Origin of the sequence: Solitalea longa, from assembly GCF_002920915.1 — a bacterium.
In the GTDB taxonomy this organism is placed as follows: domain Bacteria; phylum Bacteroidota; class Bacteroidia; order Sphingobacteriales; family Sphingobacteriaceae; genus Solitalea; species Solitalea longa.
The window spans coordinates 57,672-115,342 of the sequence record NZ_PQVF01000009.1; the positions used below are offsets into that span (position 1 = coordinate 57,672).

The window sequence follows — 57,671 nt, forward strand, 5'->3', positions numbered from 1 at the left end:
AACATGTGAGCCATAACTGTTATTCAGTGTAGTGGTAATAGCTACAGCATTTCCTTCTTTATCTACGATCGAAAAATGAGTGGTTTGTTCGCTTTCTTTTTTAGGCATCCCCTTATTAGGTATTCCAAAGTTACCCGGCTTTACCATTGAACTTGGAGTAGCTTTTTCAAACGAAAAATCAGCCATCCTATTTTTCAAATACGTTTTATCCAGCATTTCCTCCACTGGCACTTTGTAAAAATCGGGATCCCCTAAATAAGCCGATCTATCGGCATATACTCTTCGTTCAGCTTCAGTTATTAGTTGGATACTCTTGACTGAATTCCAACCCATATTTTTTAAATCATAAGGCTCAACCATTTTTAAAAGTTGAAGAAGGCAAACCCCTCCACTCGAAGGTGGAGGCATTGAAATAACTTTACAACCTCGATATTGACCGGTGATGGGTTTTCTCCAAATCGATTTATAGTTTTTAAGATCTTCTCTTGAAATCAGACCTTTCCCAAACTGCATCTCCTTAATAATATTTTCGGCAGTAATTCCTTCATAAAAACCAGCACGGCCTTTATCCCTGATCAATTCCAACGTTTTTGCGAGATCCTCCTGTACTAACAAATCTCCTTCTTGCCAATCGCCCTCCTTTAATAAATAATTATGCCCGGGCTGATTATATTTAATAAAGTCTGAACGATGCTTATTCATTTCACGGGCCTGCATAGACGTAATTTTAAAACCTTTTCGAGCTAATTGAATGGCTGGCTCAAGCAATACAGCCCATTTAAGTTTTCCATATTTTGCATGAGCTTTTATCATTCCGTCCACTGATCCCGGGACTCCGGCAGATAAATGCCCATAAATACTTAAGTTCTGAATTACATTTCCCTGGGCATCAAGATACATGTCTTTGCTTGCCGCTGCGGGAGCCGTTTCTCTAAAATCGAGTGCGTTTACTTCTCCTTTGGCTGAGCGGTAAACCATAAAACCTCCACCTCCAATATTACCCGCATTAGGATAAACTACAGTCAGTGCAAATTGAACTGCTACGGCGGCATCCACAGCGTTTCCTCCATCTTTTAGAATAGCCAATCCTACTTTCGAAGCTTCCCCATGGGCTGTTACCACAGCACCGTTTTTAAATTCAATCTCCTTAGATTGGTTATTGGGACTAACAACAAAAGAAATGAGCAGGGCTGGTAACAGTAAGGCTAATAAGTAATACTTAAGTTTGTAAGGTTTCATTAGTGTTTTTGATTGGTGACGGAAACACTAAAATAACATAAAAAAACAAAAGCTCCTTTTACTTAAAAAGGAGCTTTCTGAGCTAATTTGAACGCTAAAATTATTTAAGCATATAGGTATCTAGTTCAACACTAATTTGTTTTTCGGGAATACCGTAAGTATTATCCAATACTGTTGAATTATTTACATCCTTATGCATTCTTACGGCTTTAGTTTGGTTCGGCTTTATGAATTTATTGTTTTTAACATAGAGGTAATCAATCGGCCTGCCGTTTACAATAATGTCTTTAAAAATCTCTTTAAAATAAAACACATTGTCGTGAATATTAACGTATTGACCTGCTATGGTAGTACCGTCTTTACGGTCATCGCCTCCATGCATATCAAACGCTTCTGCCAGTCCATACTGTAAAACGGTATTATTACACGCCTCATAACCTTCGCCCGGAACCCCGGAACCGGTTATAGAATGACGGTTCCAATTAAAGGTATTGCCTTTGATCAAGGCTTCTCCTCCAGATAAACATACCCCATAACCTAAACCATAGCGCTGATTGTGATGGATATAATTATTCAATACTTTAGCATTACGACAGTTTTTTTTAATCAAAATTGCTGCATGCGACCACCCACAAAGCTCAGATCCTTCGATCACAAAATCAGAGTAGTCGGTAACCACACCTTGGCAATAGGGAACTGTATAAAATTGCCCGGTAGCTTTTAATTCTTTCATCCGTTCCACTTGCTGAAGTGTATCAGGACCTACCAAACGAATATTTGCAATTCTTACACCTTTCCCCCTCACATCAATTAACGGTCGTTGACCTAAGTCAGTTGAAAAGATCATTCCTCCGGGTATCAGTTTTCCATTTTTATCCTTATTTCCTCGACCACTCATTAAGGTAACACCCGCCTGCAAACCGATTGTTCCTTTTTGAGCCATATCAATTTTCGCATTATCTGCTACATAGATCGTTTGTCCTTTCGACGCTTTAGCTGCTGCTGCCAAGAGCTCTTTGGAACTGGCGACATAGTAATCATACTTTTGTGGAACTTCAAGTTCTTCCGAGATTATTTCGGTTTGTGGAGGATTAGGAGTAGGCTCAATAAGATCCTTTTTACAGGAAGAATTACTTAATGAGATTAATATTGCAAGGAAAGTAGAAAGCATAGCAATAGAACATTTAATCTGATTTGGTTTGATCATATAGCTGGGAGTTTAATTGTTTGCTTTTACAAGCGGAGAGCTCCCTGCTTTTACGACCTAGCCAACCAAAAGTTGCATTTAAAATTATTTAACTACCTAAACATCAAATATTTAGCCATTAATTATCATAACTATTAATAAATTAATTTTCATATTGAGAAATATCACTTTCTATTAAATATGTATTAATAGTCTTAAGAATATTTAAGTAGATATATCACTTATTAAAACAATTATCCATTTCTGTATTTATAACACTATTTAATAACAGTCACCTTACCCGAGTAAACTTCCTTTCCAATTATTATCCTTACAAAATACATCCCGGGATCAAAACCATCCAGACGATAATCCTTAGTAATAAAACCACTAAAGTTACTTACAGTTTCATCTACGTATAACTGACCGATTGAGTTCATAATAGAAAGATGAATGGAGGATGGTTCCCAAACGTTAAACTGGACGGTAACCTGTTCATTAGCGGGCACAGGATACAGCTTTAAGCCAATATCGGATGGCAGTTTGGGCAACTGATACGATATCTCATTTGAGGAGGCAGTGCAATTATCAATTAATTTTACCGAATATACTCCTGAATGTATAGGTTGATAAGAAGGTTCTGTTGCACCTTCAATGGGCACATTGTTTAAAAACCATTGTAATGCACCCGTAACATTTGAGTATAAAACATTGTCTTTTAATTCAATCTGAATATCTTTAAAAGTAGCCTCAACTCTCGGGCTTGTACATCCAAGTGCCTTCACCTGTATATCGTAGAAATAGTACCAGTAGTTTTGTGGCCCAGTATTACCGCTCACAGTGGCAGTATTGCCGGTTATGGCCAGCACATTTTCAATTTCTATTGGATAAGCTATTGGCGTATCTTGTTTGTTTCTAAAAATAGTAGCATCATTTTCGTAAGCAATGTTGATACGGTAATCACCTGCTGCGGGTATCTTCAAATTTAGATCATACACCGCCCCTTGGTCGTTAGCAACATTAGGTTGCGAACCAGTCGCTTCAGGAACTCTGGTAGCTTTAACATTCAATCGTACAGATGAAACTTCAGATCCGGTTTGCTCATCGGTAACCGTAAAGATGATAACACCTGAATGACCTATGTATAGCCTGGCCCGTTCAAGAACAAGGGGAGCCTGAGCGGTTAACCGTACCGAAGGTGTAAATTGGTTGTAAGCATTCTCTCCACTACCATACACCGTTTTATTTGCAGGACCAATCTTTCCTGCGAAATCATTTAAAGACCCATAAATCTTCGATGGGGCCGAATTTAGAAAGGTATTATTGCCAACAGCTATTGGAGTAGATGCAGTTAGAGAGTTGAACCAATAAACTGTACCCTCATTTGTAGAAGACTTTAAAAACAGTCCGCCTTCATCACAAGAAACAACAGAAAGCTCTGGCGCATCAGGGTTAACAGTAATGCTTATTGTGGCATTTATGGTATCATTGTTTTTTACCTGATCGTTCGCTAGTGCGGTATAACACTTAAATAAATATGTAGAACCTGAAGAAGGACTAATCGTCTCTGTAAAAGTATAATTGATTTCAGACCCTGGATTCAGCGTTTCATTTACTGTACCATTTATTTTTTTCACAAGCACGCCGTTCGAACTAATTTCTGCCACAACAGGAATTGAGCTTAAACTTGCACTGCCATAATTTTTCACTGTAACCGTCACTTTCTGAGCTGTACTTGCACAAGAAAAAATCTCTGGTGAGATCAACTGAATTACCGCCGCATCATTTGCAGGAGGCATAATTTTGATCGTATAATCCTCTGTTTCTCCCTTTGTAAAGTTACCACACGAGAGCACTTCACTAACTTGTGTTGTCTCGTTCAACACCACCCGCATACGTAAAACGTCACCAATGTTTACCGTAGCCGGTACAGTTACATTAGCATTAAACAGATCACCATTATTCAAAACTGAGCTTGTTGCTACAGTTTCTCCCAGATCATCAAAAGTTCCATTCGAATTCCAGTCAACAAAAAGTTTAACAATTCCTTGTGAACCCGTAGTGCATGAACCCAATGTAACAGATACAGGAACCACTTTCCCAGGCTCCACTAAAGCAGGATTGTTTAAATAAGCGGCATATCCTTCACATGAATTAGTGGTATTATTAAAGCTGCCTATTGTGACATTATTAATTTTAAGACCGATAGTTTGTGTTGCAGCCGAGGCACAATAAGTATTCCCTCCAACTCCACTGGCTATTAAAGAAAAATTTTGTTGCCCACCCTGCAAAGTTCTTTTATGGGTAACAGTGATAGTGTAGGTTTCGCCGGGTTCTGTGTTATCGATTAGTATTTTTTCAACATTATCCCTGAAATTATCTCCCCTTGAGGCTTTATTTCCTGGTTGAGAAGGTTCTAATATCCAGGGTTGATTAATATTGGCGCCTTTGGTAATTCGTACATCCAAATCATTGATCAGCTTAAGCGAAGGATCATCCACGGTTCCATCAGGTGTTGCTGTACCGGCAGGATCGATCCAGCAAATAGTAACTGTCAATGGGTCTCTCCCTGAAGCCACCAATTTTTGTTCAAAGCTATTACCATTCAAAAGCGTTTGTTCACTAACAATGCTGTATTTACCATTATCTGCAATAACTTTGGCCGCTTTAGCTGTATTCATTAACCCCCATCCATGTTTATAATCAGGTCCGGCAGTGCCTCCGGCTTCATCGGCTGTATGAATGATAACCCCTCTTAAAGTAGCTGAACGCATGAAGTTACCATTATTCAGCTTCGAATATTGTTCTTGTAACAGCAATGCTGAACCCGAAACTGAGGGAGCTGCCATTGAGGTGCCACTTAAGGTGCCGTAATCATCATCGCTCCCACTAAATGTCGACAAGACATTTATACCATTTGCAACAACGTCGGGTTTTATCCTGCCATCATCAGTTGGGCCCCAACTGCTGAATGGAGCAAGCTTAACATCCGAAGCTTGTGTATACCCCTTATCTAAGCCGTAAATTGCACCTACCGTTAAAATATTCTTAGCGTTACAATTGGTTGACAAGTTATCGTATGAATCGTTACTGGAAATAGCTCCCTGAACACGGGCATTACGTAATGTAAAATTTCCGGCCGAGTTGCGCTGATAATAAGGCTCTCCTATTGCCGGCCCATTTTGGTTTTGGTTGTTGCCCGCTGATTTTACAATTAAATAATAAGGAGATTTGAATGCGATATCATCCCAGGTAGCTACCGAGGCATCATAGTCGCCAAATTTATAATCTTCGAATTTACCGTCTTCGCCATACCATTCCCAATTAGGATCGGTTGCAGTACCGGCTCTCGACTCCCGGTAATACCAACCGGCAATATTACCGTAAGAATGATTAGATACCAGTAGTCCATATTTGGCTGCTGCAGTGGCCATTTCCGCATCATCATTATTAAAATCAAAACCAACTAATGATGGGGCTTTAAAAGCCATTCCCTTCGCAACAGGATTTAATCCGGCAGCTATCATGGTTCCAGCCACGTGGGTAGAATGATCCTGGACATCTGTTGTACCGTCGCCGGATGTTATTCGGTTTTGAAATTCTTTATGAGTAAAAAGAGCCTGACTACCATCCCAAATGGCTATTTTGTCTTTTAACCCTGCAGTCGATCCGTTTAAGTTAAATCCCGAAGATCCTCCCGGCCATACATTGTTCGTCCCTATTGTCGCCGCTGATCTGGCATTATTGTTTGTGCTAACGTAAACAAGCAGTCCTTTGTCATCAACTCCATGCACTGCAATTATATTCCCTTTAGAATCAACCGTAAACAATGGCAACCCATTCTGTTGAGCAAACTTTTTTGCCTTCTTGAAGTTCTTTTTATAATGGTCATTAAGTTTATCAGCTAATTGTTTCAAAGGCTTTTGCTGGGTCTTAGCAACCTCCTTGTACGACTGGGCACTTAACGATGATGACACTAAAACTGAGATAACCAGCAAAAGGAGACTAAAACGTATCTTCATGAATGAGGCTTACTTTATTTTAATTACGACGCTAATTTATTCTTTTTTGAATTAACCAATCTTAAAAACACAGTATCAAGATCAATTGCCTTAATTTTAGATAACCGATGAACGTAATTTGCCGTTAAAACTGCATTTTCTGTCGACTAAACTTATTTAATTTATACAAATGAAAACTATTTTCCTGATTTGCAGCTTTTTGCTAGCTATTATCCTGCCAAATGGTTTTGCGAAAAAAAACGAGATGATAAATCTATCAGACAGTACAGGGGTAAGAGGATCAGTGGTTTACCGGTCGGGAAACTATATGCCAACAATAGGGGAAACGCAAGCAAAAAAAAACGGTAAAGCTGTGGAGCGTGAAATTGTTTTTTATGAGTTAACGAATGCCAATGAAGCTACAGCAAACGGTTCTTTTTATACAACTATAAAAACGAAGGAAATTAAACGGATTCGGTCAGACAAGCAAGGCAGATATACTATTTTACTTCAACCGGGCACCTATTCGGTTTTTGTAAAGGAAAAGGAGGGTTATTTCGCTAATCGCTTTGACGGGCATAACAATATTTGCCCTGTTGAAGTAAGAAAAGATAAAATGACGGTTTTAAATTTGATAATCGATTATAATGCTGCTTACTGATCTACTTCATGATGAGCAGAAAATTCTTCTTCCAAAATTTGGCGAGTAAGCGGTTTACCTAAAAATTTCTTAACAAACTTATAGTTGCTGATTCGTTCATGATCAACCGGATCAAGCGAAGAAGAAAGCATATAAATTTTGCATCGATCCAAAATGGTTGGCTCCAACTGTTCAAACATTTTCAAAAAGTCGAAACCATTCATATCAGGCATTCTGATATCCAGAAAAATCAATTCAGGAAGATCTAAATTCTTCTCCAGCTGTTTCTGAATATAATCAAGTCCATCTTTAACAGCTACTACACAATGCACATTCTTAACAAAATGATAATTTACAAGAATCTTCTTGTGGATCAAGTTATCGATAGTACTATCGTCAATAATAAGCGCTGAATTAAATATAAAGTTCTCCATCCGCTCTTGTTTCTGGGTTTTGGTTATTGTTTTATACGTAGAATGCCTCCACAAAGTTCTATATTATGAAAAAAAAACTACAAAACCCAACACATAACTAATGAAGATTTCCTGCAAGTAGTTTCAAGCCTATTTCGGCAGTTTTTGCTTCATACTGAGCATTAATAAATCTGAAATCAGCAATGATAAAATTTTGCTGTGCCTGGCGAAGTTCAAGCTGAGAAACGCTTCCGAGTTTATATTTCTCATAGGTAATATCCTGATTTTGTCTCGCCACTTCCCTATTATCGGCTTCTACCCGTACCAATGAAATACTATTTTGATAATTGATATAGGCGGTGCTTAGCTGCGCATCCAAATCCTGCTTCAATTGATCATATAATAAAGAAGCGGTGTTAATGTCAGTTTTGGCATTTTGCTCCTTTTTATTCTGAATCAAGCCATTGAATAAATTGACAGAAGCGGTTGCTCCATAATTTAACCCTGAGTTTCGGTTTGATAGTAATTGCCCATAACTCGATTCCGACTTAGTATAATTATATCCGGAGTTCAGTTTAACTAGAGGATATCGATCGCCTCGAATCTCTTTATAAACTAAAGACGCAATGTTTTTATTCAGCTGTGCTGCTTTTAACTGTGGATTATTTTGAAGAATGCTTTGCCGCACTGTTTCATACGTCAAACTATAATCAATGATAATTGTATCAGTAACCATAAAATTAGTGGTCACCTCACGAGCCATTAACTGATTAAGACGAATTTTGCTTGATTGAAGATCCTGTAGTTGACGCATCAGGTTGGTCGTATCGGCATTTAAATCAACCGTTGAGTTTAACACATCTAACTTTGAGGCTTTCCCAACCGAATATTTATTCGTCTCGTCTTTCACTCGTTTTCTCGAAAGCGCTAATGCCTCTCTTAAACTTTTTGTTTGATTTTGCTGACTTACCACTATGTAATAAGTTGATACGATCTGATAAACCGTTTGCAAAACAGTTATTTGCGTATTGGTTTCACCCAACTTTTCAAATTCCTTGAATTTATCATAGGTGGCAAACATTCGTAAACCATCAAAGATAGTCCAGCTTAAACCAACGTTTCCATTTAAGCTATGTGATTCTGCCCAGTTCCGGGTTTGTGTGGCTCCGGTGTTAAACTCCTGAATACTGTTCACCCTGCTTCCGTTAATCCCTCCCGAAGCTGTTGCAACCGGCAAAAGCGTTGCATAAAGATCGCGGGCATTATTCGTGCTAACCGCCTCGTCATTACGGGCAATTTTTATTGAATAATTATTCTGCAAACCTATTTCAATAGCTTTATTTATATCAAGTAATTCCTGCGCCTGTGCAGCAGAGAAACCCAGGACCATCAATAAAGCAGTTACTATTCTTTTCATTCGTTAATGTGCTATTTAGCCTTATGCCTCGGCTGTAATTAGTTTTGGTTCTGTTTTAGTATTTTCTGGTGTATGCTCTTCCGGATTCACCTTTTGTTCTCTTGAGAAATAAGAATAAATGGCAGGGATAACAAATAATGTAAGGGCCAGTGAAAACAAAATACCACCAATAACCACAATACCCATACTCATACGGCTCTTTGCTGCATCGCCCAAAGCCATTGCAATTGGCAAGGCTCCTAAGGCTGTTGCCAAACTGGTCATTAAAATTGGACGCAAACGTGCAGCTGCCGAATCCCTGATCGCTTGTTGCAATGGAACACCACGTTCTTTTAACTGGTTGGCGAATTCAACGATAAGGATACCATTTTTAGTTACCAAACCTACGAGCATGATTATACCGATCTGACTGAAAATATTAATAGTTTGATTAAACAACCACAGTGAAAATACTGCTCCGGCAATAGCCAAAGGCACTGTGATCATAATGATAAATGGATCGATAAAGCTTTCGAACTGCGCGGCCAGAATTAAATAAATAAGCACCAATGCCAGCACAAAGGCGAACATAATGTTAGATGAACTTTCGGCAAAGTCTCTTGAAGCACCACTTAATGAAGTTTGGAATGAATCATTCAATACTTTCTCCTTAATCGCATCCATCGCTGCAATACCATCACCTATTGTTTTGCCTGGTGCTAACCCGGCCGAAACCGTTGCAGCTGTAAAACGATTGAAGTGATACAATTGAGGAGGCGAACTATTTTCGTCCATCTTAATCAGGTTATCCATTTGAATCAACTGATTTTGATTATTACGAACAAAGATCGAAGTTAGGTTGGATGGATCTTCACGGTCTGAACGATCAAACTGACCAATTACCTGGTACTGTTTTCCATTCATGATATAATATCCAAACCGTTGACCGCTTAAACCCAGCTGAAGTGTTTGAGCCACATCTACGAAAGAAACACCCAAAGCTTTGGCTTTATCTCTATCGATGGTAATATTTAGCTCCGGCTTGTTGAACTTCAGGTTCACATCGGTCATGGTAAAGGTTGGATCTTTCTGAACCTCCTCCATAAACTTAGGCAGTATCTCTTTCAGCTTTTCGAAATTAGGTGCTTGTAAAACATATTGTACTGGCAAGCCTCGACCGCCACCAGCCGAAATAGTTTGCTGCTGAATAACAAAGGTTCGGGCTTCGGACAAACCCGAGGTTAACTTGGTAAGGTAATCGGCAATTTGTTGTTGCGACCGTGTACGATGATCGGGATCGACCAACCTTAATCGGCCAAAACCGGTATTGGTGGCTGAATTACCAAAACCCGGAGCGGTTACTGTTAACAATACCTGCTTTTCCGGAATTGAGTCGATAACTGTTTGGGTGATTTTCTTTAAAAAGTTATCGGTATAATCAAACGAGGCGCCTTCTGGGGCTGTCACCGAAAGGCTGATAAAGTTACGATCATCCAAAGGTGCAAGTTCCGATTGAAGCATTTTTCCAAAGAAAAAGATCATGCCTACACAAACACCCACTAACGGGAAGGCGACCCAGCGCATAGCCAAAAACTTGTTCAATGAAGCACGGTAGCTCTCCACCATATTCACAAACAAGGGCTCCGTCATTTCATAAAAACGGCTTTGCTTTTGGTTTTTACGAATAAGCTTGGCATTAAGCATAGGCGTTAAGGTCAATGATACAAATGCCGAGATCAATACTGCGGCTGATATCACTATACCAAACTCACGGAACAATCTTCCAACAAAACCTTCAAGGAAAATAATTGGTAAAAATACCGCTGCCAATGTTATGGAAGTAGAAATAATGGCAAAGAAAATCTCATTAGAACCTTTAATAGCGGCCTCAAATGGAGAAAGTCCCTCCTCCACCTTTTTATAAATATTCTCCGTTACCACAATACCATCATCAACCACCAAGCCAGTTGCCAGCACAATTGCGAGTAAAGTAAGTACGTTGATCGAGAAACCCATCAGATACATAATAAAGAATGTACCTATTAAGGAAACCGGAATATCAATTAAAGGACGGAATGCTATTCCCCAGTTACGGAAGAATATATAGATGATCAAAACAACCAGCGTTAGCGCGACGCCCAAGGTTTCGGCTACTTCATTGATTGATTTTTTAACAAAAAGGGTGTTATCCAGGGCAATATCGGTTTTATAATCCTTGGGCAAATCTTTTTTGATCTGCTCATAACGTTTATAGAACTCGTTGGAGATATCGATATAATTTGCACCCGGCTGTGGCACAAGAGCCAGGCCTATCATTGGAATTCCAGATTGGCGAAGAATGGTTTCTTCGTTTTCCGGGCCTAAAACAGCATGGCCAACATCGCTGAGACGAATAATATTAGCCCCATCATTTTTAATGATCAGGTTGTTGAATTCTTCCTCGGTTGACATGTTACCCGCCGCATTAACGGTTAATTCGGTATTGTCACCGGTTATTTTACCTGTTGGCAGCTGCACATTTTCACGGTCGAGGGCGTTTTTAACATCGAGCGTAGTTAAGCCGTAAGATGCCAATCGGATTGGGTCGATCCACAAACGCATGGCGTAACGTTTTTGCCCCCAGATTTGTACGGAGCTTACACCAGGAATAGTTTGCAATCGCTCGGCCAGTACGTTTTCGGCATAATCACTAACTTCCAGTTGATTACGGGTATTGCTCTGAAGCGTCATTGAAATGATCGCATCAGAGTTTGCATCGGCCTTGCTTACAACCGGCAACCCATCAATATCCTTCGGCAAACTTCTGGCGGCTTGCGAAACCTTATCGCGAACATCATTGGCTGCATCGTCAAGGTCCTTGCTTAAGTTAAATTCAACGGTAATATTACTCGACCCCTGATTACTGGCAGATGATATTGTTCGGATACCATCGATACTGTTGATCGCTTTTTCAAGCGGTTCGGTAATCTGCGATTCTATTACATCCGCATTTGCTCCCGGATAACTGGTGCGCACATTAACAATTGGAGGATCGATAGACGGAAACTCCCGAACTCCTAAATATTTAAACCCGATATAGCCGAACAGGATAATAATGATATTCATTACTATCGCTAAAACCGGGCGTTTAATGCTGGTGGTGGATAAACTACTCATTTCTTAAGCTCTTTGTTTGGTTAATGATGTTTATAGGATTAACCTTAATTAACACTCACTTTAACCGGTGCATCAGCTTTTAAGGACATGATTCCGGTAGTAATAACTGTATCACCGGCACTTATTCCAGTTACAACCTGAACACGATCACTTGTACGGGCGCCGGTTTCAATCAATGCATCTTTGGCAATCCCGTTTTTGCAAACAAATACTTTCTTACCTTTTAACAATGGAACAACCGCTTGTGTTGGCACAAACAGCGCATTTTTTACTTCTTTTAACGCTAACTCAATTTTTGCAAATGAACCCGGCAAAAGACTTCCATCAGTATTGGGCGAAGTTGCTTTTAACTCCACGGTACGCGTTGTTTGATCAATTTGAGGCTGCAAAGCATATACCGTTGCCTTATGCACAGTACTACTGCCTTCAACAGTGAAAGTTATCGTTGATCGTTCACGTATTAATGACACATACTTCTCAGGCACCGTGAAAGTGATTTTCGCAGGATTTACATTCACCAATGTGGCAATATCGGTTTGAGGTGTTAAATAGTCGCCTACAGATACCGAACGAAGACCAATAGTTCCACTAAACGGAGCCCTGATCTCGGTTTTTACAATTTGCGTGCGGATCAACTGTGTTTCAGCTTTTAAAGAATTAAGGTCAGCCAGAGTAGCATCATAATCTTCCTTGCTTACCGCTTCTTTTCCTAATAAAATGCGGGCACGATATTCTTTTTCTTCGGCAAGTTTTTGCATGGTTAGGGCCTTTTGCAATTGAGCCTGAAGATCCTTGTCATTAATTTTAATCAGAAGCGCGCCCTTTGCAACATTTCTTCCTTCTTTAAAATAGATATTGGTAATCAGTCCCGATGCTTCACTCCTAATGGAAACCTGCTCATTCGAAACAATATTTCCGGTTATATTAAGCTTATCGGTAAAATCTTCGGCTTTTATGATTACACCATTTACCTGCATCGGTCCACTTGGCTTACCTCCGTTTTTGCCTCCTCCTGCTTTTTCATTACCTGGTGACGGAGTGGTAATTCGATTATAAACAAGATAACTTAGCACAAGGGCTATGCAAGCGTAAATAATGTACTTAACTTTCATTGATCGTTGTTGTGTTTGCTATAGAAAATATGTGTGATAACAAATTTATACCAAGTAAATTGATTTTATTTTAAATCCTTTTTCTGTATCAACGTTTTTACGCTGACTTATAAGCCCCGCGAATCATTCTTCAACATAAAACAACAGTAAAAAAATCTTATTGTTTGTTAATTCGATTGCCTATTAAACAGTTAATTGTAACCAGTTTAACTTTTTGTTCGTTATAATCTTTACAAACAGTTAAACCCATGGACCGCCGCTCATTCTTAACATCGCTTGAGAACTATTTTCTTGTACCCTATCGAAACCTATCGGCACCTCCTCCGGATCCCATTCAGAGACCTGTTTCTACCCTGACGCCACAAATAAACTGGGGAGAAGAAGAAGCTAAACACCTGATCAGAAGGACCACATTTGGAGCATCTAAAAAACTTGTGACTCATGTTCAAAGCCTAGGTTTAAATGGTGCAGTAAATAAATTACTAACCAACCTTGCCGATCCCCTACCTCCTCAAAATGAATTAGAAGACAATTTAGGCAACTCCAACGACTCATGGACCACCAAAGCCTACATTGATGGAGAAATGAATGGCAAACGACTGAATAGTTTGCGAGCCTGGTGGATTGGATTAATGCTTGAACAGGACACGACTAAAGCTGAAGGTTTTAATATCAGGGAAAAGATCACCCTGTTTTGGCATAATCATTTTGTTACGGAATCGGGTATTGTTGATGAGGCCCGTTACTGCTTTCAATACAATGCATTACTTCGCAAACATGCCATCGGTAATTACCGGACGTTCTTAGAAGAAATTACGGTTAATCCTGCCATGCTTAAATACCTGAACGGCGATAGTAACACTGCTTTCAACCCAAACGAAAATTATGGACGGGAACTGCTCGAGCTTTTTAGCATTGGCAAAGGCCCTCAAACCACCAACCCAATTGGAGATTATACATTCTATAATGAAAATGATGTAAAAGCTTCTACTCGTGCTTTAACAGGCTGGAGGCATCAGGTTGTTAATAATATTCCAACGGCCTATTTCACTGCTCCATATCACGATCAGAAAAGCAAAACCTTTTCGGCTCGTTTTAAGAACCATACCATTCAACCACAAGGGGAATTGGAGTATAAGGAACTCATCAATATGATCCTTACCCAATCGGAAGATGCCCTTGCTGCGGCAAAATTCATTTGTCGCCGCGTATACAGGTATTTTGTTTACTATCAGATCAACCAATTTGCCGAGGATAATATTATTGCGCCTTTAGCCCAAACCTTATTTAATAGCAACTATGAGTTTAAACCGATGCTGCAACAGCTTTTCATGAGCCAGCATTTTTATGATGTGTTAAACCGTAGCTGCGTTATTAAAAATCCCATCGATTATGTTGTAGGTGTAGGAAAAGAATTTGAACTGATAGAAACGGGAATTGATACGCCTGCTGATCGATATAAATCATGGTTTAAGCTTTATGAAGAAGCCATGGAAATGCAATTAAGTCTTATGGACCCACCCGGCGTTTCGGGCTGGGCCGCATATGGACAACAGCCTGCTTATCACGAATATTGGATCAACTCCGATACAATGTATCAACGTAAAGGCTTTACTGACCATATTGTTTCGGGCTTGGATGCGGATGGAGTGACGCTCACGATTAATCCGCTTAAATTTTTAAGGACCAATTTTTCGGCGACAGAAATTACTGATGCTCGTGTAATGATTGATAAGGTAACCGGCTTTTTGTTACCCGCTGTTTTACCATTAACCCAGGAGCAAAAAGACACTTTGTTGTTTGATGCATTATTGATGGGATTATCAACAGATCCGAATTATTGGACAACCAACTGGATCGACTATACGGCCAACGGAGCCACTACCGAGGTAACCAAAATGCTCAAATCGTTTTTCACCTACTTATTGGCAATGCCTGAGTACCACTTAAGTTAACTGGTCACGAGTACACCTTAGAGTAAAACAATTAAACATGCGCAGAAGAGATTTTATCAGATATACATCCGCCGCTTCTATACCAGTTTTAGCAGGTGGTTTTCAAATGAAAGCATTGGCCAATACACCTTTGTTAGACTTGTTATCTCAAACCGAAACCGACAGGGTTTTAGTCATCATACAATTGAACGGTGGTAATGATGGCTTAAACACTGTTATACCTTTGGATCAGTATTCCAATCTTGCAGCTGCCAGGGCCAATATTTTATTACCAGAGCCCAAAATCTTAAGACTTACCAACAGTACCGGACTTCATCCATCAATGGGGGCCTTGCACTCGCAATACCAGGATGGCAAAGTTCGGGTAATTCAGAATACAGGATATTACCCAGCCAATCAATCACATTTTAGGTCGACTGATATTTGGTGGACTGCACCGAATAACATTACCAAAGTAATGGAATCGGGATGGATTGCACGTTACCTGCAGGGAATTTATCCTGGTTATCCCGAAACGAAATACGACCATCCGCCAGCTCTACAGATTGGCGCCATTTTATCATTAGGTTTAATGGGTGAACTAAGCAATCCGATGGGAATCTCAGTAAGCAGTCCGGAGGTGTTTGACTACCTGGCACAAGGAGCTGCCGATGTGAGCATCCCTAAAACTGCGGCAGAATTAGAGCTGAAATACATCCGAAATATGTCCGTAGTTTCAGGTGATTATTCGGATGTTTTGCGGCAGGCCATTCAAAAAGGAGCTAACCTTTCAACCAAGTATCCGGCCTCTTCAGTTAAAAATTACTTGGCCGCTCAATTAAAGGTGGTCGCCCGCTTATTGGCAGGAGGCTTAAAAACCCGCATTTTCATTGTAAATATGGGCGGTTTTGATACCCATGCCGATCAAACCAATAAAGATTCAGTTGGAACCCTATACGGAACACATGCCACCTTACTAAAGAACCTTTCTGTTGCCATTGCTGCCTTTCAGGATGATTTACAATTATTAAAGCTCGACAACCGGGTGGCCGGTTTTACGTTCTCAGAATTTGGACGAAGGATACGATCAAATGCCAGTTACGGAACCGACCACGGTGCTGCTGCACCGATGTTTGTTTTCGGTTCGGGAGTTATACCCGGCATTTTGGGTTCAAACCCAATAATTCCTAAAAATGCCACTGCCGGCGATTGTGTGGAGGCTGATGAGGATCACGATTTCAGAAACATTTATGCCACCATCTTAAATCAATGGTTTGGGGTTTCTCAATCTGAATTATTAAGAGTGATGGATAACAAGCCTGACCTAAAATCGGACTTGAGCATTTTTAGAACAAAAGACCAAATTCACAATAACAGCAAAGGTAAGCTGAAGCTACTCACTACTTTTCCAAATCCGTTTGTTGATTATACCACTATCCGTTTTCTTTCAGGAGCAGGACCGACTAAACTCAATCTGATTGATACAACCGGCAGAATTGTAAGAAGCATTTTGAATGAGAACTTAACAGAAGGGCAACATGAAGTCACCCTGCATCGAAATGGTTTATCAGAAGGAGTTTATTATGTTCATATTTTCCAGGGGAATGAAAAAGATTCAATGCTGATAAGAGCAGTATAATTTTCCACTTAAGCCTTATTTGAGTAAAACTACTGAAGAAACTAATTTAATTTTTCGTAAATTTTGGTTAATAAGATTTAAGTGATGTATCGCATAATAACACTACTGATAGTCCCTGCATTGGTTCTTTTGTCGAGGTTGATTATAAACATAGTTTGGTTAGTAAAACTCTTGATGGTCAAATTAAAATAAAGCGTTATTTCATTGGATTAAAAATATTCAGCTGCAATTTCTCGGCTATGTATTTGATCGTTTCAATGGCTTTAACACTATTTCCTGCCTGATCTACCCTTGGTGAAAAAACACAAATACCCATTTTCCCGGGTGCAACAGCGATTATTCCTCCTCCAACCCCACTTTTAGCAGGTAGTCCGATATCATATAACCATTGTCCGCTATCTTCATATAAACCACTTGTTGTCATTACAGCAAGTGTTTTAGTGACATTTTGGGGATTGATGATCTTGTCTTTGGTTACCGGGTTAACACCATTATTGGCTAATGTGGCGGCCATTATAGCTAAGTCTTTTGCAGAGGTTCCAAAAGAGCATTGGCGGGTATACAAATCGCATGTCATTATTGGATCATCATAAATGGTGTTGTATGACTGCAGAAGAATTGCAATCGCCTGGTTATGCTGATTAGTTTCCGCTTCCGAATGGTATAGCTCATCTATCACTTTGATCTCGCGCGCTGCCAACCTGTTAAAGTAATCGTTAATAGTCTTCCATTTGGAATTGCCATTTTGCACTTTAACCAAACTGTTGGTAGCCATGGCGCCTGCGTTTACCAAAGGATTTACAGCCCTTTTTCCCTGGAGCTCAATGGAGGTAACCGAATTAAATGGAAAACCGGTTGCATTAACACCTACCTTTTGCGCAATTTCTTCGGGTGTATTTGATTCTAACGCCAGGCATAAAACAAAAACCTTTGATATGGATTCAATCCCAAATTCAAATTTCGAATCACCCAGTTCATAAACCTTACCATCGGGTGTTACGATGGCGATTCCATAAAGATTTGAATCCACCTTAGCCAGGTAAGGAATATAATCGGCGTTTTTACCTCTGGAGTCGTTTTTAAACTTTTCATAAGCTTCATTCATCACCTTTTGAATGATATTCTTATCCGCTTTTTGGGCATTAGTTGAAATGAACGTTGAGTTTATTAAAATTGAAACCAGGAGGATGGCCCTCCAACACACATGTATTTTCATAAATTTGACAAATTGGTTATATAAATTACTAAAAATAAGGCAGTAATGCATTTTAAAGCGCCCTTTCATTGCGCATTAAAAGACCAACTGTCATTTTTTTATTACATATGTGTTGATATGATGAGCATTAACATTTTCGTAATATTGCGCCCTAGGAGAGAGAACTAGATGAAAAAATTAAGCACGCTAATATTGTTATCCGTATTTTTTATGAATACATCTTCTGCCGCCGAAACCCAACTAAGCTATAAGCTATCGTTCGACGAAGCTGCCCAGCATTATGTTGACGTACAAATGGATGTTAACCACTGGAATGGCAAAGACCTTATTGTTAAGTTACCGGTTTGGGCTCCGGGTTCGTACCTGGTTCGTGAGTTTGCCCGTAATGTAGAGCAATTCCAGGCATTTTCAGGATCTACTGCTCTAAAAGTCGAAAAAATAAACAAAAACACCTGGAAAATTTCTGCCAACAAAGCCACTTCTATCAATATAAAATATAAAGTGTATGCATTTGAGCTAACCGTTCGTACGAGCTTTATTGATGCTGCCCATGCTTATTTAAACGGAACTAGTGTTTTCATGTATATTGATGGTAAGAAAGAACTTTCATCAACCATAAAAATAACCCCAAACAGCACTTGGAAAGAAATTTCATCCGGCTTAGAAAGTGTTCATGACAACAAATGGACGTTGTCATCTCCTAACTATGATGTTTTAGCTGATTCGCCAATTGAAATCGGCAACCAGGAAATACTAAAGTTTGAAGCAGCAGGAGTACCGCATGAAATTGCTTTATATGGTGGCGGTAATTATGATAAAGCAAAATTAACGCGCGATATAAAACAAATTTGTGAAGAAGCTACCAAAGTTTTCGACTCACATCCTTGTAAGCGTTATACCTTTATTGTACACTGTTTGCCATCTGGAGGCGGCGGTTTGGAACATTTGAACTCAACTACGGTGCAAACTTCTAGGTTTGGCTTTAACAACGATAAATCTTACAAATCTTTTCTTTCGTTAATTGCCCATGAGTATTTCCACTTGTGGAACGTTAAACGCCTGCGTCCGGAAGTATTAGGCCCTTTTGATTATGATCGTGAGAATTATACTTCAATGCTATGGTTCTCTGAAGGTTTTACTGCTTATTATGATAATTTGCTTACTCGCCGTGCAGGTTTTTACACTCCTGATGCATATTTGGAGGTAATTACAGCTGATATTAACAAGGTGGTTAACCAACCAGGAAACCAAGTGCAGCCGGTAGCTGAGGCTAGTTTCGATGCATGGATTAAATATTATCGTCCTAACGAAAACTCAAGTAATTCAACAATTTCTTACTATGAAAAAGGCTCTATTCTTGCCCTTATCCTCGATATGGAAATTCTTCGAGATACCAAGGGGGTAAAAGATCTGGATGACCTGATGAAATATTTATACACTGAATATTATTTAGGTAAGAAACGTGGCTTTACCGATGCCGAATTTAAGGCCGCTGCCGAATTAATTTGCGGACGTAATTTAAATGAGTTTTTCAGCAAATATGTAAATGGTACCGAGCCTATTCCTTTTAACGATTATTTAAGTGCCGTTGGATTGCGCTTGATCGATCAGAATGCAGGGCGTTCGAGCGAAATTTACTTTGGTGCAAATACTAAAACCGATAATGGTAAACTCATTGTTTCATCGGTTGTAAAAGGCACTTGTGCGTATGAAGCCGGCATTAACGTAAACGATGAAATTATAGGTTTCGACAATTACCGTGTTGATGATCTGAACAAATGGTTAGGTTATAAAAAGGTGGGTGATAAAGTTGATGTATTGGTAAGCCGCGAAGGTTCTTTGTTGACAATTCCGGTTACATTAAAAGCCAATACAACTCTAAAATACAAATTCGATGCTATTACATCAGTAACTGCTGATCAAGCAAAAGCCTATAATTTCTGGATGAAATTTGACACTCAAGCTGAGCATTAATTGCAGTTAATTATAAAGAAAAGCGGATAAGGAGTGACCTTATCCGCTTTTTATTTTTATCAGAAGCTGGCTGCTTTATTTAAAGTACCCATTAATTCACCAAAACCTCTCCGTTAGAGTTGATTGAGGTACCAAAGGCTGCCGAAAGCTGTTGCATGTGATTTAATATATCATCATACTCCGAATTCTGAGCGATCCTAGCTTGCATGTTTTCCAGTACAATTGGAACCAACTTTACTTTTTTCACTCCATCTTTATCAATCTCACAATTAAAAAAGCAGGTTTGATTGTTCTTTAGATCCGGATTCAATTCATAATCATCTATCAAATCGCCGGTATCGTACATAATCAGTTTTCCATTATAGACTTCAATACCCTGAAAAACATGTGCACCATGCCCATGAATAATATCTACTCCAGCCTCAATGATCTTGTGGGCAAATGAAACGAATTCAGGAAGAGGCTTATCGTTCATTTTATCACCCCAATGAATGCTCAAAATCAAAATATCAACTTTATTCCTAACCATGGCAATAGCCTCTTTAATAGTGGCAATATCCCCTACCTGAACATAGTTGGTTCCGGGTTTGTCAACTGCTTTCCAATAGGGTTCATTATCTGTAAAACCCAACAATCCAATGTTAACGCCATTCTTTGATATTATAACTGGCTGAGCAGCTTGCTGACTGTTACTTCCTGCTCCTACATGAGCTATTCCGGCCTTATTCAGCAAACCTATAGTTTCAATCAAGCCTTCTTCATAAAAATCGAGAATGTGGTTATTGGCAATGTTTACCACATCAATCCGGGCATCCATTAAGGTTTGAATTCGGGTAGGCTCTGCTTTAAGATTACTTGATTTTATACGCTGAGATTTGTTAAAATGCGTTAATGGAGCCTCCAGGTTTATCAAATTTAAATCGGTTGCCTTGAATAGTGGAAGCACATTACCCCAGGGATAAGAGAAACCATTTTCAGAAATTTTTTCATTTACCATTCCTCCTATCATAACATCGCCGGCAAACCCGATTGATACAGGTGTGTGATTTTCGTAAGCCATACAATTACCATTTAAGATGAACAGATAAATTGGCAGCAGGAAGCTGAAATGCTGACTATCTTTAAATTTAACCAATTTCTACTGCTTTTGCTCTTAAAAACAATCGTCTTTCAGTTTTTACCCGAAAGACGATCATTTCCCAATTTCATTTAAACTATACTTTAGTTTTCACCTTGTCCCATTTCTTTATTTGCCAATTAACCCTGGCCTTACAAATAAGGTTGTTTTGTATATCGTAAACCGGTAGTTCGAATGTTTTAAACACTGCATCACTCAGTTTCAACTCATTATTTACCTGTTCGGCATCCTCATTATTAAATATAAAATGCACATTAACATCCGATTTTCCCTGAAACTGGTATTCCATATGCAAATCTTTCATAATAATACGATAGTTGGCGGCACCCAATACATTCATCAACTGTAATCCACATGCATATTCACATAAAGTTGCTAATCCGCAGGCGTGTAATCCTTTAATATGATTTTGGTTTCTTCGGATATAAGGCATTTTGATCATCACCTCTTCATCAGTTACCCTGGTTATTTCAAACCTATGAGGACTATTAAAAGGGATGGCTCTCCATAAAACACGATTTAAAACCCAAAGGTTAAATGAAGAGGTTTTGGCTTTATTTATAAGGCTATTAAGTTGTTTCATTAGTATGATTGTCGGTTAGTATAAATCCATTTATCCAAAGCTTAAGCTAAAATCAATTTACAGCAACCGTTGAACTCAAAAGTTCCTGCTGCAAATTTCTATTAGCCGCTTCGAGCTCAATAATTAATCGGTCGGTGATTTCTTTCGCTGGTAAAACATCATTAATTAATTCTACTGACTGACCAGCACACCATAAGGTCTTATAGTTATTCGGATGAATGGCTGCTTCGAGTTTTTTCATGCCACGGATTTGCACGAGCATTTTGAAATATTTCTTAGTGGTTTTGTTCGCTGAAAGCAGTTTTTCAAACCAGTTCTGCTTGTAGCCTATTTTCTTAGCGTAAGGCGTATTTATAATATTACAAGGGGTTCCTGATAGTTTTTCGGTTAGTACAATATCCTCCATTTTAGCATCAATTATACCCTGCTTGTAAGCCTGGCTGACAGTACTTTCGGTCGAATTAATGTACCTGGTGCCAATTGAAACACCCATTGCACCCAAACTCAATGCTGATAATATTCCCTCGCCATTGGCAATTCCACCTGCCGCCACTAAGGGAATATCAGGGAAATGATGCTTCAATGAAGGGACCAACAAATGTAAAGGACTCGGTCCGGCATGCCCCCCTGCGCCTTGTCCAACTGCGATAAAGCCATCACAGCCTAAGCTGGCACACTTTGCAGCGTGCTCTATATTGGTAACATCGCAATACACTTTTGCTCCATACGAATGTGCAAGCTCTATTACCGGTTTAGGATTGCCCAATGATGTGATATAAAACGGAACTTTTTGCTCCCCGCAAATTTTAAGATGCTTTTCGAATAATGGATTAGAACGCTGAACAATTAGATTCACTCCGTAATTACCACTTAAATCTCCACTTACCTCTTTATGATTTTTTAGATTGATCAATACTTTCTCAAGCTCACCTTCATTTCTGTAATTCAAACTTGGAAAAACACCCATTATTCCACTTTCAATTGCTGAACGCATCATAGCTTCATTTGAAACTAAAAACATGGGTGCCATAATTATTGGATACTTTATTCCAAGCTCCTTTGTCATTTTATTGCTTATATTCATATAATCAAGTGCTTAAGTTAAGTACCGATTGAAAAAGGTTTATAAAGGCAAGATAGATAAAGAAAAATCAAACTCAAAAAATTATGCATGCATATTAATTTATTCGGAAAGAGTTAAGTTTTTATGAAATGAACTTTACTTTAAAGAAATATTTAATTGTCTAAACAGTTGTTTATCGCTTTAAAAATCGTATTCTTGCCCACAGTAAATTAATAAACCTATAACCTCCGTTTCTGTAACGGTTTCTTCAAAATAAATTAAAACCAATGGATGTCAATACAATTGTTGGATTGTTTGATTCGCTTGAACAACGTTACCCTTCAGCGCCTGTGGTATGCGCTAAAGAAAACGGCACCTGGCGAGAATACAAGGTTGAAGAATTTACTAATAATGTAAACGCGTTAAGCTTTGGCTTAATTAAACTTGGGATCGGCAAAGACGATAAAATTGCCAATATGTCCTTTAATCGTCCCGAGTGGAATTTTGTTGATTATGCCATTGCTCAAATTGGGGCTATTCATATTCCTCTTTACCCCACCCTTGCCGAACAAGATATCCGCTTTATTCTTAATGATGCAGAAGTTAAAGTCATTTTTGTTTCAACCAAAGAGATTTATAATCAAATCATTAAACTAAAAGCCGACATCCCCTCGTTACAAGCCATTTATACCTACGATACTATTCCTGAAGCAAGGTCCTGGAAGGAATTATGCTGTGACAAAAGTGAAATTGATTATACCGAGATTGATTTGCGCAAAAGCCGGATTGATGAAAACGACGTATTAACCATAATATATACTTCAGGAACTACCGGAACTCCCAAAGGTGTAATGCTTAGCCATAAGAACATTATGAGCAACATACGTGCATTGCATTCCTTTATTCCAAGAGGAGTTAAGCGTTCGTTAAGCTTTTTGCCCTTATCGCATGTTTTTGAGCGGGTTGCAGGCTATTTATGTATTGATTTAGGGATAACGATTTACTATGCCGAAAGTATTGAAACTATTTCAGCCAATTTACAGGAAGTTAAACCCCATTTTTTCACAACTGTTCCCAGGTTGCTCGAAAAGATCTATGACAAAATAACGATTAAAGGTTCAGAGCTTACAGGCATAAAAAAGGCACTCTTCTATTGGGCGCTCAACCTTGGTTTAAAATATGAGCTGAACGGAGCTAACGGATGGTGGTACGAAACTCAGCTGAAACTTGCCAACAAACTAATATTCAGCAAATGGAGAGAAGCTTTAGGTGGCGAAGTAAAACTGATCGTATCAGGAGGAGCCGCTCTGCAAACTCGTTTGGCAAAAGTATTTATGTCGGCAGGAATTACCGTACTCGAAGGATATGGTCTTACTGAAACTTCTCCTGTTATAGCAGCCAACCATTTCGATCCAAAGAATTATAAATTCAACTTTGTTGGAAAGCCTATTAAAGGCATTGAAGTAAAAATAGCCGAAGACGGTGAAATATTATGCAAGGGGCCTAATGTATTTTTAGGCTACTATAAACGGCCTGATTTAACAGAAAAAGCAATTGATCAAAACGGCTGGTTTCATACCGAAGACATAGGAGAGATTGATTCACAGGGATTTTTACGCATTACCGACCGTAAAAAAGAAATGTTTAAAACAGCCGGAGGTAAATATGTTGCTCCGCAAGCCATTGAAAACAAACTTAAGGAATCATTATTAATTGAACAGGTTTTGGTAATTGGCGAAAATCAACGTTTCCCATCGGCCTTAATTGTTCCTGCTTTTGAAAATCTAAGAGAATGGTGTTCGCGCCATGCTATTAACTATACAACAAACTCAGAAATAATTAAACATTCAGAAGTACTAGCCAAATTCAAAAGAGAGGTTGAAAAGTATAATAAAGAGTTTGGCAAATGGGAGCAAGTAAAAAAGTTTGAACTGCTTCCAAAAGAATGGACAATTGACGGTGGAGAGATGACACCTAAATTAAGCCTAAAACGTAAAGTAATTGTAACTAACAACAACGAGCTGATTGACAAAATCTATGCTCATCAATGATCTTATAAACAGCCAGCACCATTTATCTATTAAAGGAGCACATTCTTATATGTGTTCCTTTTTTTGTTTTTGTATGGCTTGCTTTTTGTTTGGCAAATAATAAAAACCAACAACAATCCAAAAAAATCAAAATATTATTTAGCTTAAGGCCAATATGAAAAAATATTAGTTGGCATATTGGAAATTTAAACTATAAAAATATATTTGTACCAAATACTGATTTGGTATAGGGTTTAATAAGGGTGATTTTTATCGTTAAATAGATTTCAACGAGATCAGTATCAATTAGTTTTAAACCAGTTTCAATCAATAATACACCTTTAACCATACCTTATGATGCAAGTGAACACTATCGTAGACCTGTTGAACTCTTTACCTGAACGTTACAAAAACCGGGAGGTGGTTGCCGGGAAAAAGAACGGAAAGTGGATAACCTATTCGGCCGAACAATTCAGGGAAAACGTTGATCTGCTTAGCCTGGGCCTTATACAATTAGGCATAGGAAAACATGACCGTGTAGCGAACATGTCACCCAACCGCCCGGAATGGAACTTTGTAGATTTTGCAATACTTCAAATTGATGCTACCCACGTCCCTCTTTATCCCACATTGGCCGAAAATGATTTAAAATTTATTTTAAACGATGCGGAAGTAAAAGTTTTATTTGTTGCTAACCTGGAACTTTATGACAAGGTTCAGCGCGTTCGCTCTGAAGTACCTTCCCTTACATCCGTTTACACATATGATGACGTTGTTGGAGCCAATTCCTGGGAACAAGTTAAACAGCTAGGCAAAAAAGGCGATAGATCGAAACTTAAAGAATGGAACGCCATGGTTACTCCTGATGATTTGGTTACCCTGATTTATACCTCAGGTACCACTGGCAATCCAAAGGGAGTAATGCTAACCCATAGTAATTTAGCCAGCAATGTATTGGCTTGCCAAAAAATTTGCCCTCAGGGCACCAGCAAAGCATTAAGCTTTTTACCACTTTCACACATTTTTGAGCGCATGGTCGTTTACATGTACATGTCGATCGGTGTATCCATCTATTATGCCGAAAGTATTGACACAATTTCGGCTAATCTTGCAGAGGTAAAACCCGATTGCTTCTCAACGGTTCCACGCTTACTCGAAAAAGTGTACGATCGTATTGTTGCTAAAGGAACAGCCTTAACAGGTGTAAAAAAATCTCTTTTCTTTTGGGCACTAGATTTAGGATTAAAGTTTGAAAACGATGGCAAAAATGGATGGTGGTATGAACAACAACTTAAAATTGCCCGCAAATTAATTTTTTCTAAATGGAAAGAAGCCCTCGGAGGAAATGTGAAAGCTATAGTTTCCGGAGGAGCAGCCTTACAAGAGCGACTTGCCAGAGTTTTCTCCGGTGCAGGAATTCCTGTTTTAGAAGGTTATGGCCTTACTGAAACTTCACCAGTGATAGCTGTGAACACCCTTGAACCCGACGGACATTGTTTTGGTTCAGTTGGGAAAGTAATTGATGGTGTACAGGTAAAAATTGCTGAAGATGGGGAGATCTTATGTAAAGGGCCAAATGTAATGAAAGGTTATTATAACCGACCCGACTTAACTGCCGAAGCCATTACTGACGGTTGGTTCCATACCGGTGATATTGGTGTTATGATTGATGGCAAATACCTGAAAATTACCGATCGCAAAAAAGAAATGTTTAAAACAGCGGGCGGCAAGTACATTGCACCTCAGGTGATTGAGAATAAATTTAAAGAATCAATATTTATTGAACAGATTATGGTTATTGGAGAAAACCAACGTTTTCCATCTGCATTAATTGTTCCCGCTTTTTCGGCCCTTAAAGATTGGTGCGAAAGACATAACATTACTTGTTCAAGCAATGCTGAGCTGGTTAAACTTCCGGAGGTTATCGACAAGTACCAACGTGAAGTTACCAGATACAATGAAGCATTCGGCAAGTGGGAGCAGATAAAAAAATTCGAGGTATTGAACAAAGAATGGTCAATTGACGGAGGCGAACTCACACCTAAATTAAGTTTAAAACGTAAAATTATTTTGGAAAAGAATAAGGCAGTTGTCGACAGAATATATGCTCAAACTGAGCAAGTTGCCGTGTAAGAGTTTAGATTAGTTTGTGTTTGTAGGGCTGTCTTAAGTAATTAAGCAGCCTTTTTTTATTTTAAAGAAGATTTCGTTTCTAAACAGATTAGATAATTAAAAGCAAAAATCCCTGCATCTATCAAGAATACAGGGATAATAATCGACTTAGGGTATATTTTAATTTACAGTAGAAATCTCATCGATAGTATCTAATACTTCAAAAACCGAATGCTTGCTTTTAAATTCAGGCACGATATGTTTCATTTTTTGCACAATCTTATTATCATGCATTTTTGAAGCGGCATCAAGCAATTCATTAATTTCCTGTCTGGTGGTTTCAAAGGAATACTTCCTTACTTTAGCAATCATTATTTTTTCATGATGAGTCGGCTTTACGTATTCTGAATCATTCAATAATTCTTCATACAATTTTTCTCCTGGGCGTAACCCCGAGTAAACAATCTTAATATCCTTATCAATTGTTAAACCCGACAATTGTATCATCTTCTTGGCCAAATCAACTATTTTAACCGACTTACCCATATCGAAAACAAATATTTCGCCTCCATCGCCCATTGTTGCAGCTTCTAAAACAAGCTGACAAGCTTCAGGAATTGTCATAAAATACCTATTAATTTCGGGATGTGTAACTGTTACAGGGCCACCTTTCGAAATCTGTTCTCTAAAACGTGGTATAACAGAACCGTTTGATCCTAAAACATTTCCGAATCTGGTTGTAATAAATTTAGTTTGAGTGGATGAATCAGCCTGTTTTAGATAATCATTTAATGATTGTGCGTAGATTTCCGCAATTCGTTTGGAAGCGCCCATCACATTGGTTGGATTAACGGCCTTATCGGTAGAAACCATAACGAATTTCTCCGCATTGTATTTTACAGCCAGGTCGGCAACTACTTTTGTCCCTCCAATATTATTTAAAACAGCCTCTGAAGGATGGCATTCCATCATGGGAACATGTTTATAAGCCGCTGCATGGAAAACATACTCAGGTTTATATAACTTGAATAGAAGTTCCATCCTTTCTTTATTTTTTATATCGATAATGACAGGACTAAAATTAATCTTTGGAAAAGATTCATTTACTTCAAGTTCAATGGAATACAAGGCCGTTTCGGCCTGGTCACAAAGTATGATCCTGCTTGGCTCAAAAAATGCAATTTGACGAACTATTTCGCTACCAATAGAACCGGCAGCTCCGGTAATAAGAATATTTTTGTTCCGAAGTTGGGAACAGATATGCTTATTATCAATTTTGATCACATCGCGTTCAAGAAGTTCTTCAATTTTAATATTCCTTAATTGATTTAAAGTGAATTCACCATTGATCCAGTTTTTCACAGGCGGAACATTAACTACCTTGATGCCTAAATTCAAGCAAAGATCCACCATTTCACTTTTTCTTTTTGTATCAAGATTTTGAATACTGAATATGACTTGCTGAATATTATACTTCCTTTTAAGTTCAATCAGATCATTTTTTGCATTGTAGATTCTCACCCCTCCAATATACTTGCCAATTTTGTTTGGGCTATCATCTACGAAGGCATGTATATGCAATCCTGAATGACGAGAATGATCGATCACCTGTTTAGTAATTTGCCCGCTATCTCCAGCGCCAAAGATTACCACATTTATTTGCTCATCACTTTTTCCTTCAACAGCTTCAAATGTCCATTTCACTAATGACCTGTAAGAAGTTAACATAAAGAACATTATGAGGAAATGTTTTAAGATCACATTTAGTGGCAAACTAACAAAGTTATTCATATCAAAAATTACTTTAATTCCTAAAAGAATAACTGAAATGGAACAGATGGCCGAGAACACCCGCATCATATCTTGCAAACTAGATAGTCGTATGATACCGGCATAGCTTTTTTTATAAAGAAAAACACCCGAACAGACAAAAATATTGATTAAAGCCAGGCGATTTAAGCCCGTATGTGCATAGAGCTCTGATAAGTTAAAATTGTAAAACAAAATGAAAGCTAATAAAAATGAACCGGCGCAAACGGCAACATCTATTAAAAAGATGAGCCATCTTGGGACCAGTTTAAAGGCAGATAGCCTCAAGGTAAAGGAAGCTTCTTTCTTTACCTTAGACGAGTGAGAGAGCGTAAACATAGATACCTGTATATTCTACATAACAGTTTAAATCATTCTTATTTAACGTTAAAAATGGTATGAAATCTCTTTTTTGTGTTTAATCATAAGCAATTATCGGTCCTACTGGCCGATAAATCTTCATATATTGAAGCCACCTCTATGAAGCCCTAAAAAAGGCTATTTGACTTATAAACAGTATCGAAATTTAAAGGTCCGATTCCACAAATTGTATACACAATTATACAACATATCGGATTATTCTATTTAAAGAAAACATTAATAATCAATTAAATAGAAATAAAAAGTTAATCATTATTCTACTTCTATTCAACATTTTTTTGAGTTTAAATTATACTGCATTTTGGTTTTTTAAGCCACAATCTGCTTTAGGGTTAAAAGGATGATTTTAAAATCTTCCCAAAAGCTTTTCCTTTCTATATACTGCAAACTGTACTGCAACTTTGTTGGCAATATAGTTTGTATGTAATAAGATTCGGGATTATCCTGTGCGGCCATTAACTCCGACTCATTTCTAAACATTAATGACGCATAATCAGTAATCCCCGGCTTTACCGTTAATACTTTACGTTGTTCGGCTGAATACAACTCCACATATTTCCGTACTTCAGGCCGTGGCCCTACCAAACTCATATCACCAATAAAAACATTGATTAGTTGCGGCAACTCATCCAACTTATACTTCCTCAGGTAATAACCCACCTTTGTAACCCTATTATCTCTATCTCCAATAGTTAGAAGCCCTTTTTTATCTGAACCTTTAAACATGGTTCTGAATTTCAGCAAACCAAAATCTTTATCATACCGCCCTACTCGTCGTTGCTGATAAAAAACCCCTCCCTTTGAATCCAGAGCAATTAACACAGCGACTACAAGAAAAAAAGGCAATAAAATCAATAAGCCAATAAAGGATAAAAGAAAATCTAAAATCCGGTTCATGCTTCTACCTTGTTTAATACTTTTTCCACTGCTTCCGTTACTGTTTCACAAACATATCTGGCTTGTTCTAAACTCAGATCATAATACACGGGCAGCGAAATTTCCCTTGAATAATTATCGTAAGCAAAAGGATAATCAGCGATATCAAATCCTATGGAACGATAATATGACATCATGGGAACAGGAATAAAATGTACATTAACGGCTACTCCTGCTTCTGATATTAAAGCAATGATCTGATCTCTTTGCTGTTCAGTAATCTCGCGAATTCGAAGTGCATATAGATGATAAGAGGAATCTTTAATATCGTTTTCCAATATGGGCAATTGCGCCCACGAGTATTCCAACAGATATTTATTATAAAACTCACAAATTTCCTTGCGTTTTACCAACATATCATTATCGTAGCGCTCTAATTCCACCAAACCAATTGCAGCAGCAATATCGGTCATGTTGTATTTATATCCCGGCTCTATAATATCATACTTCCATGACCCGGGCTTTGTTTTAGCCAAAGCGTCTTTATTTTGTCCATGCAATGCCTTAACAGAAAGAGCCTGATAAATTTCCTGGTTATCAAAAGGTTCAGGCAAATTAAAGCACATTGCACCACCTTCGGCCGTAGTAAGGTTTTTCACTGCATGAAATGAAATAACTGAAATGTCAGCTAACGCACCCACCCTTTTACCTTTGTACGTTCCCCCAATTGAATGAGCCGCATCCGACAAAACCAATATCCTATCTAATTTTTTCTGATTCTTTGATGAAGGCTTAAACAATGATTTCACATCATCATTATTTACAAGGCTGTTGATATTGCTGTAATCGCAAGGCAATCCAGCAAAATCAACAGCCATTATCACTTTGGTTTTTGCGGAGATATATTGTGCAATTTCAGCTATACTTATATTAAAATCATCCTTATTTACATCAACAAATACGGGAGTTGCCCCGCAATGAAGCACCACATTGGCTGTAGCGCTATAGGTGTAAGCAGGCAAAATAACTTCATCTCCCTTGCCAACGCCAAACCAACGAAGAGCTAATTCTAAGCCGGCGGTAGCTGAGTTTAAACATAATACTGTTGGGGCACCTGTATATTGCGCAAGTTGTTTTTCAAACAGCTTAGTTTTTGGACCGGTAGTAATCCAGCCTGATTTTAATGTATCAACCACAGCATCAATTGTTTTTTGATCAATTCGTGGAGGAGAGAACGGTATTTGCATAAATTATGGGGTTTAATTAATCATTAGTAAATCATTTCTACCTTGCGTTTTTGTGATGGCACCACGCTCGAAATTCCTTTAAGCATTTTGTCTGCCAGGTAATCCTTATCAAAATATTCCTTGGCGATCTCAGTTGCTCTTTGACCGCTTTCTTTAAGCTCCCTGTCTTTTAGCGACAATGCCTCTAAAACAACTGCTAACTCTTGGGAGTCAGCCTGTGTAGTATATCCGCATTTATGTTCGGCCAGAAATTCTTTAATCCAACCTTGAGTAGTTTGTACCACAGGCACTCCTGCCGCCAATGATTCATATAGTTTATTAGGCGAGGATGTTGCCAGCATTGGAACATTGGCCATGGGAATGATTGAAACAAATGAACGCTGAATAAGGGCCACTAATTCTTTTTTAGGCATCAACCCCATTATTTCAAAATTATCCACAGCTTCATCAGCCGCCCTTTTTTCAAGATACTCCTTCTGTTTTCCATCTCCAACCAACAATATCTTAATCTGATCACAGCCTTTACTCTTCAATATTTTAGCAGTTTCCAGCAATAGTTCGGAGTTATTGGTTGATCCAATATTACCGGTATAAATGGCTACTTTTTTGGTAAAGAAGTATTCGGGCACATTAGCGTTTTCAATCCTATTACCGAATAAGCTTAAGTTAGCAGAGTTGGTTATGGATATAACTTTGGTTATACCAAATCGTCTTTCAATATTTTCCTTCATCCCAGGTGAAAGAGCTACAATTAAATCAGCAGCATCATAACAGACTTTTTCAAACCAATAGGCAAATTTTTTCACCCATTTATTTGTTACCACCCCCAGTTCAATCGCGGCGTCGGGCCAAATATCCCTAACTTCAAACACCATTTTTCTTCGTCTGAGATACTTTGCAATTAAGCCTGGAATCCCTACTGAAATAGGACCCGATGAAGCAATTACAACATCGGCAGGAAGTGTAAGCGCATACCAGCTCGACATAAATGAATAAGCTAAAAAAGTAAATACACGTTTATAGATTGGCTGCTTATTATTTATTTCGATATTGATAACCTTGAGCTTAATTCCATCAATCACCTGATCTTCTAGAAACCTTTTAGCTTTAATATCAGATTTCGAATAAACACTCGTAACAACGGTCACTTCATGTCCCTGAGCAACCCAGTTTCGCGTAAATTCATAAACCCGGGTGCTCCAGGCACCATTTGGAGTAGTAAAATATTGATAGAAGTAAACTATTTTCATAGAGCGAAAAGGTTAATTAACTGTTTAACAATTCGCGCTGAGGTTTTTCCATCCCATAGTTCAGGTATGGCTCCCTTTTTCCATTCGCCTTCAAATAGTTTTTTCAATGCCGGCTTCAACGCTTCAGGATTGGTCCCCAACAATTCGTTGGTACCAATAGAACAGGTTTCAGGCCGTTCAGTAGTATTCCGTAAGGTCATGCATGGGACGCCCATCACCGTTGTTTCCTCCGTGATCCCTCCCGAATCGGTTATTACCGCCTTTGCATTTCTCACCAAATAATTAAACTCAAGGTAGCCCATTGGTTCAACAGTATGGAGATTAGCGGCATTAATACCGGTTTGAGAAATCTTTTGTGCGGTTCGCGGATGTACAGGAAAGATAATCGGCAGCCCCATACTATTATCTACAATTTCATTAATGAGAAATTTGAGGCGATCAGCCTCATCAACGTTAGAAGGACGGTGTAGGGTTACAACTAGGTACTGCTGAGGGGCCAATACCAGGGAAGACCATAATTCAGGTTTCTTAAAGTGTGGCATTTGCTTTAACAAGGTATCAATCATGGTATTACCCACGAAAAAGATTTGTTCAGCTTTAATTCCAGATTTTATTAGATTGTCACTGGCTATTTTAGTGGTAGTAAAAAAATAATCAGTAATGGCATCGGTTACCATCCTGTTGATTTCTTCAGGCATCGACAAATCTCCCGATCGTATTCCGGCCTCCACATGTGCCACCTTAATATTTAATTTCTTTGCTGCTATCGAACAAGCCATGGTAGAAGTAACGTCGCCCACCACCAAACAAAGATCAGCAGGCGATTTCAGTAGAAGCTCCTCGTAACGCATCATAATCTTTGCCGTTTGTTCAGCCTGAGTTCCTGAACCTACTTCAAGATTAAAATCAGGTTCCGGAATTCCCAGTTGTTCAAAGAAATTGCCGCTCATCATTTTATCATAATGCTGACCGGTATGAATTAAACGAAAAGCGATATTGGCACCAAGTTCTTGTTCTTGCTTAATTGACTCAATAATTGGAGCTATTTTCATAAAATTAGGGCGGGCCCCGGCAATAATATCAATGATGATCTGTTTTTCAGACGAGTGATCAAATGCAGGCTTTATTTCCTTAGGAAGTGTTTGTTCGGCGTAAATCATTATGAGAGCGTTTAGTAGTTTGAGTAATTATTTAATCATCTAGTTAGCTAATAGTTTATCGTACAAATTCAATACTTTAATTTCTTCAGAAGCCCAATTGTATTTATTAAGAACAGCTTCATATCCATTATCTCCCATTTGCAAAGCCTGTTCCTGATTTTCTAACAAAAATGAAATAGCGTCTGCAATTTGCTTTGGATCAGTTGGATCAACACAAATGCCACATTTATTGCTTTCCAGAATTTCTTTATATAAAGGAAAATTAGAGGCTACAACTGGCAGGCCTGCCAGCATGTATTCAAACATCTTTACCGGCATAGCATCAACATAATTCTTAATGGGTTGAAGCGTTACAATACCAATCTTTGATTCGGCTAAAATCGCTCCAACTTTGTCTCTATTTAAAAAGCCCAGTTCGTTCACCTTCGACCAACCCTCAATCTTAACTGTTTCTTCCCTTAGTTGATCAGTTTCAAATTCACCTCCCAAATTCAGTTTATAACCATTGAGGTATTTCATCGCTTCTACCATTTGCTTAATCCCTCTTACTTCCGAAATTCCTCCTACATAACAAATAGAATCATTTTTTAATTCCCACTTGGTTTTAACAATACTGGTTCCATTAATTAATGGATAATTACAAACATCAACCGAGTTTTTATTAAGGGGTAAAAATCGATCTCTGATATATGGGGTTGCCGTAATCACACCTGCAATATTTTTAACAATGTAGTCTTCAACAATTTTCACAGAAGAAGATAAGGGTTGTTTGATCAATGGATTTATATAAGCTTTAGCTTTTATCTGAACGGGTACATCTTCATGCGCGTCATAAACAACTTTTTTGCCTTTGCGAGCCAACATATATCCTACAGGTAGCAACTCAGGATCATGCAAATGATATATTTCAGCATTGATCTCTTTTGCTTTTTTGTAAATCTTCATTGAAGTGCTCACAAAGCGATTGAACCGGCCTTTTGAAGCACCTACATCATTAAAATTCACTCCATCTTTTGTTTCATCTCCAAGGCCGTCGGCAACAATTAGATGGACTTTATAACCTGCTTTTGCAAGGCTACGGCATTCTTTGTAATAAATACGTGGATCATACCGTTTATGGACGGATGTAAGGTGACATACTTTAATTTGCGGAGGTTGAGAGCTAGAATTTTCCATTAGTATGATATTTTTAATCAATTGATTTTTGTGATTTTTAAATCAGACCTGTTCAAGTTCCTGGCCAGATTCTATTTCGGCACCTGTTTCAAACTCTTCTTGCGTATTTTGCAAGAAATACAAACCCACCAATACCAGCACAATACCTCCATGGGTTAGCAACAATGTAAATAGTGCACTACCGTTAATAGTTACAATAAAGTAAATGAACAAACCACCAAACTTGTGGCTAATATTAAGTGAATCAAAAAAAGCCACTAACCACCCGGTAATTACACAGAAGATGATCTCTCCAGGAATGCCAAAATTCATATAGCCATCGCTTACCACTCCATTATTGGCTCCTGATTTAATATTATTGAAGTAATGCCAGCCGATCATATTTGTAGGTTCGACCGGATAAGGGTATTGATAGATAGGCGATAGAATACTATGCGAAAGCCGCATTGGGTTATCGGCAAAAAACTCGAAATAACAAATATTGAGATAAGCTGGCAAGAAAAAGGTACGACGAACCACTATAGATTCCAGCTCTACATTTCCATTCTTTTCCTTTAGATAATAGCACAAAAGAATTGCTACAAGGAAAACACCTAATACAATAGCCAGTTTTTTATAATACTCTAGAAAGTAAAAAGCTAGTATTAGAAGTGCGCCCAAAAGAACCCCTTTATGGGCTCCACACAAAAACAAATAAACAAGCAGAATAATACCAACAAGCGTAAATAGGTATTTTTTGTAATAGATGGTAAAGATCAAGAAAACGGGAATTATAACTTTGGTTAATACCGAATAAGCATAACCAGTGAAGAATGTTCTTTTCTCTCTGGCTTCAAAGCGTGTATCATAAATATCTTCGAACAGTAAATTTCTGAAGTTAAAATCGAAACGGTAAATAATTAAAAATGGAACAATGGAGATCAGGATAATAATTAATAATACTTTAATCCTTTTATCAATACGAACCTGGTTTACAGAAATAGGATATCTGAATGCACTAAAAAACACAATTGAGATCTCAAGCAGAAGAATTCCGAATAAGATTTCAGGCTGTGCATCCATATTCTCAAATAAAACAACATTGGGAAAAAGTATGAAAAGGTTAATGATCATGAGCATGGTATAAATGAAAGGGCTCAATGATTTTAACGTGATAAAAGCTAAAACTGAAAGAACTATTATTTTTCCAATTATAATTCGTTCGGGAGAAGAATCCAGTCGGTAACCTTCATACATATAGGTTACTGAAATTTGAGTTCTATAAGCCCAATCGAGCACAAAATAAATCGCCAAGCCTAAAAAGAAATTTAAAGCCTTATAGAAATAATTATACTGACCGGATGTTGAGAGCGTATTCATGTACTTAAACTAAATTTTCTAACAAGTCTTCATAGTCTTTACAATGTTTTGGAGAAAGAACCCTATCGTTATGAAACAGCAGAACCAATTCTCCCTGGTAATGTTTGCAGGCTTTACTCAACTCAATGACATGTTTCCTGAAATCCTCTTCGGAACTACATTCCTCTTGACTAATTTCCATCACATGCAGGGAACGTTCTCGAAGCTTCAATTGCTTTCTGCTTATTAAATCAAATACAGGATACTCAAAACATGTGCCTGACCTAAATCCTGAAATTGATTTCCAACCAACTGATGAATCAAAATCGGCACCAATTTGATCCCATATTCTCCAACTATCGGGATTTTTCCAACGCAGATAATGCTGCCTTCCACCATATTGCTCCTGTTGAATTCCCAATTCTTTGCATACCTTAATAAATTTATGAAATTCCTGTTGTGTCTTTTCTACATCACAAAATGTATAGAAACTGGGATGAAATCCTAATAAATGTCCCCGATGATGAATATTTTTCATCACCTGTTTTATAAACTTCGACTCAATATCATATGCACCGTCAACGGAGCCTTTCCCATCTATTACAATAAAATTAAACTCACTGATTAGGCCCAATCGATCACTTACGTCCATTAAAAATTTAAATGTATTGAAGGGATCTTTATTTTTATGATAATCGTCTTCTTTAATAAAACGCGACTGAACACGCTTCATTAAAAGAGTTCCGGAACGATGCATGATCACGTCTTTAGCACAATCTTTTAAAAAGGTTTTAAAAGGAAAATCATGAGCTCTGGGCTTATCGACATCATGGGTGATGTTCAAGCGATAGCTTCTTTCCTTACGATTGATTTCGGATGATAAAACTTGCAACAATCGGAACAAGATCTCAAGGTATTCATTAACAATTGGTCGATGTTTTATTTTTTCTTTTACCAAAATGGACGCATGGAACGGGAATCGACCAAATTCGTCCCGATGGTCACTTCCTACTTCTTCATATAAAGTGAGACAAAAGAAAATACTACCAAAAATATCTATATCGAACTTTATCGTATCAGAATTTAAATCAATAACTGAGGATGTATCCTCCCCATAAATCACCGGAACACTATTATGATAGAAGTGATGAGGATTTAAATCATCCAATTTTCTGATTCGCAGCGGACTCGCAGGTAAACTTTCCTTTTTTAACCAATAATCAGTCTTGGTTGAAAATAATATTTCTGGAAATTGAATACGAACCGGGCTGTCAGCCATTGATATTTCAGCTTTATCAAACCCATTTTTGAAAATCAACTGATAAGGAATGCCCCAAAAGTCATTAAAAATAACATTGGCAATGTACTTTTTTTCTTCCTGGTAAGTATCTGAAAACGTAATGATCAATTCTTTCATGCCACCTCCACTATTAACGAAGGAACTCGTCTTTAAAAAACATTATCAGCTTTAAAAGCTTCGACGGTGTTTTTGAAATTATAAAATATTCTTTTTGTTTAGCGCCGAAGTTTCGGTATGCTGTTTCCACACCTTTTATCATACTGCCCTCAAAATCAAATTTATTTACAAAAGCAGAAGTATATTTTATTGCTTCATAAAACAGTAAACTCAATGAATAGCTTTCATTATACGTTGGATTAACAGCACTTATAATTGAATAAGCCGATTGCTTATCCCATACAACAAAAAGCGCGCTGTGTATATTCCCTTGTTCATCAATTGCGTAAAACACTTTTCCTGCATTGTTAACTATTGCTGCGTTGTGCAATCTTTCAAACTGTGAAAAGGAGTATGAAATTTGTTTTCCGCTTCCGGTGAGTGATTTTTTATGGAATTCGTAAAACTCATTTGCAGTAAGACCGTGATGAACTTTCACTGCCTTTTCGGCCTTACGTATATTACTGCGTTTACTCTTATGAAATCGGTTAAACACTTCATTTATATCCGACAGGTCTTCTAAAACATACGAATAACGACTCGTTTGTTTAAATCCATTCCAATAAAAGCCCAGCCAATTTCTAAACTGATAACTAAATCCCTGTCTTAAATAGTCAAATGCTGGCATTTGCTCAAGCAAATCCGTTGTCATGGATATTTCATAACTGAGCCTGTTTGTATAGTTCTGATCAGTAGGATAATTTAACCAAACCCCTCCAAAAGGTGTAAAGGTTGGCATGTGTATCAGATTGAAACCCATTTTATTCTCCCGATAAAAAGCCCAGGATGCCACTACCTTTTTATCCGATTCTATAATCCTTACATCCCAATTTTGCTCCCCGCACACAGCATCTAACCACCAGGGCAAAGCATATATGCAAATAGAAGGTTCTGTATCAGTCAATGCCTTATATTTATCCTTTACAGACATATCCTGTGAGCCATTTTTCTTTTTTTTATGAGCCAATAGAAATCCGAAAATCATGATGTTATCATTGTCTTTTTTAAGCTCCACGCTAAATCTTTTCTTGATGAATAGTAGTAGCTTAAAAAAAGTATGGTCAAATAATAAATTGAATAAATAATGGTATAAGCTTTAAGCGTTAACTCGATTGAATGAAAGCGGCCAAAAACAAGCATGAAACTCAAAATGCCTATTAGTAAAAACACCTCTATCAACATATCAACCTCCTGTCTTTCAGCAATTAAAAGAACCGATGTAACGGGATTAGAGATAAATTGAAAAAAATAATTGGGCGACAGAATCTGGACATATTTACCGGCTTGTCTCCACTCTTCTCCAAAAATTAGGGCAAATAATTGCGGGGCATAAAAAATTAAAATCACAAAAGGAACTATTCCAATACCAATTAATAATAATAATGTCTTTAAAAGCACTCGCCTACAGCTGCCAAACTGGACATAATCTTTTGCCGCCTGTTCGTTAAATACATTTCCAACCGATTTTGAAATCACTCCTAAAGGAACTGTTGCTACACTATTTGCAAATCCCCACCAACCCAATATTAATGGCCCATAAAAGTAATTGATGACAAAACTTGGAACTTCAGCTGCCCCTGTATTAAATAACCCGGCAAACATGGAGAACTTTGGAAATTTCTTATACCTTATAGCAGTGGCTTTTAGCAACTTGGGCTCATTATTAGATTTAAAATGCCCCCATTCCCCCTTCTTATGAAGTTTAAAAACATATAACAGAACCCCTGAGATTTGTCCAAAGAACCGGGCTATTACTAACCCAATAGGAATTTTCATTAGTCCCATTGATATAGCACTAACTCCAAAAACCACATTTTCAGATACCTTATTTTTGGCAATTAATCTATACTCTCTGTTTCTGGTGAACCAAAAAAACAATCCAACGGAAAGGATATTTAGCAAAACCATTAATGGTATAACATAGAACCAATCAGCTAACAGTTGCAGTTTTAATGCTATAATGAGGGGTTGTCCGAATAAAAGGAATATCAACATTAATAGCGAGCAAAAAACAAAAGCTAATAAAAAAGTGATTTTTAGAACGCTTATGCCTGTTTGAAATCTTTTAGGTAAAACAATAGCCTGTTCATATTTACCTGATGCCATAATCGACAATATGGAAACTACACTTAGCATTAAAGTGAGCTTACCGAAGCTTTGCGGACTGTATAAGCGTGGTAATACCAGAAAAAGCAAAATCTGAATACCTTGGGCCAATAGAATTCCCGTAAACAATGTGATAATGTTTTTAAAATAGTTCCCGGGCACTCTAAGTGTTATCATTGTATTAGCGCTGGCTGTAAATTCGTTCTATGATCTCAACCACTTTAAGTCCTTCCAAAGCATTAGTAGTGATTGAAGATCTTCCCTTTAATGTATCTACAACGTTCTCTATAATATAATGATGATTTTGAGCTGATCCTTTGTAAGCACCATAATCATTACCCGGATTAGTAGGAGCCAAAACAGGCATTTGATAATCTTTTATATGGCAATATTCAACCTCATTCATGTATTGTCCGCCTATTTTAACGCTACCATTTTCGGCAATAATTGTCATGCTACTCTCTAAATTCCTATCCCACACCGAAGTAGAGTAATTAATACAACCCATACCACCATTTACAAAATCAAAGCTTACAAAGCCTGAATCTTCGAAATCAGTTAAGGCAGTGTGATTGAAATCGGCGAATCGCGCCTTAATATTTTCAATATCACCAAACAACCAATACAGGATATCAATAAAGTGGGAAAACTGCGTAAAGAGAGTTCCTCCATCCAAATCGTTTTTACCATGCCAGCTGTCAGGGGTATAATACCGCTCATCACGATTCCAATAGCAGTTTAGCTGCACCATGTGAACCTTACCCAGTTTTTCGGAATCAATAAGGGTTTTGATCCATTCAGAAGGAGGCGAATATCGATTTTGCATAACAGCAAAAACCTGCTTATGTACATTTAGCGCTTTATAGATCACCTTTTCCGCATCGATCTTTTTCAGCGCAACAGGTTTTTCTACAACGATATGCTTACGGGCATCCAAACATTTTAATGCATGTTCAGCGTGGAACCCATTCGGACTGGCAATGTTAATCACATCAACATTCATACCTTCAGCTAAAAATTCTTCTATATTTCTAAAAAAAGGAACATCGTAGTTTTTAATGCCCAATTCGTCCTGTGGCTTTACATCGATTAGGGCAACTAATTCCGACTCATGATTTCTAGTAACCATTTCGGCATGTCGTTTACCTATATGGCCACAGCCAATAACGGCGAACTTAACTTTTGAGGATCTGCTTGGCATATGAGAGCGTTTTACTTATTTAATTCTTGTTACTTGATTATTTTTAAATTGATATTCTTGTCCACTTTCAGGACAAACTGCTTTATTGTTTTTATCAAAAACCAGTCGATGACCATATTCACCCACCCATCCTATTTGCTTTGCTGGATTACCAACTAACAAGGCATAAGCGGGTACATTTTTAGTAACCACTGCCCCTGCTCCAATAAAAGCATATTCACCAATGTCATGTCCGCAAACAATAGTGGCATTAGCTCCAATCGAAGCTCCTTTTCCAACATGTGTTTTGGCATATTGATCTTTCCTGTTGATGGCACTTCTGGGGTTAATGACATTGGTAAAAACCATTGAAGGCCCTAAGAAAACATCATCATCACAGGTAACACCGGTATAAATAGATACATTGTTTTGAACCTTTACGTTGCTTCCTAACACCACGTTGGGTGAAACAACGACATTCTGCCCAATATTACAACGTTCCCCTATTTTACAATTGCCCATAATATGGCTGAAGTGCCATATTTTAGTACCCGCTCCTATTTCAGCGTTCGCATCAACCAAAGAGGTTTCGTGTGCGAAATACTCTTTCACCAATTCAGACGTATTGTTTAACTGTTGCGACATATGCTAGTAATTGACTGGTAATATAATTCAACTGATCGTCCTCCATTTCAGTATGCATCGGTAGCGATAACACCTGGCTGCACAACGCTTCGGAAACCGGAAAATCTCCTTCATTGTATCTGTCTGATTTAAACGCCTCCTGTTTATGCAATGGCAGCGGATAATAAATCATTGCGGGAATTCCTCCTGCTTCCAAATGCTTCTTCAAACCCTCTCTTTCAATGCCTTCCAACTTTAAAGTATATTGGTGAAATACATGGGTTGAATTAGATTGACGTTTAGGAATAGTAACACCTTCGATTGAAGCAAAAGCTTGATCGTATTTTTCTGCAACTGCATTTCTTGAAGCAGCATACTCATCAAGTTTTTTAAGTTTTATAATGAGAATTGCAGCCTGCAACGTATCCAAACGAGAGTTTACTCCTACCATCTCATGATAATATTTTTTTGCCTGACCATGATTGGCTATTTTTTGAAGTTTTACCCCTAATTCTTCATTGTTGGTCATAATTGCGCCGCCATCTCCATAGCAACCCAGATTTTTAGAGGGGAAAAAGGAGGTACAGCCTATATCACCAATGGTTCCAGCCGACTTAACACTGCCATCTGAAAAGGTATACTTTGCACCTAGTGCCTGGGCAGTATCTTCAATAACATATAAATTGTATTTTCGGGCCATTTCCATGATTGGCTCCATATCACAACATTGGCCAAAAAGGTGAACAGGAACTACGGCTTTTGAATTTGGGGTAATGGCTTTTTCAATAATTTCGGCAGTAATATTAAAAGTATGAGGATCTACTTCTACCATTACAGGAGTAAGCCCCAATAAAGCGATAACCTCGGCAGTAGCTACGTAAGTAAAAGCAGGAACAATCACTTCATCGCCGGGTTTTAAATTCAAAGCCATCATAGCAATTTGAAGAGCATCAGTACCATTTCCGCATGTAATAACATGATTAACAGCAAGATAAGAAGCCAAGTTTTGCTGAAATTGTTTCACCTGGGGACCATTAATAAACGCTGCTTCATTTAAGCAGTCGGTTATAGCCTGATCTATTTCGGCTTTAATATTTTGGTACTGACCATTCAGGTCAACCATTTGAATTGGTTTCATAAAGTTGAGCGTTAATGTTGATAGAAAACGAGATTAATACTTAATCGACTTACAAACGAGCATCCACAAGTTTTCTGTCGAGGAAAGCTTTTGTATCAAATATTACTGATGACTTGTTATGTGTTAAGTTGTTATATTCCAAAGCAAGGAATTCACTATGTGATACTGCTAAAATAATTACATCATAAGTGCGCTCGTCAAGCTCCGGAAGCAGACAAATTCCATACTCTTCCTTTACTTCATCTTTATTTGCCCATGGGTCATAAACTTCAACCGATAGGCCAAACTGACGTAACTCGTTGTAAATATCAATCACTCTTGAGTTTCGGATATCAGGACAGTTTTCTTTAAAAGTTACGCCAAGCAGCAATGCTTTTGAACCTTCTATCTTATGCCCTTTTTTGATCATTAATTTGATCACCTTATTAGCTACAAACATCCCCATGTTATCGTTGATCCTTCTTCCCGAAAGAATCACCTGAGGATAATAACCTAAACTTTGAGCCTTATGCATTAGATAATACGGATCGACTCCAATACAGTGACCACCAACCAATCCAGGGCTAAAACGTAAAAAATTCCATTTGGTACCTGCAGCTTCGAGAACATCATGGGTATCAATTCCCATTTTGTCAAAAATCAAGGACAATTCATTCACAAACGAAATATTAACGTCGCGCTGGGCATTTTCAATTGCTTTGGAGGCTTCGGCAACCTTCAATGATGAAGCCAGAAATGTACCTGCATCAACAATGCTGTCGTATAAAGTCTTAACAGTTTGTGCAACTTCAGGAGTACTACCGCTTACTACTTTACGAATGGTTTTAAGAGTATTTACTTTGTCACCTGGATTAATTCGTTCAGGTGAATAACCGCAATAGAAATCAGTATTAAATTTTAATCCGCTATATTTTTCTAATACCGGAACGCAATCCTCCTCTGTACACCCCGGATAAACCGTTGATTCATAGATAACTATATCACCTTTCTTTAGAACTTTGCCAAGCATTGCACTGGCCTTTAACAAGGGACCCAGATCCGGGTTTTTAAAATGATCAATAGGTGTTGGCACGGTTACAATAAAAATATTGCATGTAGCTATATGCTCTACATTAGAGGCGAATTGAAGGCATTTTGATTCTTTTAGATCCTTTTCTTCAACTTCTAGTGTTCGGTCGAAACCCTCGCTTAATTCTTTAATACGATTTTCATTAATGTCAAACCCAACAGTAGGGTATTTCTTTCCGAACTCTACTGCTAAAGGTAGTCCAACATAGCCCAATCCTATTACCGCAATGCTTTGGTTAGTTTTATTAGTCATAACAATCGATGTGATTACTGTTTCTTAGTTTATTTTAGATACCTGTTTTACAATTGCTTTCTAAGCAAATAGTATACAATTGAGTTTTCAATTAAAAAACTCCTTAAGAGTTTTTTAGTCGTTTCATGATTCCTTTTTGCTTCGGATTATCATAATAATAACCATTTGAATAACTGTATGCGTATTCTTTAGAGTCCTGCAAATTAACACCGTTAAAGATTAAGCCCATATTTTTAAACTTCCCATTTTTATGTACATCCGAGATAAGTTTTAAGTTAAAAATATGTGTATAGCCATATCGAATCACGTAAATAGACATATCAGCAAATCTTTCCAATATCAACGCATCCGTAACCAAACCTACTGGAGGTGAATCTATAATTATATAATCGTAACGTTTTTTTAAGAACTCGAACAGGTCGGCAAGCCGTTTATCCAAAAGTAATTCGGCAGGATTATCGGCAGTAGTTCCGCAGGTAACTATATCCAGCGTTTCATAAGTACGCGATGGTTGAATTACCTCCTCGAGGGTCACTTCACCTCGAATTAAGTTCGAAATGCCTTTTTCAGCCACCACGTCAAACATTTTCGCCAATCCGGGTTTTCGCAAATCCATTTCAAGTATTAATGTTTTTTTTCCGGAAATGGAAAGGCTTGCCCCTAAATTGGCTGATATAAAGCTTTTTCCTTCATCAGGGATGCTTGATGTAACCAGGATGGTTTGATTTTTCTGTTCATGATCTAGGTACTGCAAATTGGTTCGTAAAAACCTAAATTGCTCAGAAATAGCAGTTCTACTACCCTGTTTAACTACCAATTTCTCATTAGTGTTATTCTTGCCTATCACCCCTAATATAGGTGCATTGGTAGTGCTTTCAATGACCTGACGGTTTAATACCTTATCGTTTAAAAAGTCTTTTATTCCAAAGAACACTATTGGAGCCAGCAGCCCCATAACCATTGACAAGAAAACAACAATAACCTTTTGCGGTGATTCGGGATCTGTTCCTGAACTTGGTGCATCTACCAACTCACTTTCAGGAAACTGAGCTGCATAAGAAAGAGCTGTTTCTTCTCTTTTTTGTAATAAATAAACATAAAGTTCCTCTTTAATATTTTTCTGACGCTCAATATTGATCAGTTGTCGTTCCTTTTGCGGCACCGTTCTTACCGCTGATTCAAACCCACTGTTATTGCTTTGAAGATTATTTCTGGTAATCACCAATCCTCTTCTAACAGCTTGAATATTATCGTTAATACTGGTTTTAGTGGATGAAATCTGACTATTTAACCCTTCAATGATTGGATTGCCCTCGTTCATTGTACGTAACAAACGGGTACGCTCGAGCTCAAGATCGTTTAACTTATTCAGTTTATTTTGAAGGACAGGATCATCAACCCCGATAATTCCTGAAGCGCCCCTTCCACCGGCATTACTGCTTAAATAATCGGTAACAGATTGCATCACATTTAACTGAATATTCACGCTATTTAGCTGTGAATCATTTTCTTTGATCTTATTTAATAGTAACTGTGACTGCGAACTGATATCGGTTATCTCCTTATCGGTTTTATATTCTTCCACAGCTTTTTCAGCGCTCGAAAGTTCTCCGGTTATAAGCTTCAACCTATCATCAATAAATGCCAGTGCGGCAGTAGCTTCCTTATTTTTGGCCAATAAAACGGATCTATTATACTCTTCAATTGTTTTGTTCAAAATATCTTTACCGCGCTCTGGTACCGGGTCAAGGATAGTAAGACTTAATACACTACCTCCTTTACCACTTATTTTAACCTTAAGTTTTAACAGGTATGAATCAACCACATTAAGCGGCAATGCAACCTTAACCTGTATATCATTATTCAAAAAGCTTTTAATAGTAGAAGTGGGATAAACCACGTACTGCATACCTTGCAGAGTAAAGGTTTTGCCAAAACTTTGCACCTTGCTTCCCTGTTCTGTGGTAATTTTATAGGTTTCAGTTGATAATGGAGTTATATTGAATGTAAAAGCTTCGTTGTTCTCCGGAAACTTCAGCAATGAAAAGCGTATAGGCGAATCGTCGTAAAGCTCGTGTTTATGCCATGGCTTAGTTATCAAACCCTTGAACCCTTTATCTTCACTTGTGTAATAGGAAGCATACAGTCCAAGATCATTCACTACCCTATCCATGATCACTTTTGCCTTAATTTTCTCAATCTCATTATCTAAAACTCTTGCATCAGAAAACATATCAAGTTCGTTCATTACGTTTTCCTTTTCACCGGTTTGAGAGGGGCTTTTTTCCTGCTTAATTAAAATGCTTGCACTGGATTTATATTGAGGTATGGTCATCTTTAAATAAAGAAAACCTAGTGATAATGCTATAAAACCGGACAATACAAATAAAAACCAATTTTTCAGGCATTTATCCAGCAAATCTTTAGCCCAGTTTAACTGTATTGGAGAAGATGATTGTTTGAGAGCGTTATTCATAAAATTTAATGTAAGGAGACTAATTCCTGAAAAACTTATTTAATAGCATAAATTGCTGCAACGTTTAATAGTCCAACTAATATGGTTAACACCTGGTAAGTACGGTTTTCACTAGCATATACTTTACGAGGTCCCGGTTCAACATAAATTACATCTCCTTTGTGCAGGTAATAAAAAGGAGAAGTAAAAACATCGGTTTTATTTAAATTAATGCGAGCAAACTGGCGAACACCGTTCTCCTCTCGTATTAATAAAACATTTTCCCTTAATCCATAAATTGTAACATCACCAGCCATGCTTAATGCTTCGGTTATGGTAATTTTCTCGTTTGTAACGTTGTACACATTCGGACGGGCAACTTCCCCCATCACAGAAATCTTAAAATTGAGGAATTTAACTTTTACCGTGGGATCTTTTAAGTAATTGGTAAGGCGTGATTTCACCAAATCCGAAACCTCATCTGTTGTTAAGGCATCCACCTTAAGGGCGCCTATAACCGGAAGATCAACATTTCCGGATTTATCAACCAAATAACCATCTATCTGACGCAATTCAAGTGAATTGGCATTTCCTGCAGCCGATTTAGGGTTGAACATTTCAGTGGCTTCAGGACTAAGGCTGGCAATTTCTATAGAAAGGATATCATTTGCTTGAACTTTGGGAACATAGTTATTTATAGCTTGCTGGGTACTTTTTTGGGTACCTGCATCTTTGAAATAAGCTATGTTCTCTGTAGAAGAACACGAAGTCGCTATAACAGAAAGCAATAGCATAAAAATAGAGTTTTTAAGGCGCGTAAATTTCATGGTATCTGATTATGATTTAATACACAGATAATTTTGGCTGTGTATAATCAATTTATATACCAAAATAGACCCGCATAATGCTAATTACTAAAACTTGTTGTTGTCCTTAAACAAATTTAACAAACATTCCTGCATTCTCACTTCATATTAACAATCAGCCAGTTAACAAAAAAAGGAACTTTATAATCTAACATATTACAATTTAACATAGTTACTAATAAAACCGTTCCAAACTTATTAATCAGCAGTGTTGAATATTAACTTAAACCTAAGCTTAATGGAATTATTGCTGACCATTTTTTAAGTCAAGTTGCATTAAATTTGTACAAAAAGAAATTGAAATAATAATAAAGAATTTAAAATAACTATTAGTTTAAAAGTCTATTTAACAGCACTTTGAACTAATTTAATTAAAGAATTAAGGTGATGTGGTTGAGTATAAAAATGCCCAACTATTTCATAGATTATTTTGAAGCAATAAAATAAAAAAGGTCAACGAGTGTTGACCTTTTCCTGGGTAGCGGGAACCAGACTCGAACTGATGACCTTCGGGTTATGAGCCCGACGAGCTACCAACTGCTCCATCCCGCACTATTTAAAAAATTGGATAAGATTTGAACGGTCATAACTCCTCTAAAGTCAAATCTTGAAAAACCAAAGGTCAACGACTGTTGACCTTTCTTGGGTAGCGGGAACCAGACTCGAACTGATGACCTTCGGGTTATGAGCCCGACGAGCTACCAACTGCTCCATCCCGCACTATTTAAAAAATTGGATAAGATTTGAACGGTCATAACTCCTCTAAAGTCAAATCTTGAAAAACCAAAGGTCAACGACTGTTGACCTTTTCTTGGGTAGCGGGAACCAGACTCGAACTGATGACCTTCGGGTTATGAGCCCGACGAGCTACCAACTGCTCCATCCCGCACTATTTAAAATTTGGATAAGATTTGAACGGTCATAACTCATCTAAAGTCAAATCTTGAAAAAACAAAGGTCGACGACTTGTCGACCTTTTATTGGGTAGCGGGGACCAGACTCGAACTGATGACCTTCGGGTTATGAGCCCGACGAGCTACCAACTGCTCCACCCCGCACTATATTTGCAACCGAAAGATTTGATGGCGTTCATTACTCGCCTCTCCCGTTTGGGACTGCAAAGATAGAACGAAATACTAATTCCACAAAAATTATTTTAAAAAAAACCGAAAGCGTATCTTTGCAGCCTAAATTGCAAAAATGTTTATACGAAGCATTTAAACTGCAATCAATTAATAGTCAAGTCAATCAATAAAAATTGATTGAGATCACCTAATAATAAACTAAATGGAACACAAAGCAGGATTTGTAAGCATTGTTGGAAAGCCCAATGCCGGCAAATCAACCTTGATGAATATTTTGGTGGGCGAACGAATGTCAATCATCACTCACAAGGCACAAACCACCCGCCATCGCATCATTGGAATTATCAATGATGAAAATACCCAAATCATTTTCTCCGATACTCCGGGCATTATTCAACCTAAATACGGCCTGCAAAAATCGATGATGTCGGCTGTAAACGAATCCTTTTTAGACGCCGATGTTTTATTGGTTGTAACCGATATAAATGAAAAGCATGATGAAGCGGATGTGGTTGAAAAAGTAAAAAAATACGAAGGGCCGATTGCTGTTTTAATTAACAAGGTCGACCAATCAAACCAGGAGCTGGTTACGCAAAAGATTGAATACTGGCAAAAAGAGCTGAACCCTGCTGCCATCATTCCCATTTCGGCATTAAAGGATTTTAATATTGATGCCATTACCGGCTTTATCAGGGATCATTTGCCTATCCATCCGCCTTATTACGACAAAGAAGAACTTACCGACCGTTCGGAACGTTTTTTTGTGGCCGAAATGATCCGGGAACAAATCTTTAAATGTTGCGAAAAAGAAGTGCCATATAGTTCTGAAGTGGTTATTGTTTCATTTAAAGAAGGCGAGGATCTGCACCGTATAAGTGCCGAAATAATCGTTGAACGCGAAACACAAAAAGCAATTATTATAGGCAAAGGTGGAACTATGCTTAAAAAAATTGCTTCAGCAGCTCGTTTCGACATTGAAAAATTTCTGGATAAAAAGGTATTTCTTGAAGTTTTCGTTAAAGTGCTCGATGATTGGCGAAATAAAGACAACTACCTGAAAAGGTTTGGATACGAAGGCTAAGATCGATTTAGATTAAAAGGTTGAGACATTAGTTAATCAAACAACGTGGTCTCGATTCTTAAATCCATCTAATAAATTAATTAATAATAACCGATCAGGTATGTCTTTATCCCTGATTTGGTTCCTGATTTTAAAAGATATGAACAATATAATAGCTATAGTTGGCCGCCCAAATGTGGGAAAATCGACTTTGTTTAACCGTTTAACTGAAAGTCGAAAAGCAATTGTAGATGATATGAGCGGTGTTACCCGCGACAGACATTATGGAAAAGCCGAATGGCTTAACCGCGAATTTATTGTAATTGACACCGGAGGCTATGTAGCCAATTCGGAAGATGTTTTTGAAACCGCCATCCGTGAACAGGTGGTTATTGCCATTGAAGAAGCTTCCATTATTATTTTTATGGTGGATGTAACAACGGGTATTACTGACTTGGAAGATGACATTGCCAATATTCTTCGCCGTTCAAAAAAACCGGTTTTTGTAGTGGCAAATAAAGTTGACAACTCCATGTTGGTTCACGAATCAGCGGTGTTCCATTCCTTTGGTTTAGGTGAGATTTACAATATCTCATCAATGACCGGTAGCGGAACAGGAGAACTATTAGATGATATAATTGCAAAATTTGAAGTAGTAACAGAAGATGAAACTTCTCACCTTCCTAAATTTGCGATTGTTGGACGCCCGAATGTGGGAAAATCGTCAATTATAAATGCATTCTTAGGCCACGACCGAAACATTGTTACGCCGGTTGCCGGCACTACACGCGATTCAATCCATATTCATTACAAGCAATTTGGCCATGAATTTATGCTGATTGACACAGCAGGTTTACGCAAAAAGACTAAGGTTAAAGAGAACATTGAGTTCTACTCGGTCATGCGTACCATTAAGGCATTGGAAGAAGCAGACGTTTGTATTTTGATGATCGATGCAACAACAGGCTTAGAAGCGCAGGATATCAATATATTTCACCTGGCCGAAAAAAATCGTAAAGGCATTGTAATTCTGATAAACAAATGGGATTTGATTGAAAAAGATCACAAGACCATGAAAAAGTTTGAAGATGCTATTAAGGAAAAAATCGCTCCATTTACCGACATTCCAATTGTTTTCACCTCAGTACATGAAAAACAGCGGATTTTCAAGGCCATTGAAGTAGCCCAGCAGGTATTTGAAAACAGAGCAAAGAAAATCCCTACATCAAAAATAAATGATGTAATGCTGGAAGTAATAGAACGGTATCCACCCCCAGCATTGAAAGGCAAGTTTGTTAAGATCAAATACATTACACAGTTACCTGGAATTGCGCCTACATTTGCGTTCTTCTGTAACTTGCCTCAATATATTAAAGAACCTTATAAACGTTATCTGGAAAACCAGTTACGTGAAAACTTTGACTTTAAAGGAGTACCGGTAACGATCTACTTCCGTCAGAAATAAAGAATTTATTAAAAAGGATAAAGAAAATAATTTGACTTTTCTTTATCCTTTTTTCTTGTTGATTTACAGCAATTAAGCCTCTGCTTCCATTTTCTATTTAACTAACTACTAGAACTTTAATAAATTTTTTTTGCAATTTTAAATCATTATTACTTACCTTTGCAGCCGATTTAAAAATCTAATTAAGAAGAAAACAAATGAAAAAAGTATTTGCATTATTATTAGCTGCTGGTGTATTTGCAGTTGTTGCATGTGGTGAAGGTAAAAAAGCTGAAGGTTCAGCAGATTCAGCTCAAGTTGATTCAGCTCAAGCTGCTACTGTTGATTCATTAGCTAACGCTGTTGATACTACTGCTAAAGCAGTTGATTCAGCTAAAGTTGATACTCTTAAGAAGTAATTCTTACAAGCATAAAAAATCCCGTCCCGGATAAACCGAGACGGGATTTTTTTATGCTTTTATTTTACCATAACATTTCCGGCTACCGCTTCTCCAGCGTCGTGCATCGATCTTAAAACTATCTGGTCTTTGCTGTTTAACACTTTGTAAAACCCTTCATCTTTCCAAAATCTTCGTGCTATCATAGCTTTGATCTGATTTTTTATCAACCCTTTGCTTTTCTTAACTTCACTTTCTGCTACATTAATATTTTGGCCACGGGCACTTTTAAAAAGCGGATTAAGATCACTGTCCGGAATTTCAAATTTGCCAACAAAATCATTCAAAGAGGCATAAGAGCAAAGCATTTTCTGATTGCGCTCTATATAATCATAAGCAAAATCAACGATTAAGCCTTTATAAGAAATATAGCTATACAATGCCGAATTCTGACTGGTATCAATCGGAATAAATTCATCCGGCATTATACCTCCACCTCCATAAACGGTCTTTCCCGATCGGGTTACAAATTTGCGTGAAGTAACAAAGGCTATTTTATTGCTATCGGCGTTTAACAGCTCTCCATGTTTCATCCTTTCTCCCACTTCATTCCGGTATTCATCTGTGCCGGTTGCATATGATTTTTGAATACAACGACCTAATGGGGTGTAATATCGGGCTATTGTTAATCGCAAGGCCGAGCCATCAGGAAACACCACCTGATCCTGAACCAACCCTTTCCCAAAAGATCTTCTTCCTAATATGGTAGCTCTTTCGGTATCTTGAAGGGCTCCTGCAACGATCTCACTGGCAGAGGCTGAATTTTCATCTATCAATACTGTTAAGCTTCCTTTTTCGAATTCTCCGGAACCAGTGGCAAAATATTCCTCCTTAGGCTGTTTCCTGCCTCGGGTATAAACAATAAGCTGACCATTAGGCAAAAATTCATCGGCAATAGCAATAGCAGCTCTTAAATATCCTCCACCGTTTCCTCGTAAATCGAGCACCAATCCACTCAGGCCTTCCTGCTTAAGTTTATCCATCGCCTTTAAAAACTCCTTATGAGTTGTGGCTGCAAACCGACTGATTTTTATGTAACCTATTTGAGCATTGAGCATATATGCCGTTTCAATGCTATTAAATGGAACTTTCCCTCTTAATACATTCACATTTGTTATTGAGGCATTGGGAGTTCTTAATAAACCAAGGTTCACCGTGGTTCCTGATGGTCCCCTCAAACACTTGAACAAATCACTATTAGGAAGCCCCACAATCATCTTTCCATCAACATTAATGATTTTATCCCCTGCTTTTAAGCCGGCCTCTTCGGCTGGTCCACCCGAAACTATGTCAACTATTAACAATGTGTCTCTTTGAATGTGAAACTCGATCCCTATACCCTCGAAGTTCCCCTCTAAGGATTCATTTAACGCCTTAAATTCCTGCGGATCTACATATTGCGAATGAGGGTCGAGTTTGGCCATTACGGCATTTATAGACTCCTGTTCCAGCTTGGTAACATCTACCGAATCAACATACCTATCCTGAATAACCTGAAGAATACGGCCCATTTTATCAATAGGCTTAGATACAAACGGAAAGCTAAAATTAAGTTCGGAACTGGGAGAATCGCTCATTCTTGAGCCAACAATCATTCCGCTGGCCATCATAATTGCCGACAACAATGCGAAACGTAAATTATTCTTGGTCGTGCTCATAAAATTCAATCTGCTTCAGTTTATACAATTTATATTCCGCTTATGTTCTATAAATTAAGAAAAAAACAAAACAATTACACGAATGATTCTTAATTGTTCGGAATTCCATAAATAGCGCAATTTTCATTATGATTTAATAGCGCCAATACAGAAATTTGCCTCCGATTTAAAACTATAGTTATGCAAAGAATCACTGAATCTGATTCAAAATATGAACATTTGGAAAAGATGTCGGTTATTGACCTTCTTCAAAACATTAACAACGAAGACAAAACCGTACCTCTTGCCGTTGAAAAAGAATTGCCGTCCATAGAAGCACTCGTTGAAGCTATTGTAGAGCGTATGCAAACAGGAGGACGATTATTTTATATTGGAGCTGGCACAAGCGGTCGTTTAGGGGTGGTAGATGCCTCCGAATGCCCTCCTACATATGGAGTTCCGCATGATATGGTTATTGGCATTATCGCCGGAGGCGATACAGCTATCAGAAAAGCGGTGGAATTTGCAGAAGATGACAATAAACAAGCGTGGATCGACCTTCTACAATATAATATCAACGCAAAAGACACACTTATTGGAATTGCTGCTTCAGGCACTACGCCATATGTTATTGGTGGTTTACAAGAAGCGAATAGACAAGGTGTGCTAACTGGCTGTATAGTTTGCAACTCGGGTAGTCCGGTGGCAGCTGAAGCCAGGTTTCCGGTAGAAGTAATTGTGGGCCCTGAATTTGTAACTGGTTCCACTCGTATGAAGTCGGGCACTGCGCAAAAACTTGTTTTAAACATGATTTCTACCTCTGTAATGATAAAACTAGGCAGGGTAAAAGGAAACAAAATGGTTGACATGCAGTTAAGCAATCATAAATTGGTTGACCGCGGTATCAACATGGTGATGGCAGCAACCGGAGCAGATAAAGAAGTAGCCCAACAGCTGTTAAATGAGTTTGGCAGTGTGAGAAAAGCCGTTGAAAACTATAAAAAATAGCGTTTAATGCACGATATAGAACCATATTACAATTGGCGCGATTACTACATCGCTTCTGAAGATAAACTTTCGCCGTTCTATAACCGTGAATACAGTGAGTTTTATTTCGATAAAACTGTATACAATTATTACATACATCCTCAATGGGATTCATTTGGATCAAACACTTTATATCTAAAAGTTTTGTTCGCAGATTATACAAGAGGCTATTGCATAATTGAATTAATTGGCGAATGGAATGACTGCATTAACAATGATATAATGTTGTTAAAAAGAGAACTTCTGGAAGATATAATGGCCGAACGTATCAATAAATTTATTCTGATAGGAGAAAATGTCCTCAACTTTCATGGTTCTGACGATTCTTATTACGAAGAATGGTACCAAGAGGTTGAAGATGGTTGGATTGCTCTTGTTAACTTTAGAGAACATGTGATCCAGGAAATGAAGTCCCATAATTTAGATTATTACCTGAATTTGGGTGGAGAATTGGATGAGTTAAACTGGCGGGCATTAAAACCGATGCAGTTATTTAAAAATATTGATACCTTAATGACCAAGCGCTTAGGCATGTAAACTAAAAGCACCTAACCATTAAACAATAATAACCAGGTGCTTTTAACTTTTTATTGCATAGTTCTTTGTAGCTCTTCTCCATCAACGGTCATTTTCCAAATTCCGTTTTCTTCATGTGGAGGTTTACTAACTACAAAAGTGGTATTAATTCCAAGTGCACCTATAACAAAATTATCGCCTTCAAACTTTTGCAATGGAGCATTCGCACTTTTTGAAGTTCCTGCTTCAACACGCTCGTATTCAACGCTTCCATCTTTCGTAATCACAAGTTTCATTGAAAGAGACTCCCAGCGGCCCACATAGTTCAATTTTTCTTTTGGCACTCCCGGACTTTTAAGGTTACATGAGATCAATAATAAAAGAGTGGCAAAAAGGATGATGTGTTTTAGTTTCATAGTTAAAAAATAAGGTTCGAAATTATATTCCAAAATAAACTATTACTTACTATCTGTAAATATTTTTTCTTTTTTTGTATAAAAAATTAGCAGTTAATTACAAAAGTTAAGCATTATATCACACCTACATTTAATTACATCTATATTATGAAAAGGATCCAACTTTCTATTCTATTGCTATTTACAATATTGCCTTTAATTTCCTTTGCCCAAAGTAATTTCGTTGACGGCTATATCATAAAACTGAATGGCGATACAGTAAAAGGAAAGCTTGACGATAGAAACTGGAATATTACTCCAAAACAAATTACATTTAGAGATTCTTCTGTACACTCTTTTAATGCAAACGAAATAGCTGGTTTTGGAAGCAGCAGTGATCACTACCGAAGCTTCAACCTAAAACTAAATCTCACCAATGAAAACCTACGATCGAATATAAAAACGGAAGAAGGACAGACTGTTAAGGACACTACCCTTTTCTTGCGTTTTTTAATTGAAGGGGATCAGCGATTATATGCTTTTATGGACAAAGACGATGTCGCTCACTTTTTCATTATCAACAACCAAAACGCTGCTACGGAGCTTATTCATTACCGTAGATTAGTAGTTGTAAACAATGTGCAATATGTACAGGAAGTGAACACTTATCGCGATCAACTGCTCGATCTATTGAACCCTGACAATAAATTGACCTGGAAGATCAAGCGATCGAACTATTACGAGGATGAACTTATACAAATTTTTGAAGTATATAACCGTTCAAAAGGAATTGTAAAAGCCGAAAAAGTTACCAAAAGGAAAGAGAAATTCATTGATTATTACCTTATTGCAGGGATTACAAGCGCCCAAACCTCTTATTACTTGGAATCCATCTATGGTAATTTCGATTATAAACTTGGCAATTCCTTAACTCCATCTGTTGGAGCTAGTCTTACAGTTTATATTCCTAGAAACCGAATGCAGTTCTCATTGGATAATCAACTTTTATTTGTGAGCTATAATATGGAATCTGAAAAGTATAAATCGCCTTATTCCAACTCGAATACCTTTGTAAGATCAAGCTCATCATATATTAAGATGTTTAATATTTTCAAATATCAATATCCTAAGGGATTAATAAGACCGTATATTGGCGCAGGCATTAGTTTTGCCGCGAGATTAGCGTCAAAATCAGAATTCAATATTATATATCCGCTTGGAAGTTCTGAAACTTATAGAGCAGTATACGGTAACAAGAAATTTGAACCCGGATATGCTTTCTTATTGGGAACAGCTTATAAGAGATATAAACTAGAGTTCAGAAATGATTATGCCATAAATAGTTTAAATTCGACTACTTATTATCAACTGAATTTGTGTTATAGGTTAAGATAAACTTAAACAAAAAAAGCGGGCTTAAATAGTCCGCTTTTTTGTTTAATGAGTTTTATTCTTGACTTTATTTATTCCTCCTCTTTGCCATAATGTTCAATAAAGCTGGCTTTTTTGCCATGTTTAAGTACTTTGGCCTCTAAAAAGAAAATGATCTCCTCGGCTATATTAGTAATATGATCGCCGATTCTTTCCACTTTTCTTATAATAGTCAGTAGAAACAACGCCTGCATCACGTTATCGATATTGCCCCGAATATAACCGGCTATAAGACTTGACGCCGATTTATTGATTTCATCCAAGATACTGTCCATGCTAAAAACTGTGCGGGCCAGTTTAGCGTTGCGCTCAGCATAAGCACGGTTCGAAGCATTAAGCATTAACTTTACGGTTTCGGCCATTTCATGAAAACGGCAATCTTCAAGTAACTGCTTATCGAAACCTTTCTCGGCCTCCAAAACATAATGAGCAATACCTTCGGCATTGTCGCCAATACGCTCTAAATTATAATTGATCTTTAAAGTGGCGAATACAAAGCGCATATCTTGCGCAAATGGATTTAACAAAGTAAAGATGTTCTCACAATCCTTATCAATTTTCAACTCATAAGCATTTACGCGTTTTTCGTTAAAAATCACTTCCCGGGCCAATCCTTTATCTTCTTCTAGCAGTGATGCGATACATTTCTCAACCTGGCCTTCAACCAAGCTGGCCATATCATTCATCTGATAAAATAATTTCTGTAGTTCTTCTTCTAAATGTGTCATTGCAAATGCTATTAAAAATGCAAAGTAAGTTTTTTAGGATGTACTTCTTTATTTCCACATCAACCAAAACGGCCAGTTACATAATTTTGTGTAGCCTCTTTGGCGGGGTTGGTAAAAATGTTTGAAGTTTCATCGTACTCAATTAATTCGCCCAAATAAAAGAACGCGGTATTATCGCTCACACGAGCGGCCTGCTGCATATTGTGCGTTACAATTACTATCGTATACTTACTCTTAAGATCATGAATCAGTTCTTCAATTTTAGCGGTTGAAATTGGGTCGAGTGCCGAGGCCGGTTCATCCATTAAAATTACCGATGGCTCTACGGCCAGCGTACGAGCAATACATAAACGCTGTTGCTGACCTCCTGATAAAGCTAAAGCCGATTTCTTTAGATCATCCTTTACCTCATCCCACAAAGCAGCCTGGCGCAATGATTTTTCAACCGTTTCATCAAGGTATTTTTTATGGGAAATTCCGTTAATTCTTAAGCCATAAGCCACGTTCTCATATATTGTTTTTGGAAATGGATTAGGCTTTTGGAACACCATTCCAATCTTTTTGCGATGATCAACAACATTTATCTTGTTTTTGTAAATGTCTCGACCGTCGATCAAGATCTCACCTTCCACACGGCAATTATCAATCAAATCGT

At 37.8% G+C, this 57,671-nt stretch carries 43 protein-coding genes and 4 tRNA genes (2 of these 47 cut by a window edge); 12 read left to right on the forward strand and 35 right to left on the reverse strand.

What is annotated here, in order from left to right; all coding sequences use genetic code 11:
- From ggt to C3K47_RS13500, 3 genes are all read right to left on the reverse strand, one after another.
- Positions 1–1,239 carry the 5' portion of a gamma-glutamyltransferase gene (ggt, locus tag C3K47_RS13490; protein ID WP_103789680.1) on the reverse strand. Its footprint begins 489 nt before the window's first position, so only the first 1,239 of its 1,728 coding nucleotides appear in the window; it begins with the start codon at positions 1,237–1,239; its stop codon lies beyond the left edge, outside the window.
- 100 nt (positions 1,240–1,339) lie between these two features.
- Positions 1,340–2,446, reverse strand: a complete 1,107-nt coding sequence (locus C3K47_RS13495; RefSeq protein WP_103789681.1) for a hypothetical protein — start codon at positions 2,444–2,446, stop codon at positions 1,340–1,342.
- Between the two features lie 257 nt (positions 2,447–2,703).
- Positions 2,704–6,447, reverse strand: coding sequence for a S8 family serine peptidase (locus C3K47_RS13500; RefSeq protein WP_103789682.1), 3,744 nt, complete (start codon positions 6,445–6,447; stop codon positions 2,704–2,706).
- A 169-nt stretch (positions 6,448–6,616) separates the two neighbouring features.
- Here C3K47_RS13500 and C3K47_RS13505 point away from each other — a divergent pair, with 169 nt between their 5' ends.
- On the forward strand, positions 6,617–7,087 hold the full coding sequence (locus C3K47_RS13505) for a carboxypeptidase regulatory-like domain-containing protein (protein ID WP_103789683.1): 471 nt from the start codon (positions 6,617–6,619) through the stop codon (positions 7,085–7,087).
- Here the strand turns inward: C3K47_RS13505 and C3K47_RS13510 are convergent.
- From C3K47_RS13510 to C3K47_RS13525, 4 genes are all read right to left on the reverse strand, one after another.
- A complete protein-coding gene (locus tag C3K47_RS13510; protein ID WP_133159387.1) occupies positions 7,081–7,500 on the reverse strand; it encodes a response regulator in 420 nt (139 codons plus the stop codon). The two genes, C3K47_RS13505 and C3K47_RS13510, sit on opposite strands and share 7 nt — an antisense overlap.
- A gap of 97 nt (positions 7,501–7,597) precedes the next feature.
- The gene (locus C3K47_RS13515; RefSeq protein WP_103789685.1) at positions 7,598–8,896 is read right to left on the reverse strand and encodes a TolC family protein; all 1,299 of its coding nucleotides are present in this window, start codon (positions 8,894–8,896) and stop codon (positions 7,598–7,600) included.
- 21 nt (positions 8,897–8,917) lie between these two features.
- Complete coding sequence (locus C3K47_RS13520) at positions 8,918–12,031, reverse strand: efflux RND transporter permease subunit (protein ID WP_103789686.1); 3,114 nt, start codon at positions 12,029–12,031, stop codon at positions 8,918–8,920.
- A 44-nt stretch (positions 12,032–12,075) separates the two neighbouring features.
- A complete protein-coding gene (locus C3K47_RS13525) occupies positions 12,076–13,143 on the reverse strand; it encodes an efflux RND transporter periplasmic adaptor subunit (RefSeq protein ID WP_103789687.1) in 1,068 nt (355 codons plus the stop codon).
- A gap of 248 nt (positions 13,144–13,391) precedes the next feature.
- On the opposite strand from C3K47_RS13525, the gene C3K47_RS13530 reads away from it, so the two are divergent.
- Positions 13,392–15,098 carry a DUF1800 domain-containing protein gene (locus C3K47_RS13530; protein ID WP_103789688.1) on the forward strand — a complete coding sequence of 569 codons (1,707 nt, stop codon included), beginning with the start codon at positions 13,392–13,394 and terminating at the stop codon, positions 15,096–15,098.
- A gap of 37 nt (positions 15,099–15,135) precedes the next feature.
- Positions 15,136–16,716, forward strand: coding sequence for a DUF1501 domain-containing protein (locus tag C3K47_RS13535; protein WP_103789689.1), 1,581 nt, complete (start codon positions 15,136–15,138; stop codon positions 16,714–16,716).
- A gap of 196 nt (positions 16,717–16,912) precedes the next feature.
- Here the strand turns inward: C3K47_RS13535 and glsA are convergent, their stop codons facing one another.
- Positions 16,913–17,932 (reverse strand): glutaminase A, encoded by a 1,020-nt coding sequence (gene glsA, locus C3K47_RS13540; protein WP_103789690.1) that lies wholly within the window; start codon positions 17,930–17,932, stop codon positions 16,913–16,915.
- 210 nt (positions 17,933–18,142) lie between these two features.
- Here glsA and C3K47_RS13545 point away from each other — a divergent pair, with 210 nt between their 5' ends.
- Positions 18,143–19,906 carry a M61 family metallopeptidase gene (locus C3K47_RS13545; protein WP_243392555.1) on the forward strand — a complete coding sequence of 588 codons (1,764 nt, stop codon included), beginning with the start codon at positions 18,143–18,145 and terminating at the stop codon, positions 19,904–19,906.
- Between the two features lie 91 nt (positions 19,907–19,997).
- On the opposite strand, the gene C3K47_RS13550 is transcribed toward C3K47_RS13545, so the two are convergent.
- The 3 genes from C3K47_RS13550 to C3K47_RS13560 form a co-directional block, all read right to left on the reverse strand.
- Entirely contained in the window at positions 19,998–20,966 is a 969-nt protein-coding gene (locus C3K47_RS13550) for a CapA family protein (protein WP_133159388.1), read from the reverse strand.
- Positions 20,967–21,120: 154 nt separating this feature from the next.
- Positions 21,121–21,627 carry a PaaI family thioesterase gene (locus C3K47_RS13555; protein ID WP_103789693.1) on the reverse strand — a complete coding sequence of 169 codons (507 nt, stop codon included), beginning with the start codon at positions 21,625–21,627 and terminating at the stop codon, positions 21,121–21,123.
- Between the two features lie 52 nt (positions 21,628–21,679).
- A complete protein-coding gene (locus C3K47_RS13560; RefSeq protein ID WP_103789694.1) occupies positions 21,680–22,711 on the reverse strand; it encodes an NAD(P)H-dependent flavin oxidoreductase in 1,032 nt (343 codons plus the stop codon).
- A gap of 266 nt (positions 22,712–22,977) precedes the next feature.
- On the opposite strand from C3K47_RS13560, the gene C3K47_RS13565 reads away from it, so the two are divergent.
- Both C3K47_RS13565 and C3K47_RS13570 read left to right on the forward strand, forming a co-directional pair.
- Positions 22,978–24,741: an AMP-dependent synthetase/ligase gene (locus tag C3K47_RS13565; protein ID WP_103789695.1), complete on the forward strand. Its 1,764-nt coding sequence runs from the start codon at positions 22,978–22,980 to the stop codon at positions 24,739–24,741.
- A gap of 333 nt (positions 24,742–25,074) precedes the next feature.
- Complete coding sequence (locus C3K47_RS13570; RefSeq protein WP_103789696.1) at positions 25,075–26,853, forward strand: AMP-dependent synthetase/ligase; 1,779 nt, start codon at positions 25,075–25,077, stop codon at positions 26,851–26,853.
- Positions 26,854–27,012: 159 nt separating this feature from the next.
- On the opposite strand, the gene C3K47_RS13575 is transcribed toward C3K47_RS13570, so the two are convergent.
- The 20 genes from C3K47_RS13575 to C3K47_RS13670 all read right to left on the reverse strand — a co-directional run bounded on the left by C3K47_RS13575 (position 27,013) and on the right by C3K47_RS13670 (position 48,273).
- Entirely contained in the window at positions 27,013–28,980 is a 1,968-nt protein-coding gene (locus C3K47_RS13575; protein WP_103789697.1) for a polysaccharide biosynthesis protein, read from the reverse strand.
- Positions 28,981–29,331: 351 nt separating this feature from the next.
- Positions 29,332–29,919 carry a sugar transferase gene (locus C3K47_RS13580; protein ID WP_103789698.1) on the reverse strand — a complete coding sequence of 196 codons (588 nt, stop codon included), beginning with the start codon at positions 29,917–29,919 and terminating at the stop codon, positions 29,332–29,334.
- Positions 29,916–31,145: a DegT/DnrJ/EryC1/StrS family aminotransferase gene (locus tag C3K47_RS13585; protein ID WP_103789699.1), complete on the reverse strand. Its 1,230-nt coding sequence runs from the start codon at positions 31,143–31,145 to the stop codon at positions 29,916–29,918. Before C3K47_RS13585 ends, C3K47_RS13580 begins: the two co-directional genes overlap by 4 nt.
- Positions 31,146–31,168: 23 nt before the next feature.
- Positions 31,169–32,395, reverse strand: coding sequence for a glycosyltransferase family 4 protein (locus tag C3K47_RS13590; RefSeq protein WP_103789700.1), 1,227 nt, complete (start codon positions 32,393–32,395; stop codon positions 31,169–31,171).
- Positions 32,392–33,555 carry a non-hydrolyzing UDP-N-acetylglucosamine 2-epimerase gene (gene wecB / locus C3K47_RS13595; RefSeq protein ID WP_103789701.1) on the reverse strand — a complete coding sequence of 388 codons (1,164 nt, stop codon included), beginning with the start codon at positions 33,553–33,555 and terminating at the stop codon, positions 32,392–32,394. The genes C3K47_RS13590 and wecB overlap by 4 nt, the downstream gene beginning before the upstream one ends.
- 39 nt (positions 33,556–33,594) lie before the next feature.
- On the reverse strand, positions 33,595–34,731 hold the full coding sequence (locus C3K47_RS13600; protein WP_207765299.1) for a glycosyltransferase family 4 protein: 1,137 nt from the start codon (positions 34,729–34,731) through the stop codon (positions 33,595–33,597).
- 42 nt (positions 34,732–34,773) lie between these two features.
- Positions 34,774–36,090 carry a hypothetical protein gene (locus C3K47_RS13605; protein WP_103789702.1) on the reverse strand — a complete coding sequence of 439 codons (1,317 nt, stop codon included), beginning with the start codon at positions 36,088–36,090 and terminating at the stop codon, positions 34,774–34,776.
- Between the two features lie 4 nt (positions 36,091–36,094).
- Positions 36,095–37,486 carry a DUF7033 domain-containing protein gene (locus tag C3K47_RS13610; RefSeq protein WP_103789703.1) on the reverse strand — a complete coding sequence of 464 codons (1,392 nt, stop codon included), beginning with the start codon at positions 37,484–37,486 and terminating at the stop codon, positions 36,095–36,097.
- A gap of 13 nt (positions 37,487–37,499) precedes the next feature.
- Entirely contained in the window at positions 37,500–38,510 is a 1,011-nt protein-coding gene (locus C3K47_RS13615) for a hypothetical protein (protein ID WP_207765300.1), read from the reverse strand.
- Positions 38,507–39,808, reverse strand: coding sequence for a lipopolysaccharide biosynthesis protein (locus C3K47_RS13620; RefSeq protein ID WP_103789704.1), 1,302 nt, complete (start codon positions 39,806–39,808; stop codon positions 38,507–38,509). Before C3K47_RS13620 ends, C3K47_RS13615 begins: the two co-directional genes overlap by 4 nt.
- 4 nt (positions 39,809–39,812) lie before the next feature.
- A complete protein-coding gene (locus C3K47_RS13625) occupies positions 39,813–40,832 on the reverse strand; it encodes a Gfo/Idh/MocA family protein (RefSeq protein ID WP_103789705.1) in 1,020 nt (339 codons plus the stop codon).
- A 15-nt stretch (positions 40,833–40,847) separates the two neighbouring features.
- Positions 40,848–41,456, reverse strand: coding sequence for an acyltransferase (locus tag C3K47_RS13630; RefSeq protein ID WP_207765301.1), 609 nt, complete (start codon positions 41,454–41,456; stop codon positions 40,848–40,850).
- The gene (locus tag C3K47_RS13635) at positions 41,428–42,573 is read right to left on the reverse strand and encodes a DegT/DnrJ/EryC1/StrS family aminotransferase (protein ID WP_103789706.1); all 1,146 of its coding nucleotides are present in this window, start codon (positions 42,571–42,573) and stop codon (positions 41,428–41,430) included. Before C3K47_RS13635 ends, C3K47_RS13630 begins: the two co-directional genes overlap by 29 nt.
- A 49-nt stretch (positions 42,574–42,622) precedes the next feature.
- Positions 42,623–43,894 carry a nucleotide sugar dehydrogenase gene (locus C3K47_RS13640; RefSeq protein WP_103789707.1) on the reverse strand — a complete coding sequence of 424 codons (1,272 nt, stop codon included), beginning with the start codon at positions 43,892–43,894 and terminating at the stop codon, positions 42,623–42,625.
- A gap of 103 nt (positions 43,895–43,997) precedes the next feature.
- On the reverse strand, positions 43,998–46,370 hold the full coding sequence (locus tag C3K47_RS13645) for a GumC family protein (RefSeq protein WP_103789708.1): 2,373 nt from the start codon (positions 46,368–46,370) through the stop codon (positions 43,998–44,000).
- Positions 46,371–46,405: 35 nt separating this feature from the next.
- On the reverse strand, positions 46,406–47,176 hold the full coding sequence (locus tag C3K47_RS13650) for a polysaccharide biosynthesis/export family protein (RefSeq protein ID WP_103789709.1): 771 nt from the start codon (positions 47,174–47,176) through the stop codon (positions 46,406–46,408).
- Between the two features lie 514 nt (positions 47,177–47,690).
- A tRNA-Met gene (locus tag C3K47_RS13655) sits at positions 47,691–47,767 on the reverse strand.
- Positions 47,768–47,858: 91 nt separating this feature from the next.
- A tRNA-Met gene (locus C3K47_RS13660) sits at positions 47,859–47,935 on the reverse strand.
- Between the two features lie 92 nt (positions 47,936–48,027).
- Positions 48,028–48,104 (reverse strand) — tRNA-Met (locus C3K47_RS13665).
- 92 nt (positions 48,105–48,196) lie between these two features.
- Positions 48,197–48,273: transfer RNA gene (locus tag C3K47_RS13670), tRNA-Met, on the reverse strand.
- A gap of 229 nt (positions 48,274–48,502) precedes the next feature.
- Here C3K47_RS13670 and era point away from each other — a divergent pair.
- From era to C3K47_RS13685, 3 genes are all read left to right on the forward strand, one after another.
- A complete protein-coding gene (era, locus tag C3K47_RS13675; RefSeq protein WP_103789710.1) occupies positions 48,503–49,381 on the forward strand; it encodes a GTPase Era in 879 nt (292 codons plus the stop codon).
- A 139-nt stretch (positions 49,382–49,520) separates the two neighbouring features.
- Positions 49,521–50,825 carry a ribosome biogenesis GTPase Der gene (der, locus tag C3K47_RS13680; protein ID WP_103789799.1) on the forward strand — a complete coding sequence of 435 codons (1,305 nt, stop codon included), beginning with the start codon at positions 49,521–49,523 and terminating at the stop codon, positions 50,823–50,825.
- A gap of 197 nt (positions 50,826–51,022) precedes the next feature.
- Complete coding sequence (locus C3K47_RS13685) at positions 51,023–51,223, forward strand: PG1828 family lipoprotein (protein WP_103789711.1); 201 nt, start codon at positions 51,023–51,025, stop codon at positions 51,221–51,223.
- Between the two features lie 59 nt (positions 51,224–51,282).
- Here C3K47_RS13685 and C3K47_RS13690 read toward each other — a convergent pair whose 3' ends face one another.
- Positions 51,283–52,920, reverse strand: coding sequence for a S41 family peptidase (locus tag C3K47_RS13690; protein ID WP_103789712.1), 1,638 nt, complete (start codon positions 52,918–52,920; stop codon positions 51,283–51,285).
- Positions 52,921–53,100: 180 nt separating this feature from the next.
- On the opposite strand from C3K47_RS13690, the gene murQ reads away from it, so the two are divergent.
- Positions 53,101–53,907: an N-acetylmuramic acid 6-phosphate etherase gene (murQ, locus tag C3K47_RS13695; protein ID WP_103789713.1), complete on the forward strand. Its 807-nt coding sequence runs from the start codon at positions 53,101–53,103 to the stop codon at positions 53,905–53,907.
- A 6-nt stretch (positions 53,908–53,913) separates the two neighbouring features.
- A complete protein-coding gene (locus C3K47_RS13700) occupies positions 53,914–54,483 on the forward strand; it encodes a hypothetical protein (RefSeq protein ID WP_103789714.1) in 570 nt (189 codons plus the stop codon).
- 50 nt (positions 54,484–54,533) lie between these two features.
- Here C3K47_RS13700 and C3K47_RS13705 read toward each other — a convergent pair whose 3' ends face one another.
- Complete coding sequence (locus tag C3K47_RS13705) at positions 54,534–54,878, reverse strand: hypothetical protein (RefSeq protein ID WP_103789800.1); 345 nt, start codon at positions 54,876–54,878, stop codon at positions 54,534–54,536.
- 147 nt (positions 54,879–55,025) lie between these two features.
- Between C3K47_RS13705 and C3K47_RS13710 the strand changes: the two genes are divergently transcribed.
- Positions 55,026–56,252, forward strand: a complete 1,227-nt coding sequence (locus C3K47_RS13710; RefSeq protein WP_133159389.1) for a hypothetical protein — start codon at positions 55,026–55,028, stop codon at positions 56,250–56,252.
- Positions 56,253–56,320: 68 nt separating this feature from the next.
- Here C3K47_RS13710 and phoU read toward each other — a convergent pair whose 3' ends face one another.
- Both phoU and pstB read right to left on the reverse strand, forming a co-directional pair.
- Positions 56,321–57,016: a phosphate signaling complex protein PhoU gene (phoU, locus tag C3K47_RS13715; protein ID WP_103789716.1), complete on the reverse strand. Its 696-nt coding sequence runs from the start codon at positions 57,014–57,016 to the stop codon at positions 56,321–56,323.
- 59 nt (positions 57,017–57,075) lie between these two features.
- Positions 57,076–57,671, reverse strand: partial view of a phosphate ABC transporter ATP-binding protein PstB gene (gene pstB / locus C3K47_RS13720; RefSeq protein ID WP_103789717.1) — the 3' portion only. 157 nt of this gene lie beyond the right edge of the window; only the last 596 of its 753 coding nucleotides appear in the window; its start codon lies beyond the right edge, outside the window; its stop codon occupies positions 57,076–57,078.

Bases quoted from the DNA above. Each gene is read 5' to 3' on its own strand.
- C3K47_RS13495 (WP_103789681.1), bottom strand. From the start codon at position 2,446: ATGATCAAACCAAATCAGATTAAATGTTCTATTGCTATGCTTTCTACT.
- C3K47_RS13500 (WP_103789682.1), bottom strand. From the start codon at position 6,447: ATGAAGATACGTTTTAGTCTCCTTTTGCTGGTTATCTCAGTTTTAGTG.
- C3K47_RS13505 (WP_103789683.1), top strand. From the start codon at position 6,617: ATGAAAACTATTTTCCTGATTTGCAGCTTTTTGCTAGCTATTATCCTG.
- C3K47_RS13510 (WP_133159387.1), bottom strand. From the start codon at position 7,500: ATGGAGAACTTTATATTTAATTCAGCGCTTATTATTGACGATAGTACT.
- C3K47_RS13515 (WP_103789685.1), bottom strand. From the start codon at position 8,896: ATGAAAAGAATAGTAACTGCTTTATTGATGGTCCTGGGTTTCTCTGCT.
- C3K47_RS13520 (WP_103789686.1), bottom strand. From the start codon at position 12,031: ATGAGTAGTTTATCCACCACCAGCATTAAACGCCCGGTTTTAGCGATA.
- C3K47_RS13525 (WP_103789687.1), bottom strand. From the start codon at position 13,143: ATGAAAGTTAAGTACATTATTTACGCTTGCATAGCCCTTGTGCTAAGT.
- C3K47_RS13530 (WP_103789688.1), top strand. From the start codon at position 13,392: ATGGACCGCCGCTCATTCTTAACATCGCTTGAGAACTATTTTCTTGTA.
- C3K47_RS13535 (WP_103789689.1), top strand. From the start codon at position 15,136: ATGCGCAGAAGAGATTTTATCAGATATACATCCGCCGCTTCTATACCA.
- glsA (WP_103789690.1), bottom strand. From the start codon at position 17,932: ATGAAAATACATGTGTGTTGGAGGGCCATCCTCCTGGTTTCAATTTTA.
- C3K47_RS13545 (WP_243392555.1), top strand. From the start codon at position 18,143: ATGAATACATCTTCTGCCGCCGAAACCCAACTAAGCTATAAGCTATCG.
- C3K47_RS13550 (WP_133159388.1), bottom strand. From the start codon at position 20,966: ATGGCTTACGAAAATCACACACCTGTATCAATCGGGTTTGCCGGCGAT.
- C3K47_RS13555 (WP_103789693.1), bottom strand. From the start codon at position 21,627: ATGAAACAACTTAATAGCCTTATAAATAAAGCCAAAACCTCTTCATTT.
- C3K47_RS13560 (WP_103789694.1), bottom strand. From the start codon at position 22,711: ATGAATATAAGCAATAAAATGACAAAGGAGCTTGGAATAAAGTATCCA.
- C3K47_RS13565 (WP_103789695.1), top strand. From the start codon at position 22,978: ATGGATGTCAATACAATTGTTGGATTGTTTGATTCGCTTGAACAACGT.
- C3K47_RS13570 (WP_103789696.1), top strand. From the start codon at position 25,075: ATGATGCAAGTGAACACTATCGTAGACCTGTTGAACTCTTTACCTGAA.
- C3K47_RS13575 (WP_103789697.1), bottom strand. From the start codon at position 28,980: ATGTTTACGCTCTCTCACTCGTCTAAGGTAAAGAAAGAAGCTTCCTTT.
- C3K47_RS13580 (WP_103789698.1), bottom strand. From the start codon at position 29,919: ATGAACCGGATTTTAGATTTTCTTTTATCCTTTATTGGCTTATTGATT.
- C3K47_RS13585 (WP_103789699.1), bottom strand. From the start codon at position 31,145: ATGCAAATACCGTTCTCTCCTCCACGAATTGATCAAAAAACAATTGAT.
- C3K47_RS13590 (WP_103789700.1), bottom strand. From the start codon at position 32,395: ATGAAAATAGTTTACTTCTATCAATATTTTACTACTCCAAATGGTGCC.
- wecB (WP_103789701.1), bottom strand. From the start codon at position 33,555: ATGATTTACGCCGAACAAACACTTCCTAAGGAAATAAAGCCTGCATTT.
- C3K47_RS13600 (WP_207765299.1), bottom strand. From the start codon at position 34,731: ATGGAAAATTCTAGCTCTCAACCTCCGCAAATTAAAGTATGTCACCTT.
- C3K47_RS13605 (WP_103789702.1), bottom strand. From the start codon at position 36,090: ATGAATACGCTCTCAACATCCGGTCAGTATAATTATTTCTATAAGGCT.
- C3K47_RS13610 (WP_103789703.1), bottom strand. From the start codon at position 37,486: ATGAAAGAATTGATCATTACGTTTTCAGATACTTACCAGGAAGAAAAA.
- C3K47_RS13615 (WP_207765300.1), bottom strand. From the start codon at position 38,510: ATGATTTTCGGATTTCTATTGGCTCATAAAAAAAAGAAAAATGGCTCA.
- C3K47_RS13620 (WP_103789704.1), bottom strand. From the start codon at position 39,808: ATGATAACACTTAGAGTGCCCGGGAACTATTTTAAAAACATTATCACA.
- C3K47_RS13625 (WP_103789705.1), bottom strand. From the start codon at position 40,832: ATGCCAAGCAGATCCTCAAAAGTTAAGTTCGCCGTTATTGGCTGTGGC.
- C3K47_RS13630 (WP_207765301.1), bottom strand. From the start codon at position 41,456: ATGTCGCAACAGTTAAACAATACGTCTGAATTGGTGAAAGAGTATTTC.
- C3K47_RS13635 (WP_103789706.1), bottom strand. From the start codon at position 42,573: ATGAAACCAATTCAAATGGTTGACCTGAATGGTCAGTACCAAAATATT.
- C3K47_RS13640 (WP_103789707.1), bottom strand. From the start codon at position 43,894: ATGACTAATAAAACTAACCAAAGCATTGCGGTAATAGGATTGGGCTAT.
- C3K47_RS13645 (WP_103789708.1), bottom strand. From the start codon at position 46,370: ATGAATAACGCTCTCAAACAATCATCTTCTCCAATACAGTTAAACTGG.
- C3K47_RS13650 (WP_103789709.1), bottom strand. From the start codon at position 47,176: ATGAAATTTACGCGCCTTAAAAACTCTATTTTTATGCTATTGCTTTCT.
- era (WP_103789710.1), top strand. From the start codon at position 48,503: ATGGAACACAAAGCAGGATTTGTAAGCATTGTTGGAAAGCCCAATGCC.
- der (WP_103789799.1), top strand. From the start codon at position 49,521: ATGAACAATATAATAGCTATAGTTGGCCGCCCAAATGTGGGAAAATCG.
- C3K47_RS13685 (WP_103789711.1), top strand. From the start codon at position 51,023: ATGAAAAAAGTATTTGCATTATTATTAGCTGCTGGTGTATTTGCAGTT.
- C3K47_RS13690 (WP_103789712.1), bottom strand. From the start codon at position 52,920: ATGAGCACGACCAAGAATAATTTACGTTTCGCATTGTTGTCGGCAATT.
- murQ (WP_103789713.1), top strand. From the start codon at position 53,101: ATGCAAAGAATCACTGAATCTGATTCAAAATATGAACATTTGGAAAAG.
- C3K47_RS13700 (WP_103789714.1), top strand. From the start codon at position 53,914: ATGCACGATATAGAACCATATTACAATTGGCGCGATTACTACATCGCT.
- C3K47_RS13705 (WP_103789800.1), bottom strand. From the start codon at position 54,878: ATGAAACTAAAACACATCATCCTTTTTGCCACTCTTTTATTATTGATC.
- C3K47_RS13710 (WP_133159389.1), top strand. From the start codon at position 55,026: ATGAAAAGGATCCAACTTTCTATTCTATTGCTATTTACAATATTGCCT.
- phoU (WP_103789716.1), bottom strand. From the start codon at position 57,016: ATGACACATTTAGAAGAAGAACTACAGAAATTATTTTATCAGATGAAT.